Source organism: Peribacillus faecalis (assembly GCF_014712675.1).
Classification (GTDB): Bacteria; Bacillota; Bacilli; order Bacillales; family DSM-1321; genus Bacillus_AD; species Bacillus_AD faecalis.
Genome location: NZ_JACXSI010000045.1, coordinates 1 through 57671, shown reverse-complemented (window position 1 = coordinate 57671; position 57671 = coordinate 1). Strand labels below are relative to the sequence as shown.

Sequence of the window (57671 nt, the reverse complement as noted above, 5' to 3'; positions counted from 1 at the left end):
ACTTTGGCGCTCCGTGTCGAGCAGCAGCAGAAAAATGCGGCGAAAATTGCCGATTTTCTTGCAGAGCATGAGCTAGTCAAGAAAGTGTATTATCCGGGCTTAGCTACTCAGGAACAGAAAGCCATTATGAATAACCAAAGTAATGGATTTGGTGGCATGCTGTCATTCGAGGTGAAGAATCAAGAGGTCGTTAAAGCAGTACTGAAACATGTGAATATCATCAGCTATGCTGAAAGTCTCGGAGGGGTCGAAACATTGATTACGTACCCGGCAACGCAGACTCATGCTGATATTCCGGTGGAAATTCGCGAGGCGAGAGGAATAACGGAAGGGTTGTTGCGCTTGTCGGTCGGAATTGAAAACACCGACGATTTAATCGGGGATTTAAAGCAAGCTTTACAATATAGTACTGTTCGTTTATAAGCGTTTTGAACAAATAGAATAATGGCGATCTTGGGGTGATGGCATGAATTTTTGTGAAGAGATACAGAAGAGAATTTTAATCGGTGAAGGGGCAATGGGGACGTTGCTGTATACAACGGGGGTTGATCAATGCTATGAAGAGCTGAACTTGATCAATTCGCAGCTGGTGAAGGGCATTCATCAAGCGTATGTACAGGCCGGAGCAGAAATTATCCAGTCGAATACATACGGAGCTAATCATTTTAAGTTGAAGAGATATGGCTTGGAAGACCAAGTTTCATCGATTAATAGAGAGGGCATTAAGATTGCCAGAAGTGCAGCCGCCGAAAATTGTTTTGTATTCGGAACAATTGGCGCTACACGTAATTTGCGCAATTCCGATATTACAATTGAAGAGATTAAGAGAAGTTTTCGAGAGCAATTGTTCAGTTTACTTATTGAAAATCCAGATGGCATTTTGCTAGAGACATATTACGATTTTGAAGAGATTGAAGCAGTTTTGCAGATTGCAAGAAAAGAAACATCTTTGCCGATTATTGCGAATGTAACGCTTCAAGAAATTGCTTATCTTCAAAACGGCATGCATTTGAGCGATGCATTGTTCAGGCTTGAAGATTTGGGAGCGGATGTAGTCGGCGTCAACTGCAGGCTCGGTCCTCACCATACGATACGTTCGCTTGAAGAAGTGCCTTTATTGAAACATGCTTTCTTAAGTGCTTATCCGAATGCGAGCTTGCCGGAGTACAGTGATGGAAAGTTAAAATACGAAGAGAATCCAGAATATTTCGGGAAAAGCGCGCTTGCATTAAGAGAACAGGGTGTCCGTATCATCGGCGGTTGCTGCGGCACGACACCAGCGCACATTGAGGAAGTGAACAAAGCTCTTGATGATAGAACACCTGTCAACGAAAAGAAAGTAAAGCTCAGAAAAATCGAAGTTGTAGAAGCAGAGCCTGAGGCGAAACAGGCAGCGCTATACGAAACTGCGAAGAAGAAGAGGACGATTCTTGTTGAACTGGATCCTCCGAAGAAATTGCCGGTCGAGCTGTATATGAAAGGGGCAAGAGCTTTGACAGAGGCAGGAGCCGACAGCATTACGCTTGCCGATAATTCGCTTGCCTCCCCGCGCGTCAGCAATATGGCCCTTGGATCAATGTTGAAAGCAGAAGGGATTAATCCGCTTGTGCATTTGACTTGTCGCGATCATAACTTGATTGGCTTGCAATCGCACTTAATGGGACTTTCAACACTCGACTTGAACGAGATATTAGTCATAACCGGTGACCCTTCCAAAGTTGGAGATTTCCCGGGAGCGACTTCTGTATATGATGTGTCATCGTTTGAATTGATTAAGCTGATCAAGCAATATAACGAAGGTCTTTCATTCAGCGGCAAGCCGCTTGGCAAAAAGACAAACTTTAATGTGGCGGCAGCCTTTAATCCGAATGTGAAGTACCTTCATAAAGCAGTTGAAAGAATGGAAAAGAAAATTCAGCATGGTGCCGATTCATTTTTGACGCAGCCGATTTATTCTGTCCATCAAGTTGAGGAGATTTATCAGGCGACAAAGCATTTAGAGACGCCGATTTTTCTTGGCATCATGCCTTTAACGAGTTACCGCAATGCTGAATTCCTCCATCATGAAGTGCCGGGTATTAAATTACCGGACCATGTGCTAAGAGCGATGGAGAAAGCGGGTGACGACCGTCTTCAGGCTGAACGTGAAGGAATTGCCATTGCGAAAGAATTAGTAGAAGCTGCGATGGAACGTTTCAATGGCATTTATTTAATGACTCCGTTTTTACGATATGAAATAACCGTCGAGCTAACGAATTTTATAAGAACAATCGATGCTAAACAGAAAGAGGAAGTGACAGTGCATGAGTAAACAAGCTTTATCCTCCATTATGAAGGAACGGATTCTTGTTCTGGATGGGGCTATGGGAACTATGATACAGGAAGCGAATTTGACGGCGGCTGATTTTGGAGGAGAAGAGTATGAAGGCTGTAATGAATATTTATCGCTCGTTGCTCCTGAAGTAATAAGAGGTATCCATGAAGCCTATTTAGAAGCGGGATCTGATATTATCGAGACGAATACGTTCGGTGCGACAAGCCTCGTCTTGGATGAGTACGGAATCGGCCACTTAGCATATGAAATTAATAAAGTATCTGCGGAGCTGGCGAAAGCAGCGTGCGAAAAATATTCTACACAAGACAAACCTCGTTTTGTCGGCGGTTCTATGGGACCGACAACAAAAACATTGTCGCTTACTGGCGGAACAACTTTTGATATTTTGCAAGAGTCTTATCGGGAACAAGCAGAAGGTCTGCTGGATGGCGGAGCTGACGTGCTGATTGTCGAGACGTGCCAAGATATGCTGAATGTGAAAGCGGCATTTACAGGAATTCAGCAAGCGTTTAAAAATAAGGAAAAAGAGTTGCCGATTATCATTTCAGGCACGATTGAACCGATGGGCACGACATTGGCAGGTCAGCCAATTGACGCCTTTTATTTCTCGTGTGAATATATGAAGCCGATTGCGGTCGGATTAAACTGCGCAACTGGACCGGAATTCATGACTGATCATGTCCGTACACTGTCAGAGCTTGCTGATGTCGGCATTTCTTGCTATCCGAATGCAGGCTTGCCGGATGAAGAAGGACATTATCATGAATCTCCGACATCATTAGCGTATAAAGTGAAACAATTTGCCGAAAAAGGCTGGATAAATGTCATCGGCGGCTGCTGCGGGACAACACCGGCACATGTTAAGGCGATGGCTGAGGCAGTGGCTGATTTAAAACCGCGTGAAATTCCGACACAAACACATAACCACGCTGTTTCCGGAACAGATGCACTATTATACGATGACAGTATGAGACCGCTCTTCGTCGGGGAGCGTACGAATGTTATCGGTTCACGTAAATTTAAGGAACTGATTCGTGACAGACAGTTTGAGCAGGCATCGGAAATTGCCCGTGCTCAAGTGAAGAAAGGCGCACATGTCATAGATATTTGTTTGGCTGACCCGGACGATGACGAACTTGGCAATATGAAAGAATTTGTTCAAGAGGTTGTCAAAAAGGTAAAAGTGCCGCTTGTCATCGACTCGACTGATGATCAAGTCATTGAACAGGCACTGAAGCATTCGCAAGGTAAAGCGGTAATAAACTCGGTTAACTTAGAAGATGGTGAAGACAAGTTTGCAAGTGTTTCGGCTCTTATTCATCAATATGGCGGCGCGCTTGTCGTCGGTACGATTGATGAAAAAGGTATGGCAATCACAGCTGAGGATAAGCTGCGAATCGCGAAGCGTTCTTATGATTTGCTCGTTAACAAATACGGATTAAATCCTAAAGACTTAATTTTCGATCCGCTAGTATTCCCGGTCGGTACCGGAGATGAGCAATATATCGGTGCTGCACTTGAAACTGTTAAGGGTATTCAGGCAATTAAAGAAACGATGCCGGAATGTTTGACGATTCTCGGTGTCAGCAATGTATCTTTCGGCTTGCCGCCGCGCGGTCGTGAAGTATTGAATGCGGTTTTCCTATATCACTGTACAAAAGCCGGATTGGATTATGCCATCGTCAATACAGAAAAGCTGGAACGTTTTGCAGGTATTCCTGCAGAAGAAGTTGCGCTTTCGGAAAAATTGTTGTTTGAAACAGGAGATGAAACACTCCAAAGCTTTATTGCTTTTTACCGTGATAAGAAGGTCGAGAAAAAACAGGATACGAAGCTGTTGCCACTTGAGGAACGCCTGGCCCAGTACATCGTTGAAGGGACAAAAGAAGGTCTGATTGCTGATTTGGATGAAGCTTTGGCAAAAGGCTCCGCGCCGCTTGATATCATCAACGGGCCGTTAATGGCCGGTATGAGCGAAGTAGGTGTGCTGTTTAACGATAATAAATTGATTGTTGCCGAAGTATTGCAAAGTGCAGAAGTAATGAAGGCGTCCGTTTCGCATCTTGAGCAGTTTATGGAGAAAAGCGAAACAGGTAACTCAAAAGGTAAAATCATTTTAGCGACCGTTAAAGGTGATGTTCATGATATCGGTAAAAACTTGGTGGAAATCATTTTGGCGAATAACGGCTACACGATCGTTGATCTTGGCATTAAAGTAACTTCTCAGCAGCTGGTTGCCGCCGTTGAAGAGCATAAGCCGTCGATGATTGGTTTATCAGGCTTACTTGTAAAGTCGGCCCAGCAAATGGTGCTGACAGCGCAAGATTTGAAGGAAAACGGCATTGATACGCCAATCATGGTTGGAGGAGCGGCGCTATCCCGTAAATTCACTGATACTAAAATACATCCTGAATATGAAGGAACAGTGCTATATGCGAAGGATGCGATGGAAGGCTTAGCTTTAGCGAATACAATGCATGATGATGTACAAAAAGAAGGATTTTTAGCTGAGCTGGACGAGAAACGTAAAAAATCAGCAGCGTTGCAAGCAAACAGAACTGTTGAAGTGAAAGAAGTAGTGCAGCCAGTCGTCACTGTTCCACAGGCGGAAGTGAAGCAGCCGGAAGATTTAACGCGTCATACACTTCTTGATTACCCACTGCAGACAGTGATGCCGTATGTCAATAGACAAATGCTGATCGGTCACCATTTAGGTCTGAAGGGCAAGCTTGATAAATTGCTGCAGGAAGGCGATGAGCGCGCGATTGCTTTAACGGAGCTTGTCGATTCACTATATGATGAACTGAAAAGCTCGGATTATCGCGTCAATGGTGTTTATCGATTTTTCCCGGCGCAAAGTGACGGCAATAAAGTGATTGTGTATAAACCTGAGAATGTGAAGGAAGTATTGGAAGTATTTGATTTTCCTAGACAGGACAGTGCGCCGTTTTTATGTTTAGCAGATTATTTGAAGCCTGTCTCTTCGGGTGAGATGGATTATGTCGGTTTCTTTGTCGTAACAGCCGGAATCGGTATACGCCAGTACAGCGATCATTGGAAGGAGCAGGGTGAATTTTTGAAAAGTCATGCCATCCAGTCGATTGCGCTTGAAACCGCAGAAGGCTTCGCTGAAAGAATGCATCAAATTATGCGTGATAAATGGGGCATTTCCGATTCGGTCGATATGAGCATGAAGGACCGATTTGCCGCGAAATATATCGGCCAAAGATTTTCATTCGGTTATCCTGCCTGTCCGAATTTAGAAGATCAAGAAAAGCTGTTCCGTCTTCTTAAACCGGAAGATATCGGTGTCCGTTTGACGGACGGTCACATGATGGAGCCGGAAGCGTCTGTTTCGGCAATTGTGTTTGCTCATCCGGAGGCGCGTTATTTTAATGTGGAAAGATAAATATTAGCCAAAATCCCCGTAAGTATATTACGGGGATTTAGTGTTTATATTCGCTGATGCTCGTTAATACTTCTTATCATAATATGGACTTAATGACTTATTAGCGATATATGAAAGAAGCCCTTAATATTTCAGGCGCACCTTATTGATATTACTTTAGCACTTCGGAGGTGGTGGGTTGGGCTGGAAATTGATGTTGAATGAACTTGTCAAAGAAACAATTAGTAAAATAATGAAAAGGATGAGGATGGATATGAGGATGATTCTTCCTCTTTTTAGATTAGATTGTAATGATTTTCGTTGTGAATTCGTGAAATGCCAAAAAATGAGCGCATACTGCATCTCAAGGGCTGTTAAAAATGTTTTTGGATGTTTCCATAGCATTTTTGCTTCCTGGACGTCAGCAAAAATTATATTCTCCTCGATTTCATCGGTTATTTCAGAATGCATCATATAGTAAGCAGCGATTAGAGATATTGTGATGCCGGAAAAAAGGCAACCAGAAAAGAATAATAGTAAATTTTTAAAAATCATGGCTGTTTCATAACTCATATATTTCACCTTTTCTTAATTGTTTCCATGTATAATGCTTTCACTTCTTGATAAAATTTATCTTTTTCCTCGCGTGTAATACTCTCATCTTCGGATAATTCATATAACACATCGTATAATCCATGCTCTGAAGTCAATTCGTAAATGACGCTATCCGGAATGATATTAAAACCTTTAAACAAATGCTGTTCATCTATATTATAGGTTTGCGCTATCTTTTCGATCAGCCTATTACTCGGGACTTTATTGTTTCGTTCAATTTCAGAAATATAGGTAGAGGAAACCCCGACATCCTTAGCTACATCTTTAACTTGCAAATTGTTAGATCTCCTTAAATTTCTTAACTCGTTCCCAATTGTCTGGATTAAATGAACATTCCTTCTCATTTATTCACCTTATTTCGTAATATCCTTGTCATAGTATTATTTAAAAAAAGATAGAAGATTAGTCAAGAATCGACAAAATAAATTGGTTTAAATAAATTTATCAAGTTATTTATGAGAATAAGGATATTAAAAAAGCCTAGCGCAAAGCTAGGCTTTTGTTTTTATAGTTTAAATTCCTAATTGTTCTTTTAATTGGTTTTGAATGTTTTCTCGTTCTACTTCTGGTACTTGATAGTAATAAATACCATTAATTTTTGTTCCACTGCCTTCAATTGAGATTTGTTCAATACTGTCTGCTGCAGCACGATAATCGCTTTGGATAGTTTTCATTTCATTGAACGTTAAGTTTGTTTGAATATTATTGCCTAATGTATCAAAAATATTTTTATAGTTTGTTAAAGTAGTAAGGCTAGCTCCTTGTTTAATGACAGCTTCGATAACCTTACGCTGTCTTGCTTGTCTTCCGAAGTCTCCGTTTGGATCTTCGTATCTCATTCGTGAATATTTTAGAGCCTCATCACCGTTTAGTGTGATTGTACCAATTGGGAAGTGTTGTCCTTCATAATTGAAGTCTAGTTCATTGTTCACTGTTATACCGCCGATCGCGTCAACAATATCTTTGAATGATTCCATGTTAATTTGTACATAATAATCGATTGGGATATCAAGGAAATTTTCGACTGTATCCATCGACATTTCTATTCCACCAAACGCATATGCGTGATTGATTTTATCAACTGTACCACGTCCAACGATTTCTACTCGTGTGTCACGAGGGATGCTGACCATTTTGACACCTTTAAGGTGAGGATTTACAGTGAGAACAATCATAGAATCTGAACGGCCGGAATCTCCATCTCTTTCATCGACACCCAATAATAACACAGAGAAGGGCTGTTGTTCTTTGAGTTCTAAAGTTTCCTCCCGTTTTTCCGATTCACGGTCAATTGGAGTATACATTTGATCTACGGAGTTTTCTAATTGTTTATATACTGTGAATGCGAATATTCCGCCGGCTGCCACTATTAATAAAACGATTATTCCAATAATTTTAAACCATGAAAATTTCTTTTTTGCTTTTTTTTCCATAATGAGACAATTTCTCCTTTTGTTCTAAGTGGTGAATATTTAAACTAAGAATATGATTTATGTTGATAAAATATAACTTATCCTAATAAAGTGCTTTAAAGTTATAAGAGAAATGAAACAATGAAGTTTCATTTCTCTTATAAAATTATAGTACCCTAGTAATTTTAACAACTCTAGGTTGCCAATATGTATTTAAGGAAGAAATAGAAACACCAACAGAACTTTGACTATGAATTAGGGTTGTGTTGCTCATGGCAATGGCAACATGATTAATGACTCCATCAAAATCTGTATCGAAGAAAACTAAATCCCCTTTACGTAAGTTCGATAGACTAACAGATTGCCCAACTTTAGATTGAGCAACAGAATTTCTTGGTAAGGTAATTCCATTTTCTTGGAAGACGCGCATTGTAAAGCTTGAACAATCGAATGCGTTTGTCTGTGTAACAGAAGCTCCATATAGATAAGGTTTTCCTAAGTATTTGCTACCTGTTGATATAATGGCATCTGCTTTGGTCTCCCAAGATGTAGTTGGAGCAGATGTATTTCCTGTAGTAGGAGAAGATGTGTTGCTCGCATTACCAGAAACCTTAAGAACTTGTCCAACACGTAATTGGTTTATATTAGTTATTCCAGGGTTTAAACTTTTTAAAGTTGATATGCTAATGTTAAATTTAAAAGCTATACCTGAGAAAGTATCGCCCGATTTTACAGTATAATTAGCAGTTATGGTTGTTGAATTATTTGTATTGGGTTGACTTCCTGTCGTTGGTGAACTTGAGGATAAGGATACCTTAAGAACTTGTCCGATACGTAAATAGTTAATATTAATTACTTCAGGATTTAAAGATTTCAATGTCGATGTAGATAAATTAAATTTTTTGGCAATTCCTGAAAAAGTATCTCCACTCGAGACAATATAGGTTGAAAGATTTGTATTATTGCCAGTAGAGGAAGTTGTATTTCCAGATGATGAACTATTAATTGTTAAAATTTGTCCAGGAAAAATTGTATCGTTACTTAAATTATTCCAACTTTTAAGCTGGGAAATTGAAACATTATGATTTTTAGATATTTTCCATAATGAATCTCCTGACTTTACTGTGTAACTTGCGGCTAAGGCATTACCTGAGAATAATAATGAGCCAGCTAGTGTACCAGCAATGATTGTTTTTTTCATCTTAGTTTTACCTCCAGTATAATATTATGCTAGTATAATTATGATAACAACTAATCTCTTATAATTCATCGTAATTACTAATATTTATGATTTTAAACCACCTTTATTATTTGTCAAGTTTTGCTTATTGTGTAAGTTTTGGTTAGAATTGGCGGTTATTTGCCGAATTAACTTATGGGAACTGAAATACTTTGTGAAAAGTAGAAATTATATAAAAAGGATTATTGTATCTAAGAAACATTCAACAGAATAATTCGACAAATTTCGATTATTAATACTTTAAATCATTTTTTTCTTTAAGCATTTTTATGAAGGCTAGCCTCGTTAAAAGTAGTTCGACAGATTTCGCAACGTCAAAAATGTACTTTTTTGCTAGTGTTGTATAAATTTGTCGATTTTGTTACTATCGAATTAAACACAATTAACGAGGTGGTGTTGATGAAATGTTGAAAAAAATCAAAACATTTAGAAATAAAATTATATATTTGACTTCCATCCTACTGATTGTTCCTTTAATTGTTACTGGTATTACTTTATATATGATTTCAAAGGATCAGCTTGAAAAGGAACTGAATGCTGAGCTGAAGCTTCGAGCTGAGATGACAATCGGAATGATTAGTATGCTGGATGAAGAGGTCGAACAAGGTGTATTGACCTTGGAAGTAGCGCAGGAAAAACTTCGCGAAGAGCTTCTTGGGGAGCTGAATGCTGATGGAACACGTACTCTTAAAGAGCAATATGCAGTAGGAGAAACCGGGTATATTTCTGCAATAGATGAGAACGAAAGCTTTGTGATGGATCCTTTTTATGAAGGAACAAGCTTATCGGACGTCCAGTCAGAGGGTTTCTTCTTAATAGGGGATGATTACAAGGCGCAGGCGGAAACAGGTTATAATGTTGATTTTGAAATCAGCAATGACGGTACTGCGGATAAGGCTTTAGCTTATGTGAAAACAGATCCGTATTGGGGTTGGCATATCGTCTCGACAGCTAAGTATTCAGAATTTGACAGTGCTAGTTCAATTTTGATTGCAATGTTGGGGAACGGCGCGTTATTTTTAGTATTAGGATTTATTGCGATATCATTTTATTCACGTAAAGTTACAGCGCCTATTAAACCAATTGGCGAAGGCTTAAAGAGAGCCGCTCAAGGAGATTTTTCCGGAGATGATTTAGTCATAACATCAGTCGATGAAATCGGTCAATTGACGATGGATTTTAATGAAATGAAGAGAAATACTAATCAGCTTGTTCAAAGTGTGACACTTTCAACTGAACAGGTAGCAGCCTCTGCAGAAGAACTATCCGGCAGTGCTGATGAAGTAAACAAAGCGACCGGCGAGATTTCGTTGGCGATTCAGCAAATAGCGGATAATGCGGAAATGCTTAATGCCAATCTGGCGGAAGGATCTCAATCATTGGGTGAAGTAGCGATATCGATTCATCAATTGGTCGACAATGCAGCTGTACTTTCCTCTTCAAGCGATGAAGTAACAGACAGGGCCGTACAAGGGAATTTATATGTAGAACAAACGGTAAAAAGCATGAATTCCATCTATGAAAAAGTTAATGAGAGCAGTTGTAACTTAGGAGTTTTAGGCGTGAACCTGAGTGAAATCGGGAAAATTACGAAGGCGATAACCGATATTGCTGAACAGACAAACCTTCTTGCGCTTAATGCGGCCATTGAAGCAGCAAGAGCCGGTGAAGGAGGCAAGGGATTTGCGGTTGTTGCCAATGAAGTACGCAGACTTGCTGAGCAATCCCACCAATCCACCGATCAAATAGCTAATTTAATCGCTGATATACAAAGTAATATGGAACGCTCCACACAGTCTATGCATCATGTGAAAAACGAAGTGGAATCGGGACTTGAAGTAGTAGAAAATACTGATACGAAATTTAAAGAAATTTTGGAAAGCATGACTTCTGTCCGCTCAAGGGTCAAGGAAACGAGCGTTACAATCGAATCGATGTCAGCTATTGTCCAGGAAGTATCAGACACAATCAATGCGCTTTCACAAACCACGAATGAATCGACAGGCTATTCACATCAAGTGGCGGCATCATCGGAAGAACAGGTAGCGATTATTGAAGAAATCGCCAGTTTCTCAGAGTCGCTTACTCATTTGGCACTCGAATTGCAACAACAGGTCAGAAAATTCAAGTTATAGAACCAAAAAGAGCCTCTTAAATGTTAGAGGCTCTTTTCCATCTGTTTTACGGACGATCTAAACGGTACAATTGCTGATAGTGGCTGTTTGTTTCGAGTAAATGCTCGTGTTTGCCGTCAAGCGCAATCCGACCGTTTTCAAGAAAGAGCACGCGGTCCATCATTTCCACTCCGACAAGATGATGGGTAATATACAGCACTGTTTTATTTTGCAGATTTGTAAAAATTGTTGATAGCAATGCTCGTTCTGTAATTGAATCGAGACCAAGTGTCGGCTCATCAAGTATAATAATCGGCGCATTTTGTAATAGAATGCGGGCAAGGGCTATGCGATGCCGCTCGCCTCCAGAAAAGCGCATACCCAGTTCTTTCATGCGTGTATCGTAGCCTTCAGGAAGAGAGCTGATAAAATCGTGCAACTTCACTTGCTTGGCTGCATCGATCACATCTTCGTCACTCGCCTGCGGATTCCCGAGTCGAATATTATTCATTACAGTGGAATCGAATAAATGCGGTTTTTGCTGTAGTACAGCGACCAGATTATGCATTTCGTCTCTCATCAGTCCGACATTTTTGCCTTTAATAGTTACTTCTCCATGATCCGGCTCATAAGCACCTAAGAGAAGCTTTGCAATTGTACTTTTACCAGCACCGCTTTTTCCGAGCAACGCAATTTTTTCACCTTGTTTGATAGTAAAGGAGAGTGATTGCACTGTTGGATAACTGCTGTAGGAAAAGACAACATCGTCAAATTTCACATCTAGTCCATCTTGCTTTGCCAATGCCTCTGCAAGTCCGGCTTCATTTGGCTGTCTGTCGTTAACCTCGTCCAGCTTGTTCATGCGTGTTAAAGAGTTTTCATAGCTTGGCAGTTGACTGATTGCATCAGGTATGGGCATGAACGCTTCAAGAATCGGGAAAACAACAAGCACAAAAGCTGCAATCCATACATTGCCGAATTCCCCGGTATCGGCAGAGGTACCTGAGAAAAAGACCATCGTCACGATGATGCATGCTGTAATGATTTGAAAAAGGAAATCTCGACGATATTTGAAAGCCTCCATCAGTTTTTCCGATTCATCCAGCGCTTTTTCCCGGTTTTCATAGCTTCTCAAAAAATCTGCTTGTCTTCCGCTAATATTCCAATCGCTAATGCCGGCAACTGCATCAGTCAAGTTTTCGTATAAGGCATGCCTTGCCGTTTTCATTTGTTCATGCCGTTTTCGCGTCACCAGCAGGGAAACAAGCGGGAAAATGATAACGAGCACAAAAATCCATAATAGCATGAGTATAGCAAAAGGAATCGAAAACCAGCCAAGTAAAAGGATGGCGATCACGTACAAAATAATTGCGAAGATTGTTGGAAATATAGTTCGCAGAAACAAATTTTGCAGCTGTTCCACATCTTCCGCAAAAATACCGAGCAAATCCCCGGAAGAATAGCGGTTTTTCAGTGTTAAAGCCTGTCTTTCCAGACGTCTGTACAGTTTGACCCGCATTGATGAAAGTGATTTTAGCACCAGGTTATGGCTGGCTAGCCGTTCTGAATATTTGAAAGTAGGTCTGGCGATTCCAAAAGCACGCACGAGCACTATTGGTATGTAGACTAATAATACATTTTCCGGTCTGGTCGCTGATTTCGAAATTAAAAAACCGGATGTGAACATTAGGGCAGCAGCGCTGGCAAACGTACCGACACCGAGTATGATAACAAGTGTCAGAAGCTTCTTATTCTGTTGTAAATAAGGCTTTACCCAAGGGTCAGTGATGACGCGGAATAAAGTTTTTTGCTTCTTATTCATATGTGCACCTCTCAATTTGAGCTTGGACAAGTTTATAGTAAAACTGTTTGTTTTTCAGAAGCTCCTCATGTGTGCCGATTTCGACGATTTTACCGTCATGAAGGACAAGAAGAAAGTCCATATCCGGCATCCAATGCAAACGATGTGTCGCAAAGAAAACGAGACGATCTTCAAATAAAGGTAACATTTTCTGTTTTAATTCCCACTCTGTTTCAATATCCAGATGCGCGGTAGGTTCATCAAACAGCAATATCCTTCGCTTGTTATCCAAAAAAGCGCGTGCTAGTGCGATTCTTTGCTCTTGTCCTCCGCTAAGTAAACGGCCACCCTCACCAATTAACTCGTTCAGTCCGTTCGGCAGGGAGGCAATAACCTCATGCAATCCGGTATGTTCGCAAGCTTCATATATTTCTTCCTCTGTTGCTTCCGGTGTATAAAAAGCGATATTATTAGCAACCGAATCATGAAAAATATAAGGCTGCTGCGGTATATATAACAGCTGTTTCTTCCAGTTTTCGAGATTCAATGTTTCCAAATGCAATCCGTTTATTTCGATATCGCCGGAACTCGGTGACAGAAACCCGCCTAATAAATCTATTAAAGTTGATTTGCCGGCTCCGCTGGTACCGATAATCCCAATTTTTTGGAATCCTTTAACAGAAAACGAAAGACTCTGTAATGTATCGTTTTCAGCCTCTTCGTGCCGAAGTGAAACTTGGTTAAAGCGGATTACCGAATCACTCTTCCATTCAGGAATAGCAGCTTGTTCTTGTTTTGGCTTCGGTTCGTTAAGCCATCGAAAAATGGAATGCCAGGCATTTTTACCGTTTAGGGTGGCGTGATAATCATTGCCGAAATCCTTAAGCGGTTTAAAATATTCAGGTGCTAAAATCAAAATTGTTAAAGCGGTAAGTAATCCAATTTCCCCGTTAATTAATTGAAGACCAAGAAACAAAGCAATAACCGCAACAGAAAGGGTAGAAAAGAAGTCAAGCGCAAATGATGACAAAAAAGCAAAACGCAATGTACTCATTGTTGATTTACGGTAACGTTCGCTCACTTGCTTAATATTCCAATCATAGTTTTTGCTTAATCCAAGCAAACGCAATGTTTCCAAACCACGCAAGGAGTCGATGAAATGGTTTGATAATGTTTGATGCACTTCAAATTGGCTGCTTGCTTTCCGTTTGGCCGCGATGCCGAGGATAACCATAAAGAAAATGATTGTCGGCAGTGCCAGCAATAATACAATTGCGGAAGATAAATCTATCGTAAATGAAAATATTAAAAGCATTGTAGGTATTATGAGCATGTTAAGGAGCTTCGGCAAAAATAGTTTTAAATATGTTTCGAATTGTGTAATACCCTCGATTGACATTGTGACAAGATGGCCGGTTCCGTCTTTTTGTACAGGTGACAGGCCAAGTTCAAAGAGCTTTTCGGTAAACTGCTGTCTTACTCTGGACCCTGCATCGATGCTGAAAGAAGTAATCATTTTATCACGTGACAAAACGATTGCTTGACGCATAAAAAAGAAACATAAAAATAAAAGAAGGGGGAGTATTTGTGTCGACAGTTTTTCCCCATTAAATAAATTTGTGATTATGGAAGCCAGATATCTGGCTTCCATAATAATTGCAGCTCCTTGAATGAGAGCGGCAACTGTTAAATACAGCATTATTGGCTTAACGCCTTTTATTTGAAAAAGTGTTTTATCAATCATCAGTGATTCACCTTATGCGAAATGCGTTTACGGAACACATAATAGCTCCATATTTGATAAGCCAGTACGAACGGCAAGAGCGCAAATGCAATCTTAGTCATTAAAGAAAGTGTATAGTGCCCGCTTGCGGCATTAGTAATTGTCAAGTTAAAGGCCGGATCGATTGAACTGATCATCACCCTTGGGAAAAGTCCCACAAATAGCATCGCAACCGTACAAATGATGGTGATTCCTGTCATCGTAAATGCTAATCCTTCTTTTTGTTTGTTGGCGAAGATGTAAGCGAGTACTGCGGACAGCACAATGGCAATGATAAATACACTTGTTGCGACCGGACGAACTGTAAACAAGTCTGTGTTTGTATAGGTCAAAATCGCAAAGAGAATTAAGCCGGCAAACAGCACAATGTAAGCTTTATTTAATATAGAGACTGCCCTTTCATGAATAGGTCCGGTCGTCCGCAACCCGATAAAAGTTAAACCGTGAACAAGTGAAAGCAGAACGACTGCGACTCCGCCTACAACCGAATAAAGATTGATGTAGTCAGTAAAGCTGCCGTAAAGCGTCATATTTTTATCAATAGGCATTCCTTGAACAAGACTGGTAAATAAAACGCCTAACAAGAATGGTGCAGCAAAACTGCCGATAAAAAACAGCCAGTGCCATACATCTTTCGCTTTTTCCGTTTCTGCATGATGACTGTATTCAATCGATACACCGCGGGCAATTAAGGCAAGCAGGAATAATACAAACACGACATAATAGCCGCTGAACATCGTTGCATACCATTGTGGAAAGGCGGCAAACAATGCACCTCCGGCTGTAATCAGCCACACTTCATTAGCATCCCAGACAGGACCGATTGTCGCAATCAGCTGATTGCGTTCCTCTTTTGTATGAGCTAGAAATCGTGTGCACATACCGACTCCGAAATCAAAACCTTCCAGAAAGAAGAAACCAATAAACAAAATTGCAACCAGTATAAACCAAAGTTCATTTAAACTCATTGCTCAAACGCCTCCTTGTTCAATAAATCTGTATTTGCTTCTTTCTCTTTAGGAGGGTAAGGCCCTTTTTTGACAACACGCGTTACCATGTAAATCATCACAATCGCCAAAATCAAATACGATCCGCAAAAGGCGATTATTGAGAAAAGTAGCTGTCCTGCTGTTACATTTGGAGAAACAGACTGAGCAGTTGTGTATAAACCCATAACTGTCCATGGCTGACGTCCGATTTCTGTCATAATCCATCCGGCTGTATTGGCAATGAAAGGCATTGCGATTGAAGCTATAAGAGTTTTCAGAAGCCAAGGCTTGCTGTATAGGGATTTTCTTTTTTCGAAAAATAAACCGAGTGCCGCAATAACAATCATTAAGCCACCGAATACTACCATGACACGGAAACTCCAGAAAACTGTTTCAACCGGAGGAATATAATTGCCGGCACCGTAAAGCTGTTCGTAAGCAGCTTGCAGCGTTTTCATCCCCTCGACGGAACCGCTAAAAGAATTGTAGGCTAAAATGCTGAGTGCATACGGAATTTCAATACTCCAGTTGTTTGTCATATTTTCAACATCTAAATCGGCAATTACGGCCCAGCTTGCCGGATCGCCGCTGTCTTCCCAAAGAGCTTCACTGGCCGCCATTTTCATAGGCTGTGATTCCATCAAATGCTGGGCTTGCCAATGACCGGAAAAAGCAATTCCCAGTCCGCTGATAATACCGATAATCATCGCAATTTTAAAGGAGCGTGCAAAGAAATCGATATTTCTTTTTTTAAAGAAATTAAAGGCACTAATGCCCCCGACTACAAATGCCCCTGTAGCCAACGCTCCAAAAACGGTATGTGGGTATTCGACCAGCAACTGCGGATTCGTAATAAGAGCCATAAAGTCAGTCAATACAGCTTTTCCATTAATAATTTCAATTCCTACCGGTTCTTGCATGAAGGAATTAGCCGCTAAAATCCATAGAGCTGACAGTAAGGTACCGATTGCTACAAGCCAGGCAGAAGCAGCAATTGCCCATTTCGGCAGCTTATTGCGTCCAAATAGCCATACTCCGATAAAAGTAGATTCCATAAAGAAAGCGAGCAGTGCTTCAATGGCAAGTGGTGCTCCGAATACATCGCCCACGAAACGTGAATATTCCGACCAATTCATACCGAACTGGAATTCCTGCAAAATTCCTGTAACAACACCGATTGCGAAGGAAAGCAAAAAGATTTTCCCCCAGAACAAGGACATATCCAAATAGATTTTTTGCTTTTTGACAGCATACAATGTCTCCGTTATTGCAACGATAAAGATCAATCCGATTGAAAGCGGCACGAAGAAAAAGTGGAAAATGGTCGTAGCCGCATATTGAATACGAGCTAATTCAAGAACATCCATTACTTATGCCTCCAATCCAGTTTTTGAAAATATCTTCTATTAAATAGTGTGTTTTAGTTAAAATCAGTTCCTCCTTTTAAAATTATTTGACTATTCCGCCATCAGTTTAGTACTTTTCTAATAAAACTTCTATAGAATGAAAACTTTGTTAAGCAATAGACACAATTAGCATTCTAAGGGTTTTGGTTTGAATATGCTTACCAGGGTTCTTATTTTACTAAACTGTTTCGGAAAATTCTTAATGATGACAGAAGGAAAGTAGACCTACACTAATATATTGTCTTGGAATGTGAGGGAATTGTGTGAAAACAATGGATATTCCTTGATTGTTTGTTTTCCTTTTGTATAGAAAAGAAATGGAAAAAGCAAACTAAGAAGCATAAGTAGCCGCAAGGAAGGGATTTGCTTTTATGAAAACAAGAAAACTTTTGAAGTTATCGATTTTAGGGTACGTGTTGTTATCAATTCTTCTCATTTATAATAGGGTTGACGCAGCTCCATCCGTTGAAGAGGAATTGAAACCAATTATTGAACAAGAAGGTAAAAAGGTAGCGTATTTAACATTTGATGACGGTCCGTCACGAAATACAATCCGTATTTTAGATATCTTGGATGAATATGATGTTAAAGCGACCTTTTTTGTAATGGCCAATGAAACAGCGGAAGGGGAAACAGGATATAAGGAGATGATTGATCGGGGACATAAAATTGCACTGCATACATATTCGCACAATTATGCGGACATCTATACCTCTAAGGAAGATTTTTTTCAAAACATTAACCGGCTCGAAGCATTCCTTGAGGAACGATATAATATTAGGACAAAATTGATCCGTTTTCCGGGAGGTTCAAAAAATGTATCAAGCAGACAATATGGGGGACCAAACATCATGTCGGATATAAAAGTGGAATGCGCAAAGCGCGGCTATCGCTTTTTTGATTGGAATATCGACTCGAAGGACGGTATCTCGCCATATGTTAGCGTCGGTGAAATTACATCTAATGTGCTTAGAGGAGCTGAAAATAAGGATACGGCGATTATTTTGCTACATGATATTAACGCAATGACCAATACTGTTACAGCCTTGCCGGCAATCATTAAAGGATTGAAAGAGCAAGGGTTTATTTTTAAGGTGATTGGAGATGAAACAGAAGATATGAAGTTTTAAACAGAAGAATCTTGTCGCTATTCCGAGATAGTATTTATCAAGTTGGGATAGCGGCATTGTTCTTTTTTATGAATAAAAAAAGAATGTGAAAAATTTTTTGATTTTTTTGTATCTATATTTTGAACTCCGCACTTATAAATGGTAATATATCCTTGAAAACGTTAACTCTTTTAAAATTTCTATATATTTAGAGAAAAAAGTAGCTATCTTTCCATAACATTATTTATTAGAATGATGGTTTTGCAGAGTAACAGTTTCACATACTTCATTAGTTGGGGGTTTTAAAGATGGCCAGCCAAGTAGTAGGCGGTAATCCTTGGGAGAGTTTGACAGGACCAAACTTTGCTTATTTACTAGAAAAATATGAACAATACTTAGAAGATCCAAATTCGGTTGATGCTGATATTAAAGCATTATTCGATGTGTGGGGAGGCCCGCAAATAGCTGATACTTTCACAAGGGGTAGTGAGGCTTCAGCACAAACAAGCGCAGTTAATATGAAGAAAATTATGTCAGCTGTAAAGCTGGTAGAAAATATTCGCACATATGGACATCTTGCTGCTGATATCAATCCAATTGATAAAACGCAAAAAGATACTGAACTTCTTCAGCTTGAGAAATACGGTCTGACAGAAGCCGACTTGCGTGCAATTCCGGCTTCATTGCTTTGTGAAGATGCACCTCAAAATTTGAAGGACGGCTTTGAGCTTGTTCAATACTTAAAAGATGTCTACACAAAGACATTAGCATTTGAATTTAACCACGTTCATGATATTAAAGAACATAATTGGTTAAATAGAATGGTTGAATCAGGCGAGATTTTTGCTCCAATTGCTAAAGAAAAACAAGTTGCACTTTTAAAACGTTTAAATGAAGTTGAAGGTTTCGAAAAATTCCTTCATAAAACATTTGTAGGACAAAAACGTTTCTCTATTGAAGGTTTAGATACATTAGTGCCAATTCTTGATGAATTAGTCGCTGAATCTGTTCAAAAAGGAACGAAAAACATAAATATAGGTATGGCTCACCGTGGACGTCTGAACGTATTGGCGCACGTTCTTGGTAAACCATACGAAATGATTTTCTCAGAATTCCAGCATTCTCCGAACAAAGAGTTAGTTCCTTCTGAGGGAAGCGTCGGAATTAATGACGGCTGGACTGGTGACGTTAAGTACCATCTTGGCGCAGACAAAACAGACAACGTACTTAAAGCTCGCATTACATTAGCGAACAACCCGAGTCACTTGGAATTCGTTGGTGCAGTTGTTGACGGTTATACAAGAGCGGCTCAGGACAACCGTGAGAAAGCCGGCTATCCGACTCAAGATTTCGATAAATCATTAGCGGTTATCATCCATGGTGACGCTGCATTCCCTGGTGAGGGTGTAGTAGCTGAAACATTGAACCTTGGCGGACTAGATGCATACAAAACCGGCGGATCTGTTCACATTATCGCGAACAATATGATCGGTTTCACGACTGAAAGCAGAGATTCACGCTCTACAAAATATTCAAGCGACTTGGCAAAAGGATTTGAAATTCCAATCGTCCATGTAAATGCGGACGATCCGGAAGCATGCCTTGCTGCAGTTCGTTTAGCTGTTTTATATAGAAAAGAATTCAAGAAAGACTTCTTGATTGACTTAATCGGATACCGACGTTTTGGTCATAACGAAATGGATGAACCATTAGTGACACAACCGAAAATGTACGGAATTATTCATAAGCATCCTACAGTAAAAGCATTGTATGCTGACCGTTTAGTAAACACAGGCGTACTTTCAAAAGCAGATGCTGACCAAATCTCAGCAGATACAATGGCAAAATTGAGTGCGGCTTACAACTATGTGGAAAGCAATAAGAAAGATGTGCCTTTCATTTTAGATTTGCCGGAGCCGGTTGAAAGCGGTATCCCGCAATTAGATACGAAGGTAGACTTAGAGCGTCTTCAACGCACAAACGAAGAGCTTGTAACGTATCCGGAAAGCTTCAGTCCGAACGCGAAACTTGAAAAAATCTTACGTAAACGTGCAGACGAATTCGCGAAAAACGGCAAAATTGATTGGGCGCTGGCTGAAACATTGGCATTCGCTACAATTGTTCAAGACGGTACACCAATCCGTTTAACAGGACAAGATTCTCAACGCGGTACATTCGCTCACAGACATGTGGTGTTACATGACCGTAACAATGGTGAAACTTACGCGCCAATTCACGGCTTAAGCGATGCAAAAGCTACATTTGCTGTTCATAACAGTCCGTTAACAGAGCTTGCTGTTGTTGCTTACGAATACGGTTACAATTTGTATTCACCTGAAACATTAGTAATGTGGGAAGCACAGTTCGGTGACTTCGCGAATACAGCTCAAGTTATTTTTGACCAATTCATTTCAGCAGGACGCGCAAAATGGGGTCAAAAATCTGGACTTGTTATGTTATTGCCTCATGGTTACGAAGGACAAGGCCCAGAGCATTCAAGCGCTCGTTTAGAACGTTTCTTGCAACTTGCGGCGGAAAACAACTGGACAGTTGCTAACCTTTCAACAGCGGCGCAATATTTCCATATTTTAAGACGTCAAGCGAAAGTATTGACAATGGAAGAAGTTCGTCCGTTAGTGCTTATGACACCGAAGAGCTTACTGCGTAATCCAATCGTAGCTTCAACTCCGGAAGAGTTCACTGAAGGCGAGTTCAAGCCATTCATCGAAGATCCGGTAACAACTGAATTGAACAACAAAGACATTACGAAAATTATTATCAGCACAGGTAAAATTTCAATCGATCTTCACTTGCATGCTGCTAAACTTGAAGACAACAAAGGAATTAAATTGATTCGTCTTGAAGAAATTTATCCATTCCCATTCGAAGAATTGCAAGCATACTTTGCTCAATTCAAGAACTTGAAAGAAATTCTTTGGACGCAAGAAGAGCCTAAAAACATGGGCGCTTGGTCATTCGTTGAACCAAGACTTGTTGCAGCAGCTCCAAAAGGCGCAGCAGTCAACTACAATGGACGTCTAAGAAGATCAAGTACAGCTGAGGGTGACCCGGTTGTTCATAAAGAAGAACAAAATCGCATCATTACAGAAGCATTTAAATAAATAGACAAGTAAAGAGGGGAAATATGATGGCAGAAATCATCGTACCAGAATTAGCGGAATCAATTACAGAGGGAACGATTGCTCAGTGGTTAAAAAAACCGGGCGAAGCAATCGCTAAAGGCGAATATATTGCTGAATTAGAAACAGATAAAGTTAATATCGAAATCATTTCAGAACATGACGGTGTAGTTGGAAGCCTGTTAAAAGAAGAAGGCGATACTGTACAAGTTGGCGAAGCTATCGCAATCATCACTGAAGGTGGAGCAGCACCTGCACCAGCAGCGGCAGCAGTTGCTGAAGCACCGGCAGCAGCTCCTACAGCGGTTGCAACAGCTCCAGCTCCAGCAGCTGTTGCAGTAGCAGCACCTGCTGAGCCAGCTAAACCAGGAAGCGGTCCAATCGCTTCTCCAGCAGCTCGTAAACTTGCTCGCGAAAAAGGCATCGACCTTCAAGCGGTAGCAACACCAGATCCGCTTGGACGAGTTCGCGCTCAAGACGTTGCAAATGCTGGAACAACTCCAGCGCCAGCTGCAGCACCTGCACCGGCAGCGGCTCCGGCTCCAACAGCACCAGCTTTCGAAAAACCGGTTGAAATCGAAAAAATGTCTCGCAGAAGACAAACAATTGCTAAACGTCTAGTTGAAGCTCAGCATACTGCTGCTATGCTTACAACTTTCAACGAAGTAGACATGTCTGCAATCATGGATCTTCGTAACCGTCGTAAAGACTCTTTCGCTAAGAAAAACGACGTTAAATTGGGCTTCATGAGCTTCTTTACTAAAGCTGTTGTAGGCGCATTGAAGAAATACCCATTATTGAACGCTGAAATCCATGGCGATCAATTAATCGTTAAAAAATTCTATGATATCGGTATCGCAGTTGCAGCTCCAGACGGTCTGGTTGTACCAGTTGTAAGAGACGCTGACAAACTTGGATTCGCCGGCATCGAAAAAGAAATCGGCCGCCTAGCTGAAAAAGCTCGTGAAAACAAACTTGGATTATCTGACCTAACTGGCGGATCATTCACAATCACGAACGGCGGAACATTCGGTTCTCTAATGTCTACGCCAATCCTGAATGCACCACAAGTTGGTATTCTTGGAATGCATAAAACTCAATACCGTCCAGTTGCAATTGATGCAAATACTATGGAAATCAGACCGATGATGTACATCGCATTATCTTATGACCACCGTATCGTTGACGGTAAAGAAGCAGTAGGATTCCTTGTAGCAGTAAAAGAAATGCTAGAAGATCCAGAACAATTACTATTAGAAGGTTGATTTTAAGCCTCATAACTAAAGCATTTCGTCAGGCAGCCATTCACTTGGTCTGCTCGGCGGGATGCTTTTTTTTTATGGAATCAGCAGCTTTATAGAAAGTGTATTGATGAAGTCTATTGATTTCGAATAACTGGAACGTAAAGTACTAATTTGTTTTATATATTTCGTATGATGAATAATCTTAAATCTTTAATTATCAAGGTAAAAAATTCTAAATTTTAATGAAAAGCGAAACTCATCTTAAAACCATTGATTGGAGCGGAGGGCGGCGACTCCCGCGGAAAGCGACCGCCCGCAGCGGAAATCAACATTCACTGCATATTTAGATACATACAGATAAAAAACTAAGTTTTATCTGTAAATTAACTGGAAATTATTATGCAATGAATTACAAATTGATGTTTGTTAAGGTAGGTAGGAGCGAGAAAGAGGAGGTTACAAGATGAAAAAATTACTTGTATTAACAGTAATTGCTGCAGCTTCACTTCTGAATTCTACGTCTTCTGCTGAAGGTTTCAAGACGGCTGAACTTGAAACTAACAGGGAACAAACAGAACAAATTGTTGTTCAAAGCAATGAAGATATTTACACAGTCCAAGATGGAGAAAGTGTAACAGATATAGCAGTAGAATGCGGCGTGCCCGTTGAGGATTTAGTCAGCGAAAATAATCTTCAAGATGAAACTGTCGAAGCAGGCGATCACTTAATCTTGCCAGAAACAGTTACTGATGAAGAGAAAGAACTGATGGCCCGATTGGTGCATGCTGAAGCGAAGGGCGAATCTTATGAAGGTAAGGTTGCCGTAGCGACAGTTGTATTAAACCGAGTGGATAGTGAGAGATTTCCGGATACAATTAGAGAAGTCATTTATGCGAAAAACCAATTTTCACCGGTAGCAGACGGTTCCATTAATCAGGAGCCAAGTGAAGAGGATATGCATGCAGTCAATGAAGCGATAGCTCTTCAGGAAGAGGGAACAGACGCAACATTTTTTTACAATCCAAAACTTACGGATTGTAAATGGATCAAATCGCTCCCTGTCATAGAAGTAATCGGCAATCACACATTTGCCACATCATAATAGATAGAGGGTGTCCGTAGGGGCATCCTCTTTTTTGCTCTATAAGTATATAAATTTGAGGCGTTTTTCACAGCTTCTTTGGATAAAATAATGCGGGATGCCCAGAAATGTTTTATATTATACAATAAGAAACACAATCGGGAGCGTGAGGATAATGGCTAACAAACAGGATGACCGCGCTTTTGAAGAGCAGCGGATTAAAGATGTCATTCAGCTTATGGAGGAACGCTTAAATGTATTGCGCAAAAATTCAGGCGGTTTAAAAAAGGACGTTATATCTTTACGCAATACCTTTTGGGATGATGTGAGAGTCAATATGGATAACCCGGAAGATGCGGCAGAAACATTGTCGAGCATTAAACAGCAGGCGCAGCTGCTCTCCGAACGAGAACGGACACATCATATCATGCATAAACAGCAAGTAACTTTAACGAGAATGAAGGATTCACCATATTTTGCCCGTGTTGATTTTATTGAAGAAGGTACGGAAGATACGATACATGTATATTTAGGTGTTGCTTCGTTAATGGATGAGGCTGAGGAAAACTTTCTTATTTATGACTGGAGAGCACCGATCTCGAGCATTTATTACGATTTTTCTCCTGGGTCTGTTCAGTATGAAACATCATATGGCACTGTTTCAGGTGAAATGAAGTTAAAACGTCAATTCATCATTAAATATGGTGAACTGAAATCGATGTTTGATACCGGTGTTACAATTGGTGATGAGCTGCTGAAGGAAGTGCTTGGCACTAATGCGAGCCACCATATGAAAAATATTGTTGCGACAATTCAGCGAGAGCAGAACCAAATAATTCGCAATGTTCGCAACCGCTATTTGATTGTCCAAGGAGCTGCCGGAAGCGGCAAAACCTCTGTCGCGCTTCAGCGTGTGGCTTATTTGCTATATCGCTATAAAGATGAGATAACGGCTGACAATATTATGCTGTTTTCGCCAAATGCATTATTCAACCGTTATGTCGCATCTGTATTGCCAGATTTGGGAGAAGAAAATATGCAGCAAATGACATTTCAAGAATATGCGCAGCAAAGGCTTAGCAGGCTTTATAAAATGGAGCATCCATTTATGCAAATGGAATATATTTTGATCGCAGAAGATGATTCGGATTATAAAGCGAGAACTACCGGCATACGTTTCAAGGCGAGTTTTACATTTAAAACAATCATCGATCAATATGTCAAAATGTTTTCAAAGAGCGGCCTGGTTTTTAAAAACATAAAGTTTCGCGGAGAAGTCATTATTTCATCTGAAGAAATGTCCGAGTATTTTTATTCGCTTGATTATACTGTTTCCATCCCGAATCGGATACAAATCTTGAAAGAGTGGTTATTAGCAGAACTTGAAAAGATTGAAGTTTTGGAAAGAGATAAAGAATGGGTGTATGAAGAAAGCGAGCTTCTTGACTTGGAGGAATACACGGAAGTCTATAGTGAGCTCCGGAAAGAAGGCAGGTTCTCCGAAGACTCGTTCGATGATTTTGAACAGGAACAAAGCAAGCTAGCCATAAAAATTGTAAGGAAGTATTTTAAGCCGATCCGCAATGCGATTACAAAGCTGAAGTTCCTCCATACAAAACTAATCTATCGGCAGCTATTCACCGCAGAGTTTCCGTTTGCAGAATTGCTTCCGGACAATTGGGACGAAATATGCGGATATACGGTACGGAAACTGCAAAAAAACGAGCTATCGTATGAGGATGCGGCGCCTTTTCTATATTTACAGGATCAGCTTGAGGGACACCGTATTAATACAAATATACGTCACCTGCTCATTGATGAGGCACAAGACTATTCGCCGTTTCAATTTTTCGTAATCAAGCAGCTTTTCCCGGCCAGCAAAATGACGATATTGGGAGATTTTAATCAGGCAATTTATGCGCACTCGTTCCATGCGCCGACTTTGCTGTCAGATGAATTGTATGCCAATGAAAATGTCGAAAAAGTTGTTTTGAAAAAAAGCTACCGCTCGACAAAGCAAATTATTGAATTCGCTAAAAAAATCATTGAACAAGGTGAGGAAATAGAGGCGTTTGACAGAAACGGGCCGAAACCGACAATAACCAAGACAGCAAGTGCTGCCAATATCATAGATAGAGTAAACAAGTTGCAGGCGAAGAATTATGAAACGGTTGCTATTCTTTGCAAAACGGCAAAAGAATGCGAAGAAGCGTATGTTGTCTTAAAAGAAGAGCTTGATATTCAACTTATTAAGCTGAATGCCAATACGTACGAGAAAGGCATTTTAATTATGCCGGCATACTTAGCTAAAGGGATTGAGTTTGATGCGGTTATTATTTATGATGCTTCCCGAAAGACGTACAGTAAGGAACAGGAACGAAAGCTCTTTTATACAGCTTGCACGCGTGCAATGCACGAGCTACATCTGTTTTTTGTGGGGGAGCTGACACCGTTTTTAGATCATGTTTCGGAACAATTGTATAGCCATTAAAGCAAAAAGCGCGACTTAAGGTCGCGCTTTTCTATGTATGGAAGCGAATCAATTGTCATTATTATTTCCATATAGTTAATATAGATGAAGAGGATTAATATGAATACAAACAAAAACACACAATTGTTCCCGCTTGAGTCGTCTATTCTATCTGGAGAAGCGATTTTGGCATCTATACAAAAATGTTATAGTGAGAATTTTCATAGCTGTCGACTTTATTATCGGAGTATTCACGATACGTATATTGTTCAGGGGGATAACAAAACATTTTACTTCAAGGTATACCGGTTCGGATTGCGGTCAAAAAAAGATATACAGGGCGAGATCGATGCGATAAATCATCTTATAAAGAAGAAAATCAATGTGTCGAGACCGGTTTGTAAGACAGCTAGCGATTACATTATTGAATTTCCAACGATTCAAGGAATTCGCTATGGGGTGCTGTTTACTTCTGTCGGTGTGCAATCAATGGACGAACTCGTAGAAAATGATAAGCTGAATATACGTTTAGGAGCTTATTTAGGCAGAGTCCACCAAGCATGGGATGATTTTGTTCCAACGGTAAATAACCATAAGCTCGATGTGGCAACCGTGCTCGATGGATCCTTACAGCACGTCCGTGTGTTATCAGATTTATATCATTTTGATTTCGAATTTTTGCAGGACGTCTCTGATCGGCTGAAGCTGAAATTGCAGCAATTATCGAAAGAAAAGCCGGCATTCGGATTTTGTCATGGTGACTTTTACAGCGGCAATATCAGAATGAGTAAGTCAAAAGAGCCTATTGTATTCGATTTTGACTTTTCCGGTCAATGCTATCGGATGTACGATGTCGCTCTTTATGCCAACGCCTTCGGATTAGGGTGCTCGCTAGCAGATATTGAGAAGCGGGAACGAAGAAAATCAGCCTTTATGGAAGGGTATAACAGCATACAAACGGTTACTGATGAAATGGTTCATTCGCTTGATTTATTCGTGCCGTACCGCCGGATATTTAATATCGGCACAATCTATTGCGGCATGACCAGTACATTCGGCGATCATTTTGCGATTATCAATACAAACCGCGACATCGAACTTCTGAAAAAATGGCTCGACTTGAATCCTGTACTGTAACTGCAAAATTTGACAGGATATGCTATACTTTTTCTTCAAATATTGTACGGGAAAAAGGATGAAGACAATGGAAAAGACATCTTTGCAGCTGCTGAAAGAATGGCAGAAGGCTTTGCACAGCGAAATAGCGTATTTGAAAGAGTTCGGCAGCAATAAATACATGCTTTATAATGGCCGCAGGTTAGAAGGCAGCAATGATTATACGTATTACTTTGACAGCAGAACAATCATTTCTGTACCGAATGGTTCGACAGTGAAACTGCAATGGGGTTCACGACAGGAAGAAGGACGGATGCTTTCGTCGGAAGGTAAAGGCGTCATCGTCCAAATAGAAAAGATGCTCGGCGAGGAAATAAGCGAGGCCTATCTTCTGTATGATCCATGGCAGCTGTTGGAGGAATTGTCGACCCGCTTGGAAGAGATTAAAAAAAGTAAAAACAAACGGGCACGTATTAAGCGTTTGCTGACACCGGATATGGAACCGAAGCATCCGCCGGTTAAGAACGGCACGACTAAGGTGAAAGAACTGTTTATCCGATCAAAATATAATCCGGTCACATTCGTTTGGGGACCGCCGGGGACAGGGAAAACCTATACGCTCGCACGCGTTGCCGCCAATCAATATTTGCAGAAAAAGAAAGTGTTGATATTGGCGCAGAGCAATGCGGCAGTCGATGTGCTGATGGCGGAAATATTCAGTTTCCTGAAGCGGACAAACAAGTTTAAAGAAGGCGATATTTTGCGGTATGGCGCCGGTGTCGGCATTGGCTCGCAATGTGAAGGTATTACGATGTCGCATTTATTGGAGAAAGAAGATCCGGACCTTGTTCGGCAAAAAGAGGAATGGCAAGAGAAAAAGCGCGTTTTAAAGCTGGACTTGCAAAATTCATTCAGCTCGCAAGACTCCCAGGAGCTCTTGAAGATTGAAAATAGACTCTCATCAGTGCTTGATAAGATGCGGAAAAAAGAACAAGATCTATTGCAAAATGCCGAAGTGATTGGTACGACGCTTGCAAGAGCGGCGATGGATCCTGCGATATATGAACACACATTTGATGTTGTCATCGTGGACGAAGCGAGTATGTGCTATGTTCCGCAAGCGGCCTTTGCGGCATCGCTCGGGAAGAAAGTTATTATTTGTGGAGACTTTAAACAACTGCCGCCGATTGCTCATTCAAGGGCCCCTCTCGTCACAGAATGGTTAAAGAATGATGTATTCCATGCTGCCGGAGTGGCAGACACGGTTGGCGAGCATGCGCTTCATCCCCATTTAGTGCTACTGAACGAACAAAGAAGAATGCATCCCGATATTTCATCATTCACAAATCGATATGTATACCATTCGCTCGTTCACGATCATGAAAGTGTGAAAACGAATCGTCAAGAAATTATTGAACGGAAACCGTTTGCGGATATGGCTTCAATTTTGCTCGACACAAGTTTTACCGGTCATTACTGTATTAATGAAAGAAGCTCAAAATCACGCTGGAATCCTTGGCAGTTGCTGCTATCTTATCAAGTGATGCATGAGGCATATATGGATGGAGCCCGTTCCATCGGCTACGTGACGCCATATCGTGTGCAAGCAGATATGATGAACAGTTTGCTCGATGAGTTTTATCCGGAAGAAAAAGCGGCCGGCAATATGATGGCAGCGACTGTTCATAAGTTTCAGGGAAGCGAGAGGGAAGTAATTGTCTTTGACAGTGTAGATGGCTATCCGCAAGAAAGGCCGGGGATGCTGTTGGTCGGCAATGACAGTGAGCGCCTCATTAATGTAGCGATAACACGGACTAAGGGAAAATTTGTTCATATAAATAACCGGGAGTTTGCTTATCGCAACATCGGAATGAAAAGGACAATCCGCCAATTGGTGCAGCACCAAGTGAATGAGAAACAAACAGTGACCCATCAGCAAATAGGATCTTGGGTTAAAAATCAGCGTAAACGTCTGAGATGGATACACGCGATGAAAGAGGAAGAAGTATTTGCCGACATTAATCATGCAACGAAGAGCATTATTATTTCTTTGCCGGCTGGCGGTGAGCTTTCTTCAGTCTGGAAAGAAAGGCTGAAGAAAACGAAAGCGAAAGTTACTCTTATTTCAGAGGACATGCCGGTAAAGGCGCATCGACTTATTGTCGACAGTTTGCCGTTTCCGTTTGTAATGATTGACAGGCACACACTTTGGCTCGGACAGCCTTTCGCGTTAGCAAAAGGCAGCAAACCTCCTTTTGTTGCCGCCAGATTGCAGGCAGCGAATTTTTGTGAACAGTTTCTTTCGCATCTTCCGCTTGATGAAACAATCTGATGTATAAAAATTGGTAATAAAAGCAAACTATGAATACTAACAATTGAAGGACTGATGTCATGAACAGCTTTGTAAAAGTCATCCTATTAACTGTTTCAGTATTCATACTTGCTTCATGCAGTTCCTTTCATAAAGAAGAAACCGAACAAGATAGCGATGTACTGAAGAACGACACAATCACCATTTTGACATTGGGGATTGATACGCGAGGTGAGGAGAAGTCCAGAAGCGATGCAATTCTTATCACTCAATATGACAAAAAAGCGAAGAGCGTTAAAATCGCTTCAATTATGCGCGACAGCTATGTAAAAATTCCGACGTATTCCAAAGGTTATAATAAGCTGAATTTAGCTTATTACCTTGGCGGCAAAGATTTGCTTGTGAAAACAATACAGGAAAATTTCAATATTACGATTGATCATGTCATAGAGATTGACTTCGAAGGTTTTACATATGTGGTAGATGCGATTGCTCCCAAAGGTATAGAAGTCGACGTCCCGCAAAATATGATTGCCGATATGGATATGAATATACAGCCTGGTAATAATAGTCTCCATGGAGAAGATTTATTGAAGTATGTCCGTTTTCGCCATGACGAAAACTATGATTTTGGCCGTGTCAAAAGGCAGCAGGAAGTATTGCTGAAATTAAAAGATGAACTGACGAACGAACTATCTTTTAAACAATTGATCAGTCTGCCGAAAGTGATTGAAGGGGCAATGCAGTATGTGACGAGCGATTTGTCTATTCCTCAAACACTTTCACTTGCTTCGCTCGTTCTGCTAAATCCAATTGATGAAGTTCAGACGATGACGATCCCGCTTGAAAATAGTTATGAAAGCAGACGTTATGAACATGCTGGAGAAGTGCTGCAACTTGATTTTTCGAAAAATATCGAAGCACTGTCCGGATTCTTTAACCTTCCGGAAGCTGTAAGTAACTAGAAAAAAGCACGGAAGTATGACAGTTGTAACTAGTGATGATGGTTTGCTTATCGTATAGTAGTTGTAAAGAAAGCTGAACCAAGGAGGATGCTTATGAAGGATACGCATGTTTATACAAAAAAAGAAGAAGTCGTCAATGCGATTACGCATGGCATCGGTGTGCTGCTGAGTATAACCGCACTCGTATTTCTAGTAATTAACGCAGTGCAAAATGGATCTGCTTGGCATGTGGTTACCTTCACCATTTATGGTGTGTCAATGCTTTTGCTGTATTTGTCTTCGACTTTGGTGCATAGCTTTCCAGAGGGAAAGCTCAAAGACTTATTCGAAATTTTTGATCACTCGGCAATTTATTTATTCATTGCCGGTACGTATACGCCTTTTACGCTTATTGTCATAAATGGTGCGTTAGGATGGACTTTGCTCGGAATTGTTTGGGGAATTGCGATTGCCGGAATTGTCTTTAAATCATTTTTTGTGAAAAAATTTATGTTTATATCCACTGTATTATATGTAGTAATGGGCTGGCTTATTGTAATTGGCTGGCAACCGCTGACCGCAACGCTCCCGACAGCTGGAATTGTGCTTTTAGTTGCTGGGGGCCTGCTTTATACTGTTGGTGCAATATTTTACGTTTGGCGCGGTTTTACTTTTCATCACGCAGTTTGGCATCTGTTCGTTTTGGCCGGTTCTGTCACTCACTTCTTCTCGGTACTATTTTATGTAACGCCGATTCGGATATAATGGATTAATGGACAAACATTGAATGACCTCTTGTTTACGGGGTCATTTTTATTTTATAAAATGATACAAAGGAGACGTGGTTAAATGGAAAAAGCGGTCGCTTCTTTGTTCACCGAAACAATTATTAATGAAGGTTTACGTCAATTTGAGGTAGACGTACACTCTGCCAAGATGCTCGGGGATTTTGAAAATTTTATTTATGAGGGTGTACGAGAAAAACGGAAAGTGATTGTTCGTTATACGCACAGCAGTCACCGGACGGATGAGCAAATAATCTCGGAAATTGATTGGGTTTGTCATCTGAAAAAGCACGGAGTCAACGTATATGAGCATTTCCTTTCAAAAGAAGGCAATTTTCTCGAAGCCATTGAGGCGGTTGACGGAAGCTGTTTTTACATTTGCTGCTACGATATGTTGCCGGGGAAGCGCATCACATGGAGAGATTGCGAGCAAGAACCTTCGTATATTGAAAAATGGGGAGCGGTCATAGGGCAAATGCACCAAGCGACAAAAAAATATGTGAAACCTCAGTCTATAGCCAGGCGCCCGGAGTGGCATGAAGAAGACTTAATGAACATGGAGCTTTTTCGGGAACATTACACAGAAGAGATGTTTACGAACAGTGAAGATGTTTTGAAGCAAGTCCATGCTCTTACGAAGACAGAGAATAATTATGGTATTATTCATTCTGATTTGCATTTAGGTAACTTCCATGTTCAAGATGATCAAGTGTATGTGTTTGACTTTGACGATAGCAGCTATTTGTTTTTTGCCAGTGACATCGCCATTCCGCTTTATTACACTTTACTGTCTCGCATTTTGGAAGGGCAAGATCAACAAGAGGAATTTGCTGCTTTCTTTATGAAACATTTCATGGCAGGCTACGAAAAATATAATCAATTAGAAGAAAAGGATATTCTTTCTATTCCATTATTTTTAAGATTAAGAGATGTATCTTTGTATAATGTGATGCTGAAAAAGTATGATTTAGAACATTTATCGGAAAAAGAAGCGCTATTTATGAATTCTGTGAAGGAAAGACTGAAGAATAGAAGGACGATTGCTGAATAAAGTACGGTATTAGCTGCTTTTATTGAAAAGTATGTGCAAATTGGAGAATTGAGATCGTTCGCAAAGAACTTGAGAGCGGTGGCGAGAGAATTGAGATCGTTCGCAAAGAACTTGAGAGCGGTGGCGAGAGAATTGAGATCGTTCGCGAAGAACTTGAGAGCGGTGGCGAGAAATTTAAGATCGTTCGCACACAACTTGAGGGCAGTACCAGACAACTTAAGCTTAAGAGAAACAATAAATAGGCCTTTCATATAAGAAAGGCCTAATTTTTATGCTAGGAAATAACGTGTATTTAATAAGCGCTTTCGGACAAGGACAGAGATGTACGCCGCGATGGCCGCTTTTAAAATCCCGACCAGAAGAAATGGTGTCACACCGCCGGCAATTGCAGCGGACCATGAGAGCGAAGCGGCAATTTTGAGCCATGCTGTTCCGAAAGCAAGGGTTATGACCATCCCGATAATATTGGCAATGAAAGCATTTGTGAAGCAAAGCTTTGTTTTTTCAACAAACAGTCCGATTATATAGGCTGTCGGAAGGAAGCCGACTAAATACCCCCCGGTCGGTCCAACCAGTTTACTGATTCCACCTGACATCCCGGCAAAAACAGGCACTCCGACAGCCCCGATGATTAAGTAAAGAAGAACAGAAAGGGTGCCGTACTTTCTCCCTAAAATTGTTGCTGCAATTCCTATTGCTAACGTTTGTCCGGTAATCGGTACCGGCGGGAGCGGTATTGTGACTTGTGAAAAGATTGTGATAAAGGCAGTGAATAATGCTGTAATTATATAATAGTGCAAATTAGTTTTTTTCATAAGAATGATCCCCTTTTGATATATGTAAACTAATTAAAATTCAGGTTAACATAAGAAAATTATAAGGGGTGTATAGTTATCTGTCAATATTTCAGTGTTTTACAAGAAAGCATGATAGACAGCAGAAATAGATAGTTATTTTCACAGAATGTGAGATAATAAGTGATTATACGCAATCATTGTTATACATAAGAAAGTGTGGTAGGAAAGTGCAAAAGTTTAAAGGATACTTATTAGTGATTTTAGCTTCTTCTTTATGGGGCGTTTCGGGGACGGTAGCTCAGAAGCTGTTTGCTGAGGATGGGGTAACCGTAGAATGGCTTGTGTGCGTTAGGTTGCTTTTAAGCGGCGTGTTGTTTTTATTTTATGCATTTGTGAAATTGGGCAGACAACAAGTGCTAGAAGTGTTTCAACATAAATCTTCCATCATTCATATGATAATTTTCGGGATTGTCGGTATGCTTGGCGTGCAGTATACGTTTTATGCGGCAATAAATGAAGGTAATGCCGCTGTTGCGACATTGCTGCAATATACGGCGCCGATTTTTATTATGATCTATTATTTAATCATTTTAAAATTGCCGCCGATGATCGTTGAAATCATTGCAGTCGTTTTAGCGCTTGGAGGAACTTTCCTGATTTTGACGAATGGCTCTTTGGATACTGTTTCAGTTTCGATGACCGCTTTCTGGTGGGGGATTTCCTCAGCGTTGGCATTGGCATATTATTTATTGCATTCAGGACATTTAGTGCGTCAGTTTCCGTCTGTGATAGTGATGGGCTATGGTATGCTGATCGGCGGAATTGTGTTTTGTTTTTTTCAAAATCCTTTCAGCGTCGATACGGGGAGATGGACAATTTCAACAGTCGGCTCAATCGCGTTTGTAATTATCTTTGGGACGATTTTACCGTTTCTAATGTACAGTGAGAGCCTTCGTTTTATAACAGCAAAGGAAACAAGCTTGCTTGGCTGTACGGAGCCGCTCGCTGCCATCATCGTATCGATTGTGTGGTTGCATACATCATTTGGTGTGTTCCAGGCTCTCGGCAGTTTGTGCATTATTGTCATGGTGCTGTTGCTGTCGCTTCGGACAAAGGGTGAGAAAGCTAAAGCATAGCAGGTTGTTAATATTGAGAGGATGTATTCGGCAATTTGTGTTAACTAAAAAGAGAGGGGCTTTTCTGTGAAAAGCCTCTTTTTCACAGTTATTTCAAATTTGTAAGCGCTTTAAACATAAATTTAACAAATGACACACATTGTTCAATATTTCACAAACTATATTAATATAATGTCGTATATAATAAGTCATGTAAGGAAATAACATAAAGAGAAGCAAGACTTAGAGGAGTGATGATCAATGTTGTTATGTGAATGGAGATCATTTAGTACCGACATGAAGCAGTACACACAAGAAACTTTTGAAGAATTAGTTGGTGACGAATTTGAAGCGATGATGTTTGAAGAAGGTGCTGAAATGCCATCAACAATTTGGACAACAAACTATGTTTGCATTATCAAACCTAACGCTAGAATGATTAATGATATTTCAATTACAAAAATTCAAAGAAATCCGGTATGTGAATAATTTGTAATTTCATACTTCGATTATTCTTTTTTTTAACATAATTATGCTCAATATTTCACAAAGTTTTTCTGATTTATAATTTGTTTATTTCACAGGAGGCTGAGCTTTTATGACAACAACAGTAAAGGAAGCAAAAACAGTCAAGAATGATGCAGTTAAAGAGGAAATGACAGTACAAAACATGGTCGATGAACTTGCACAAAAAGGTAGAGTTGCCTTGAAAGAATTCATGGAGCTTGACCAAGCGGCAATTGACAATATTGTGAAAGAAATGGCGTTAGCCGGTCTTGATCAGCATATGACATTAGCGAAGCACGCGATTGAAGAAACAGGTCGCGGTGTTTACGAAGATAAAATCACGAAAAATATTTTCGCGACTGAATATATTTACCACAATGTCAAATATGATAAAACAGTCGGCATCATCAACGAGAATAAATATGAGAATGTTTATGAAATTGCTGAGCCGGTTGGTGTGGTAGCAGGGGTTACACCAGTAACAAACCCGACATCCACTACAATGTTCAAAGCAATTATCTCGATTAAAACGCGCAACCCGATCATTTTTGCCTTCCACCCATCAGCGCAAAAATGCAGCAGTGAAGCAGCTAGAATTTTACGAGATGCAGCAGTGAAGGCGGGAGCTCCTAAAAACTGTATTCAATGGATTGAAACACCATCAATTGAAGCGACAAAACAATTGATGAACCATAAAGATATAGCACTAGTACTTGCGACAGGCGGTGCCGGAATGGTGAAATCAGCGTACTCAACAGGTAAACCGGCACTTGGTGTAGGTCCTGGTAACGTACCTTGCTATTTCGAAAAAACAACAGACGTTAAACGTTCTGTTAATGACTTAATTCTTTCTAAAACATTCGACAACGGGATGATTTGTGCGTCAGAACAAGCTGTAATCGTTGATAAAGAAATTTATAAAGAAGTGAAAAACGAGTTAATCTATAATAACTGCCATTTCTTAAGTGCAGAAGAAAAACAAAAAGTAGAAAAAACAGTGATCAATGAGATTACAGGTGCTGTCAATGCGGATATCGTAGGGAAGCCTGCTCACGTGATTGCAAAAATGGCCGGTGTAATTGTTCCGGAAAATACAAAAATCTTGATTGCTGAATGTAAATCAGTCGGACCTCAAGAGCCGCTTTCAAGAGAAAAACTATCTCCTGTACTAGCTTGCTTCAAATCTCAAAGCACAGAAGATGGTATTCGATTAGCAGAAGAAATGCTTGAATTCGGAGGACTTGGTCACTCAGCTGTTATTCATTCTAATAATCAAGAAGTAATCGAACAATATGGCCTTCGCATGAAAGCATGCCGTATTATTGTTAACTCACCATCTTCACAAGGTGCGATCGGTGACATCTATAACGCATACATGCCTTCATTGACACTAGGCTGCGGTTCTTACGGAAACAACTCTGTTAGCTCAAATGTTACGACAGTGCATATGTTAAATATTAAGAAAATGGCGATGAGAAATGTGAATATGCAATGGTTCAAAGTTCCACCTAAAGTGTATTTCGAGAAAAATTCAATTCAATATTTAGCAAAAATGCCTAAAATAAAAAAAGCATTTATCGTAACAGATAAAGGTATGGTTGATTTAGGTTACGTTGATCGTATTCTTTACTACTTAAGAAAACGTCCTGACTATGTACACTGCGAGATTTTCTCAGATGTAGAGCCGGATCCATCAGTGGATACAGTTATGAAGGGCGCAGATATGATGAAACAATTCGAGCCGGATGTCATCATTGCACTTGGCGGCGGTTCCGCAATGGATGCTGCGAAAGGTATGTGGCTGTTCTATGAATATCCTGATTTGTCTTTCCACGGCTTAAAACAAAAATTCTTAGATATCCGTAAACGTGTATTCAAGTATCCAAACCTTGGCCATCAAGCGCAATTCGTGGCAATTCCGACTACTTCAGGTACAGGTTCAGAGGTTACTAGCTTCGCAGTTATTACAGATAAAACAAATAATGTGAAATACCCATTAGCTGATTACGAGTTAACACCAGATGTGGCGATTATTGATCCGCAATTCGTTATGACTGTGCCACCGGCTGTAACAGCTGATACAGGTATGGACGTATTGACACATGCGATTGAAGCGTACGTATCTAATATGGCCAATGACTACACAGACGGATTAGCGATCAAAGCAATCCAGCTAGTATTCGAATACTTGCCAAGAGCGTACCGCAACGGCAGCAGTGATGAACTTGCCCGTGAAAAAATGCATAACGCATCTACAATCGCAGGTATGGCATTCGCGAATGCTTTCTTAGGTATTAACCATAGTTTGGCGCATAAGCTTGGACCTGAGTTCAACATTGCGCACGGAAGAGCAAACTCAATTTTATTGCCGCATGTCATCCGTTACAATGCGACAAAACCGACGAAGTTTGCGGCATTCCCTAAATACGAGCATTTCATCGCTGACAAACGTTATGCGGAAATTGCAAAAGTGCTAGGTTTACCTTGCAGCACAACGGAAGAAGGCGTAGAAAGCTTAGTACAAGCTATTATTAAACTGGCAAAAGAAATGAACGTACCGACAAGCATCGCAGCTTGCGGCGTTTCAAAAGAAGAATTTGAAAGCAAAGTAGAATACTTGGCAGACCGTGCATTCGAAGATCAATGTACTACTGCAAACCCTAAACTTCCACTAGTAACAGAATTAGTAGAAGTATACCGAAATGCTTATAAAGGGGTTTAATCTCCTTTATATATAAAGTGAAACTTTGCTCGGGGGGCTTCTCATCCCCACCGAGCATTAGTTGTAGCAAACCAATCGGGCTTTTAGGGACAGTGACCTCCCACTTAGCTGTCTCATTCTATTTGCCCTCTTGGAGTGGGAGTATTACTGTCCCTTAATGAGGGACAAATCATCATCTCCTTTTGGCCCCATTTCCTTTCTGGAATGGGGTCCTTTTGCATCTTATAAAAGTATATAATTTTTGAACCTGGAAAGCTGTCTATCCTTATACCTGCCATGCTCGGAGGCCTACAGGATGTAGGTCATATTGGCGAAGACATGCGGACGTAGCGCTCTTAGTCGCTGTTCCTTACTTGTAGGCCGCTTCCGCATTTCGGTTCCCGTATGTCTCCTTTTTCGTTGAAGTGAACTCAAGTGGCAGATTCAGAAATGAAAAGGACCGGTAACGGTTTTTCTAACTGTTTATGAATCGGGTAAATGAGGTAAAGAATGGTTGTAATCGGGAAATGGCGTGATAGGAATTTTCTTAATAGAGGAGAGATTAACATGAAAGCATCTGACTTTAAAGCACATGCCAAAAATGCGCTGAAAGGGAAATGGGGAGTGGCGATTGGTGCATTTCTTGTTTTTTCCGTTGTCAGCGGTTTGACCGGCATGATACCTGAAAGATATTCATGGGTGTCACCGATTATCTTCGTCTTGATTACCGCACCGTTGTCAGTCGGCTATGCTTGGTTTAACTTAGATATTAAGCGAACAGAAAAACCGGAAATTGAAACTTTATTCTCTGGCTTCGGCAAAGGCTATGTCCGCAATGTGCTGGCATCTGTTTCAGTATCAGTATTTACTTTCTTATGGTCATTATTATTAATTGTACCGGGTGTTATTAAAGCATTGTCTTATTCGATGACTTTTTATATTTTGAAAGACCGACCAGAATTGAGCGCTTATGAAGCAATCACCGAAAGTCGAAAAATGATGGATGGCAAGAAGAAACAATTATTTTACTTAGTGCTTTCTTTCATTGTTTGGTACTTAATCCCGATTGCTTTATACTTAGTCGGCGGTATCACTTTAATAATGGTTTTCTACGGAAGTAATTCTGTTGTACTTGCAACGACTGGTTTAGTGTGTGTATCAGTCGCATCTATTTCATTATTTGTCATTAGCTTTTACGTGACACCTTATTATATGACGAGTGTAGCAACTTTCTATGATGAATATGCGAAAGTGGAATATGATGCAGTGAAAATCGATCATCCGCATGCTTCAGGGCATTGATGGTTGAATAGTAAATACAACAAAGCCTCCGGGTATACCCGGAGGCTTTGTTGTTTTACAGATTGAATTTTTGAATCTGCTTCTGCAGATCAGATCCCATTTCCGCTAATGTATTGACGGAAGCTGCGATTTCTTCTGCGGAAGCTTTTTGTTCTTCGACAGAAGTGAAAATTGTTTCGGCAATGTTTGCTGTTTGTTCAGCGGTTGTAGAAATTCCTTCGAATGAGCTCATAATTTCTGCTGCTTTTTCGATGGCTTCTTTTAATTGGTGGGAAACATCTTCAACCTTTTCAGTAACACTATTGGTTGTTTCCTGGATGACAGCAAACGATTGGCCGGCCTCAGAAACGGCTTCCTTTCCTTGGGTAACTTCTGCCGTTACTTTTTCCATTGATTCAACTGCTTTTGTCGTTTCAGTTTGAATACTTGCAATCAATTGAGCAATTTGATTGGCTGAATCAGCTGATTGTTCGGCAAGTCTGCGCACTTCTTCAGAAACTACAGCAAAACCTCGTCCGTGTTCACCTGCTCTTGCAGCTTCAATTGCGGCATTTAACGCCAATAAATTTGTTTGATCAGCAAGAGCCGTAATGACTTCAGTAATTTTACCTATTTCTTTGGAACGTTTGCCCAGACCGTCCACTACATCTCCTAATGAATCAACATAAGCATGAATATGGTCTATTTGCTTTTCAGCATGTCGGATAGCCACTTGCCCTGCCTTTGTTTTTTCTGTAGAGTCCGATGAGTACTCGGCTAATTGTTCGTTATGGTCAGAAACAAGCGATAAGTTTTTGTTCGTTTGTTTCAAGAGCAGGGTCATTGATTCGACGCTTTGTGCTTGCTGTTCTGCGCCGATTAATACTTTTTCCATTGTAGCGGCAATTTGTTCTGATGCCTGGCTGTTTTGTTCAGCAATTGCGCTTAGCTCCTCGGAAGATACGGCAACCTTTTCTGCTGCTCCGTCCATTTGCTGAATAAGTTCCTGAAGGTTATGGGCCATTGTATTAACGGAACTCCCCAGCAAGCCGATTTCGTCTTTCGATCTCACCTTTATAGGTTCGATTTGCAAGTTTCCTTGAGCAATTTGATTTACAGATTCTGCTGCTATTATTAAAGGGCGAACACCTCGAGATATTAATTGCCAGCTAAGTATAATTCCAATTACCATCATAATAATTACAACTGCAATAATATTATTTCGAACTTTAGCAGCAGATGCCTCATAAGGCGTGTTAGGCACTCCGGTAAACCAAATACCGATTGTTTCGCCGGAGCCATTTTTAATTGGCGTATAAATGGATTGATTTATTATACCGACGACTTCCGCTTCACCTTGAAAGGTTTCATCTTTTTCTATAACAGCTTTTTCAATGGCTGTCGAGACGGTTGTACCTACAGCTCTGGAATTATCTTCTAGTTTGACGTTTGTAGCAACTCTTGTATTTCCCATGAAAATGGTAACATTACTTCCTGTCATATCACCGATTTCATCCACAATTTTAAAGTTGTTGTTCATAAGTTGATCGCCTTTATATAATTGGCCGTCTTTTATTTTCCACTGTCCCGGGTAGCGTTCATTGATTACTGCCATCCCAAGAGCTGAGTCACCTCTAACTTTATGGTTTGCTGTTTCTATCGTCTTTTCATAAACTTGAAAAATCGCATATGTTCCAATTACCGCTGTTCCTATTAGAAAGGAGATAGAAAAGAAGAGAATTAATTTAGTTGTTACTGAACGTTTCATGATGCCTCCAATTTTGTTTAATTATGTATTTTTAACCAAATAAATATAACACCACAATGATATTTTGACAATTTTTATTTTTTAATATATTGCGTGGATATATTGAGAAGTTTAGCTTGCCGGGTGGGTATGAAGTTGGGGGCTTAGCATTAGTACATTATTCAGCCGGCATGCGCTCCAAAAAGAGGTGAGTTTTAAACGAATACATAATCTTATTAGAGGAAGAGGGCTGTGATTTTTGTGTGTAGGTAGTGGCATTTGGCCTTTCTCGATAGTAATTTGGAAAGTCTGCCAAAACAAAAATGAGCACCGGCGCTTGGCTTGTGCTCATTTTTATTACATATGCCGCGGTACGGCATCTTTCGGCAATTCGCCCTCGTGCGATAAATAGTAGTGGCGAATCGGTTTCAAATTGTCATCAAGTTCATAGACGAGCGGCGTTCCGGTTGGAATGTTAAGGCTTGCGATGCCATCACTTGAAACGTTGTCTAAATATTGTACAAGCGCACGAATTGTATTGCCGTGCGCTGCGATAATGATTTTTTGGTTGGCCTGCAGCTGCGGGACAATTTTTTCATGCCATTCTCTCAGTACTCGTTCTTCTGTATCGGATAGGTTCTCGGTTAGCGGAATTTCACCCTCGCTTAATGTATGGTATTTATATTCATGACCTGGATAACGCGGGTCATTTTTTGTTAAGGCAGGCGGGCGCACGTCAACGGAACGGCGCCATAGATGTACTTGCTCTTCACCATATTTGTCAGCAGTTTCTTTTTTGTTTAATCCTTGTAAAGCTCCATAGTGGCGCTCGTTCAACTTCCACGTTTTGTGTATAGGAATCCACATTAAATCCATCTCATGCAAAATGAGCCAAAGCGTTCGGATAGCACGCTTTAATACAGAAGTGAAGGCCATATTGAATTCAAAGCCGTTTGCTTTTAAAATCTGCCCCGCTTCCCGTGCTTCCTTCAGTCCTTCATCCGACAAATCAACATCCGTCCAACCGGTGAAACGATTCTCCAAATTCCACAAACTTTCCCCGTGCCGAATCAATACAAGTTTTTTCATGTTATTCCAGCTCCCGTTCTTAGTCAATATACGGTTACTATTACCCGCAATGGGCAGAAGATATGTATACATTTCATTTTTAAGTAAAAAAACGGCAATTTCGTTCGATAATAGTCTGGAAATCCTGCAAAAAGCATTCTTTTTAAGAAATAAGGACAAATTATTGTGATTTTCAATTAGGAAATTATTGAACAAGGAAGGAGGGGAGAGCTTGAAGTGAAAAAATAGGGCGAAAGCGGGCAAAGATAGAGCATCGGACTAAGCAATAGAGCGGCTTAGTCTTGCCACTTAAAGCAAAACGGAAGGCTGCCGACGGAAACCGGCAGCCGCCAATGTAGGCAAATTAGCTGAAAAAGCTGAGTTTACCAATTCGTTCAATCGCTTCAATAAGCCGGTCTTCATCAACTAATAAACCAACGCGGATGTAACCTTCACCGTATTTCCCAAAACCATTGCCGGCTGCGACTGCCACGTCGGCTTTTTCGAGTAAATAGTCTGCAAAGCTTTCACTTGTGAAGCCGGTAGGAACAGGTAACCAGGCGAAGAAGGAACCGGTCGGCGCATCAACATCCCAGCCGATTTTACGGCAAGCATCAATGAGTGTGTTACGACGTTTTCCATATAGGGAAACAAGCTCATTAACGCAGCTTTGATCCTCGGCCAGAGCTGCGACTGCCGCTTTTTGCACAGCAGGGAAAAGGCTGACATACAAGTGATCTTGAATTAAATTCAGTGCTTCAATAATTTCAGAATTGCCGACAGCAAACCCAACCCGCCATCCGGCCATATTATAGGTTTTCGATAACGTGTACATTTCAATCCCAACATCCTTTGCTCCCTCCGCTTCGAGGAAGCTGACCGGTTTTTTGCCGTCAAAGCCGATAGCCCCGTAAGCAAAGTCATGAAGGACTGAAATATTGTGTTTCTTTGCGAATGCAACAGTTTCGTCAAAGAATGCCCGACTGGCGGTTGCACCGGTAGGGTTATTCGGATAGTTCAAATACATCAGCTTTGCTTGATGTTTCTGCTCATCCGGAATGCTGTTATAATCGGGCAGAAATTGATTTTCTTTTGTAAGCGGAATAGTTTCGTAGTTTACATTTGCCAGTACAACTCCGGATAAATAGTCGGGGTACCCTGGGTCAGGCAGCAACATCATTTCTCCTTCATTCAGCAGGCACATCGGCAGCTCGACCAGTCCGGCTTTCGTGCCAAATAAAATGGCCACCTCAGATTTCGGGTCAATCGTTACGCCGTATTGATCATAATAAAATTGAGCAGCTGCTTCCTTCAGTTCATCTAAGCCGCGGAATGGCGAATATTTATGGGTTAGTGTATCTTCAGCCGCTTCTTGCAAAGCTTTTACGATATGTGGGGGTGTCGGCTGATCGGGATTGCCTTGTCCGAGATTAATAATGTCTCTTCCTTCGGCAATAGCGCTGTTGACCTTTTGAACTAACGTTGCAAAAAATTGAACTGGCAGTTTCTTTAAGCGATCTGAGTATGTCATAGTATCCACCTTTTAATAATTATAATTTTTAATGTTCTAAGGACCGGTGACGGTTTTTCTTTTAATATTGCAATAATAGTTAAAATTCTATAATCTTTAATAAAAAATGTCTAGGGTGTGGTGAATGCTATGAAAATAGCAGTTGTTCAAATGGATGTGGCTTTTGCTGATCCGGAGAAAAATTTTTTGCGAGCGCAAAACTGGATTGAAGAGGCGGCAGAGAATGCGGTGGATACAATTGTTTTGCCAGAAATGTGGAATGCGGGATATGCATTAGAAGAACTTGATAGATTGGCGGATGAAAACGGTGAGAGAACGAAGGCGTTCTTGAGCGAACAGGCGAAAAAATGCAACGTGAACATTGTCGGCGGCTCGGTTGCAGTTAAGAAAAACGGGCAATATTTTAATACACAATATGTGACCAACCGCAATGGAGATATTGTTGCTGAGTATGATAAAGCCCATCTTTTTAAGCTGATGGATGAGCATCTGTATATGAACGCCGGAGAAAAGGCGAATGTGTTTAACATAGAAGGAGTAACGTGCGGAGGGGTAATTTGTTATGATTTACGCTTTCCGGAATGGATTCGCGCGCATGTGTTGAAGGGTGCTCAAATCATGTTTATTCCGGCGCAATGGCCGAGCAAACGTATTGACCATTGGCAACTGCTTCTTCAGGCACGGGCAATCGAGAATCAATGCTATATTGTTGCAGTTAATCGTGTCGGCAAAGATCCGAATAATGAATTCAATGGCCACTCCATGGTGATTGCGCCTTGGGGTGATTTGCTTTTAAGTGGTGAAACGAGCGAAGGTATTTTATATGCGGAGCTTGATTTACAAGAAGTTAAACGGGTTCGCGATACCATTCCAGTGTTTAACGACCGCAGACCGAATTTATACGAAAAAATTTTTTCTGAGTAAAAACATCGATTTTATAAGGGTGTAAGCGGTTTGTAAAAAAATATTATTTTAACATATTGACAGATTATCAGAAAATTTGTAATATAATCATTAAATCAAAACGAAATGCTTATCAAGAGTGACTGAGGGACATGGCCCGATGACGTCCGGCAACCCCCGTTAAGGGAAGGTGCCAATTCCTGCAGAATGATGTTCATTCTGAAAGATAAGTCGAGATCAAATTGTATTTCGATGTCCCTTTCAGATGAGAGGGACATTTTTTGTTACTGAAATTGTGTAGAAAATGGGGTCGGCAGATGATTAAAATTCACAATCTAACGAAAGTATACAAAACGAAAAAAGGCACCGTGAATGGGGTTGAGCATGTTTCTTTGACTGTCGGAGAAGGTGAAATATTCGGAATTGTCGGTTATTCAGGTGCCGGTAAGAGCTCGCTTCTGCGCTGCATTAATTTGCTAGAGCGCCCGACTGATGGAAGCATTACTGTTGATGGTGTTGATTTGACATCGCTAAGCAGCGAGGAACTGCGCCAGGCACGTTTGAAAATCGGTATGATATTTCAACATTTTTATTTAATCAGTCAGAAAACTGTTTTCGAAAATATCGTTTTCTCCTTGAAGGCTGCAAAAGTCCCAAAGGAAGAAATAAAAGAGCGAGTGGAAGAACTGCTGCGTATGGTCGGACTATCTGAAAAGCGGGATGTATATCCTTCGCAGTTGAGTGGCGGGCAGAAGCAGCGGGTGGCGATAGCAAGGGCGCTCGCAAACAGTCCGAAAGTGCTCCTCTGTGATGAAGCAACATCGGCGCTCGATCCGACGACAACGAAATCTATCTTGAATTTATTGAAAAAAATCAACAAGGAACTCAATATTACCATTGTCCTTATTACGCATGAGATGAATGTCGTAAAGGAAATATGTAACCGAATGGCGATTATGCAGGACGGCAAAGTGATTGAGGAAGGCTCCGTATATGATGTGTTTGCAAAACCGAAGACAGATTTGACAAAGGAATTTATCAGCAGCGTCGTTTCGTTTGATATTCCGGAAGAAATTTTGCAAAAATGCGAAGGTCCGATTGTCAAGGTTACGTTCCGTGGCACAGTTGCCGGAGAGGGCATCATTTCGGATACGCTTCAGCAATTTCAAGTGAAGGGGAACTTCCTTCACGGTTCGATTGAATATATTCAAGAATTGCCTTTAGGCATTTTCATCATGGAACTTCGTGGCCAAAAAGAGGAGATTGAAAAAGCGATAGCCTACATAGAAAAACGAGAAGCTGAAGTGGAGGTGCTGCATCATGGGCTTTGATTTCAATCACTTTGTCGAATTGATTCCGGACATTAATACGGCATTTATGCAGACACTTTATATGATTACGATTTCCTTGTCTGTTGCGGTTGTCATTGGTTTGCCGGTTGGTATTCTTTTATATGTGACTGATAAAGGGCTGTTTTGGGAAAGCAAGACGGTACAAACAATTTTAGGATTTGTCGTCAATCTTGTCCGTTCCATCCCATTCATAATTTTGTTGGTAGCGCTTATGCCGCTGACAGAACTTTTAGTAAAAACAACGATTGGACCGTTGGCAGCAAGCGTATCACTGTCAGTGGCGGCAATTCCGTTTTTTGCAAGAATTGTAGAAACAGCTTTGCGCGAGATTGATAAAGGTGTCATTGAAGCGGCGATTGCGGCCGGAGCGACACCATGGATGATTATTAAGGATGTGTTGTTACTTGAAGCACGATCAGGGATTATCTCAGGTGTAACATTGACTTTAATTAGCCTCATTGGGTTTTCGGCAATGGCTGGTACAGTAGGCGGCGGAGGAATAGGTGATTTGGCAATCCGTTATGGTTATTATCGCTATGATAATACAATTATGTTCGCGACTGTCCTCATTTTGATTATTTTAGTTCAGGTTATCCAACTTGCTGGTGATTTCATCGCCAAAGTAGTAGATAAAAGATAGAGAAAAAGGAGAAATAATATGAAAAAGTGGATTTCAGCATTTATTTTATTATTAGTGTTAGGAGCATTTACAGCATGCAGTGACAATGAGAGCAGCAGCGACACAAGTTCAGATTCAAAGGAAATTAAAATCGGGGCAACGTCGGGTCCATACAGCGATATGGTTTCAAAAGCAATCAAGCCTGGTCTTGAAGAATTAGGATACGAAGTTGAAGTAGTTGAATTCAGTGATTATATCCAGCCCAATAAAGCACTAGATGGCGGTGATATTGATGCGAATCTATTCCAACATACTATTTACCTAGAGAATTTTGAAAAAGAGAACAAAATGGATTTAACTGCATTGATTACTGTACCAACTGCACCAATGGGTATTTATTCAAATACATATAAGTCTTTTGATGAAGTGAAGGACGGGGCAACCATTACGATTCCAAATGACCCGGTAAATGCAGCGCGAGCGTTAAATACTCTGCAAGATGAAGGATTAATCGTTGTAGATGAGAAAGTTGATCCGTTAAAGGTATCTGAAAAAGATATTATCGAAAATAAGAAAAACTTGAAATTCCAGCCGCTTGAATCAGGTCAGCTTCCTCGTTCTGTTGATAGTGCTGATTTAGCAGCAGTTCCAGGAAATTTCGCATTAGCTGCAGGCATGGACTTATTAAGTGCATTAGGGCTAGAGAATATGCTTGATCAATACCGTAATGTAGTTGCTGTTAAGGCTGAAAATGAAGATTCTCAATTGGCGAAAGATCTATTATCTGTTGTCGAATCTGAAGATTTTGAAAAAGTAATTGACGAACAGTTTACTGGTTTCGGCAAACCTGAGTGGATGAAGTAAATAGAAAAAACGTCACCGGTCCTTTTTCATCATGAATAGTCTACTTAGACTCACTTCGATGAAAAAGGAACACCGGCTAAAGGCACCACGTCCGCATGCCTTCGCCGATATGATATACATCCTGTAGGCCTCCGAGCATGCTGGTATAAGGTTAGACAGAATTTGAAAGTGCATATGTATAACATTCCCCGCTTTTATGATGGTTTCCATCGTAAAGTGGGGTTTTACTTATAAAAAGAAAAGAGTGATGAAAAATGGCTGTATTTTCGGTTCATGGTGCGCCGAGTGAATATATATTGAAGGAAAACGTGCTTGATTTGCTGGAAAGCAAGCTGCTGGAGCGGGATTTGCGTTCTTGTTTAGTAGTGCATGGGAATAAGTCTTGGGAAGCTGCCAAGCCGTATTGGCCAAGATTAAAAGAGGTGAAAATGCAAGAGTATACATACGGTGGTGAATGTTCGTTTGCAGAAATTGAAAGAGTGGTCCAAATAGTTGAGACGCAATCCTTTGATGCAGTCATTGGTATCGGAGGAGGCAAGGTGCTTGATTTAGTTAAAGCGGTTTGCAATCAAACGAAAAGGCAGTCAATTTTAATCCCGACATTACCATCGAACTGCTCGCCGTGGACACCTTTAAGCGTGATTTATGATGAGACAGGAGCATTTATCCGTTATGATATATACCCAGTTTGCACGAGTCTTGTGCTGGTGGAACCGGATATGTTGTTAAAAGCCCCGATTGAAATGCTGATTGCAGGAATTGGCGATACGTTGGCGAAGTGGTATGAAGCGGATGTACAGATGGCTGTTATTGAAAATAAATCTGTTCCGCTGCAAATCTCGCATTATGCAGCCGGCCAATGTAAGGATATTTTGCTTCAGCATTCGCATGGTGCGCTGGAGGCTGTGAAATCTGGGGCAGTAAATGGCGATTTTATAAAAGTAACGGAAGCAATTTTCATGCTTGGAGGAATGGTTGGCGGATATGGCGATCATTACGGGAGAATTGCCGGAGCGCATGCGATTCATAATGGTCTGACAGTTCTGGAGGAGACGCATGATGCTCTTCATGGAGATAAGGTGGCCTACGGTATTCTTGTTCAGCTTGTCCTTGAGAACAAATGGACCGAAATTGAAATTTTAAGACCATTTTATGAAAAACTTGGTCTGCCATTGTCGCTTAAAGATTTGGGTGTGGAAAAGGTGACAAAATCATTAGTTGCTGCTGTTGCTGAAAAGGCAACTGTAGCACAGGAATCGATTCATGTCATGCCTATTGGTGAAATTTCGGCAGAGCGGGTAAAGGAAGCGGTTTTGGAACTTGAGGAGATAGTTAAATGAACATTATTTATAAAGAACAAAAGACTATTAGTCAGGCAGATTTAAAATCCTTATATGAAGATGTGGAATGGTATGCCTATACAAAGGATCTAAACCAGCTGCAGCAAGCATTGGAAAATTCCTTATACGTTTCAACAGCGTGGCAAGACGAGCGTTTGGTGGGCTTAGTCAGGGTAGTCGGAGACGGGCTGACAATCATATACATACAAGATATTTTGGTGTTAAATAACTATCAGAATCAAGGCATTGCGACAATATTGATGAATCAAGTGATCGAAAAATTTAATGAGGTGCGGCAAAAAGTATTATTGACGGAAGAAGCGCCGGACGTGCGCCATTTTTACGAAAAAAACGGCTTTCAGTCGTGCGATCAAGGAACGTTAGTGGCTTTTGCGAGACTGAATTAATAGGAAGAACAGCACACAACAACTTTTAGTCTATTGTGTGCTGTTCTTTTTAGCTTTGCACTGAAACAGAATGGAATGTTTTCGTGTGCAGTCGAAGAGTTAGAAGCAGTGCCGGTATTGTGAAAACAATCATGCCAAGGAATGCGAGTCTCGGTTCGAATTCGTATAAATAGCCGCCGAGCAATGTCAGGATTGCTGTGCCCCAGCTGAGAGCCAGTGCCGAATAGACGCCTTGAGCATTGGGGATTTGCACTTTTGGCAAATGCTGCGTGATATATAAAATAAAGGCGTAATGCGCCACCCCGAATGAGAGGGCGTGCAAGCTTTGTGAAAAGATGAATACCCAAATGTTCGGGAAGAAATAGACGAGCAACCAGCGCAACGTCGAACCTGCCGCAGCCAATAGCAGCAACGATGCCGGCTTCCATTTTCCAAACCAGCTGTCGGCTTTCGCAAAATATAAAATTTCAAATATAACGCCGATGTTAATGATCATGCCAATATAAAATTTTGCCACGCCTAAGTCTTGCAAGTATATGTAGCCATAATTGTAATACGATGCATGCGACCCTTGCAGCAGAATCACAATTAGCAATACCATCGGAAAGCCTTTAATGCTCATTAAGCTGCGGAATGACTGGTTTCTTTTTTCGCTTCTATCCGGATTCTGCATTAAAACAGCCGGTGCCGGTATGAAGGAATGAGCAATCATTGCCAATAGTCCGACAACCATCGCCCAGTAAATCGCAGTATCTCCGAAGAAGCCTGTTATCATGCTGATAATCAGCACGGATACGATAAAGCCGAATGAGCCGTACGAGCGGCTTTTTCCATATTGCAGGTTGCCGTGCTGCATGAGAACACCTGCTGTGCTGTCAAGTGCCGGCATAATCGCCGGATAGAAAAAGCTGAATAAGAATGTTACGGCAAAGAGAGCAGTAAAAGATGATGCCGGTAAATAAAGCAATGCCGTAATCAGTCCGGTAATCATTAGCAAAGTAATGACACGTTTATTGCTGTAATGCTTCGATACGACTGGAAAAGCAAATAAAGTAGAAACGCCGCGTGCGACTAAGCTGAAGCTCATAATTAAGCTTGCTTCTGCGACAGTTAGCCCTTTTGCATCAATGAGCCAGCCGGTCCAGTACGGTAAAAAAATGCCCCACGTCATAAAAAATAAGAAAAAGTTTTGCGACATCCATCGCTGTTGATTCATGTTAATCCCTCCATCTCATTGCATAGTAGCACGGAATTATTTACAATAATATGAGATATCTCATAGTTCGGAGGGAAAATATGCATATTGTTTTGGAGCCGAAACGCTCTGCTTATTTAGGAAATCATGCTTTTCAGTCGTTATTTTCATTTCCGATTGCCGATCATATTCAAGTGCAAGTATTTGAGCGTGGCGAGTTTATTTTGAAAGAAGGTTCGTATCCGGAATATTTATATTACATGGTCGAGGGGAAGGCAAAAATTTATTTAACGCATGCGAACGGAAAAGTTTCTCTTATTCATTTCATCCAGCCGGGCACGTTTATTGGCGAAATGGAGCTGTTGAATGAGGCTTATTATACGAAGGGCATTCAAACGTCGGCGAAAACAGTTTGTTTTGCAGTACCGGTTCATGCTTGTAAGGAACAGCTTTTGAATGATCCGGCGTTTTTAAAGCATTTGTGTATTTCGTTAAGTAAAAAGGAAATGGTGATGGCAGCAAAATATACGCAAAGTCTTGCTTACCCATTAGAAAATCGGTTAGCGGAGTTTCTGTTGCTATCGGCTGATGATGATTTTTATAAGGAAAAACATACTGAGATTTGCGAGTATTTAGGGGTATCATACCGGCATTTATTGCATGTGTTTGCGCAGTTTATTGAAGCGGGGTATATCGAGAAGCAGGGGCGTGGATTTTTGATTAAGAATAAAGAAGCGTTACAGGAGCTGGCGACAACGATTTATGCAAAATAGGAGAGCTGTCCAGAAAATCTGGACAGCCACACAGTTTAACTTCTTGGTGTATAGTTTAAATCATTAAATAATTGTTTCAGCTCAGCGTCCGTCAAATCGCGCCATTCACCGGTCTTCAAGTTGCCCAGATGAATGTTCATAATGCGAATACGTCTTAATGCTCTAACCTCATAGCCGAGTGCTGCACACATGCGGCGAATTTGGCGATTCAAGCCTTGCATCAGTGTGATGTTAAAGACATTTTTTGAAACTTGTTTCACTTTGCAAGGAAGTGTTTTCGTATCTAAAATTTCAACCCCGGATGCCATCTTTTTCAGGAATTCTTGCGTGATCGGCTTATCGACTGTGACGATATATTCCTTCTCATGTTTGTTTTCGGCACGCAAAATTTCATTGACGATATCGCCGTCATTCGTCAGCAAAATCAATCCGTCTGAATCTTTATCCAATCGTCCAATATGAAAAATACGAAGCGGATGATTGACGAAATCGACAATATTGCCTTTAATATGACGTTCTGTTGTGCTTGTGATGCCGACTGGCTTGTTCAATGCGATATACACATTTTCATGCTTTTTCGAAATCGGTTTGCCGTCAACGCACACGACGTCCCCGTTTTCCGCTTGGCTTCCCAGTTCTGCAACGACGCCATTGATCGTTACACGGCCTTCTGTGATCAATTTATCGGCTCCCCGTCGGGACGTGAAACCTGTTTCACTAATAAATTTATTAATTCTCAAAAATAACACCTGCTGTTTTTAAATTTGGATTATCGTTTTCTTCTAATAAGATAACGTAAAAGCTATGCTATATTCAAGAGGGACAGGCTAAAAGCATTTAGAGACTATTATATTTGGGTAAACTTTTTACTAGAGAGGTGGAGCATATGTGCGGAAGATATACTTTGTTTACGAAATATGAGGATATCATTAATCGGTTTCATATTGAAGCGGGGATCACGGAAGATGAATATATTCAGAGCTATAATATCGCTCCATCGCAGCGGGTCCTTTCCGTTATTAATGATGGTTCCGTTAATCGATTAGGGTATTTGAAGTGGGGACTGGTGCCGGCTTGGGCGAAGGATGAGAAAATCGGCTATAAGCTCATTAATGCGAGAGCAGAATCGCTGACTGACAAGCCAAGCTTTCGCAAAGCTTATCAAAACCGCCGCTGTTTAATCATTTCCGATTCCTTTTACGAATGGAAGCGCAATGGCGACATCAAAATTCCAATGCGAATTAAGCTTAAATCGGACGACCTTTTTGCGATGGCAGGCCTATGGGAAGCATGGACATCACCGCAAGGCACTAAGCTGTATACGTGCACGATTATAACGACGGGTGCCAATGGAATTGTCGCACCAATTCACGACCGGATGCCGGTAATTTTGCCGAAAGAACTTGAATCGGAGTGGTTGAATCCGGCTGTACATAATGCTGCTGAATTAGACCGTCTGTTGAAGCCTTATGACGAGCAGCTTATGGAGGCATATGAAGTATCTGCAGCAGTCAATTCGCCGAAGCAAAATAATCCGGATCTTTTAAAACGAATTGGATAAGAAGCTGTTTGCTTTTCGCCATAATGCGAGAGCGGACGGCTTTTTTGTTTATCAAACATGTCCAGAGGGTAAAAACTTTAGTAGATGGTTTGTTCGGGTTGGCTGCAATAGCGGTGAAGGAAGCACTCAATGATGCGCATACTGATCCGAAAGATGATTGATATGTTTATCATCGGCAATCATATGCCGCAAAGCATAAATATGGGCAGTCTTTATACACAGCTATCTAAATGGCTTGGTACAGAAATGAAGGCAGGTGTGCAAATCAGCACAGCTTGCGCCTCGACAAATGTAGGGGCGACATTAGCGGCAGCCCAAATTGCATCGGGTGTTTGTAAAAAAGTGCTTGTTGTCGGATTGGAGGTAACACAAAGCAGCGTAAAAGGGAGAAGTCAGATTAATCGAATTCCTATGACACCGGAAAATATAAGATTATGGACGGACTTTGCTGTCAATCAGCCGTATGCGGTGCAGCAAGGGTTTGACATGCTTCCGATATACGATGCTTTTCTTGATTTAGGGTATAGCCGTAAATATGGTTATTTCATTGAGGAATATGACCGCGGTATGATGGAAGTTTGCCGAACATTCCGCCTGCATGCATCACTGACACCAAAAGCATTGATTCAAGAAACATTGGAGAATGAAGCAGAGCGGCTCGGCTACAAAGATTTTATGGAATTTTGGAAATCTGCCTACAATCCATTCTTAGCTTGGCCGACACGTTTGCGCAGTGTTATTACAGCGTGTGATGGAGCGACGGCAATGGTTTTAAGCAATCACGACGGTGCGAAGGAGTACTCCGGCACACCAATCGAACTGATGGGATGGGGTATTTCCGTTGGTGACCTACCTTGGTATCGGGAGGATCCGACCATTTGGCCCTCCGATGTTTCGGCTTTTGCAAAAGCATATAGTATGTCCGGCATTTCGATTGAAGATGTCGGTTATTTGTATTGCCTGCTCTCACATTTCTGCCATCTGTTCTGCTGAGCTTTGCGGCTATTTGCCTGCAGGTCAAGGCTTGAAGCTGGCTGAGGAGGGGGAATTGCGTTTTGATGGCTCTCGTCCGATGAATACACATGGCGGCCGACATGCTTTTGGTGATGCTTGTGCGGCAAGCGCCGGATCGGATACATATGAGGCAGTCAATCAGATGAGGGGCTACGCTGGTGCAAAACAATTCCGAAAGTACCGGAAATTGCATTGCTGCATTCGCACGGGTACGCAATGATCAGCACCGTCTTAGTGTTGAAAGGGGGGATGTGAAATTGCGGAATCTATTGTCAAGATGTACTATGACTATTTAAAAGACGGCAAAATCGTAGGCAAGAGATGCCATCGTTGCAGAAAAATCACTTTTCCTCCGACGACAAGATGCGAATATTGCGGAAGTGATGATCAAGATTGGTTTGTCCTGACAGGCAGAGGCAAATTGCTGTTTGTCTCGCACGGTATGACACCCACGCCTAATCCGCGATTTGATGAATTGGCGCCGTATGCATATGGCCATATCAAACTAGAAGAAGGTGTCATCGTTGAAGCTATTATCACGAATGTTGGCATTACTCCGGAAGAGCTGAATGATTATTTTGAGATAGGACCTGTCGATGTAGAGGCAGATATTATTGAGGTAATGAATTTACCGGTTTTAGCATTTAAGGTGTCTTCAATTGAGGTTTGATGATTTAGTCAAATCGGTTTAGTTGAAACGAAGATCCGGAAATTGGGTCTTCGTTTTTTATATTCTGAATTGAAAGAAAAAGGACAAATATATATAATGTTTATATATATTATAAACAAATAGGAAGGTTGTTTGTTTTTATGGAGAAGGATCGATTTTGGGATGCATCGGTGGAAGAGCTTGCAACCGGTTATGTTTATGATGAAAAGCTGGATGAGTATATTTGTCTTCTATGCGATGTCCGATTTGAGAATGGCGTCATTTATCAGCAAGACGGCATACTTTATGAAGCGAAGAAAGCGGCAGCGCGCCACGTAGAGGCAGTTCATGGATCAATGTTCGATTACATGCTGAATATGGATAAGAAATATACGGGCTTGTCGGAGCATCAAAGGGAATTGCTTCAGTTGTTCAAAAACGGTCTCAGTGATCAAGAAATCGTCAAAGAGCTGAATGGCGGCAGTACGTCGACAATCCGGAATCATCGGTTTAAATTTAAGGAAAAAGAAAAGCAAGCTAAAATATATTTAACAATCATGACGCTTTTGAAAAATTCAAGGGAAGAAAAGAAGAATGATGCTTTAATTTCCATTCATAAAGGAGCGAAGATGGTGGACGAACGCTATGCGATTACGATTGAGGAAAAAGAAAAAGTATTGGCGACTTATTTTAAAGATGGGTTAAATGGAATGCTTTCGACTTTCCCGAGTAAGGAAAAAAGGAAAATCATTGTGCTGCAACATATTTTGCCCCGATTTGACCGTAATAAAAAGTATTCAGAGAAAGAAATTAATGATGTGCTGAAATCGATTTATCATGATTTTGCGACAATCAGACGCTATTTAATTGAATACGGATTTATGGAGCGCAGCAAAGATTGTACGGAGTATTGGGTGAAGTGATGACAAAAAGAGGTGCGAATTATAAGCACCTCTTTACTTTTTACGGACAGCAAAAATGATGGCGGTTGATTTTCAAAGAATAGGTTTTCCTTACCTTTCACAGGCTAGTTTTAGTGTATCATATTCCATTAATTGGATTGTATAATAGAGAAAAATGGTGGTGACGAGGTGTTTTTAAATGAGGTTGTTAAAACGACTTTCACGCCTGCTTATTCTGGCTGTAGTTTTGTTTGGCTTTCTCTTAATTGATGATATTTTGAGCAGCTGGAATTTGAAAGATGAACATGGGCATGTAGGCTATGTCATTTTTAATAATGGAACTGCTTATTTTGTTCAAGGTGAGAAACCCGAGCCAATAAATTATACAAACGATTATATCTTGCATTCGGAAAGATGCATACCCGGTGATGCAATTTTGCAAAATAGCGCTTTTAAGATTATGATAAATGGCATTAAAAGCGGGGACAAAGTACGTATATGGTATAAAGAAGTTTTGGAATCCTATCCGGCACGGATTAATGTAATTGATATAGAGAAGATTGAGGAATAGTTCGTCTTCACATTCGGATTAAGAGGAATTTTTCACAGTGAAAGGGGGAGAGAAGAGGTGTTTCCAGTTGTAAAGACAGAAAGATTAGTTTTAAGAGAAGGGTAAACAATGAAAAAACAATATAAATTAGTCAACGAATCAGGAAAAGAATATATAAGTGATTGTAATGGATCGATAGGTGGTCATAAAAAGTTAAAAATATATGGTCGGCTTGATTGTCCTTCAGCTCTTCGACATCTTGAAAAAGGGCATTACGCTAAGCATCGGGTATTTTTTGCGGATGAACAGACGGCCAAAGCTGCAGGGTTCCGGCCATGCGGGATTTGTATGAAAGAGGCTTATTTGAAGTGGAAGGAGCAGCAATAACGAGAGACTGTCTCTTGTATTTTAAAGATACTGGTTTAAAATACAAGACATGAAATATTTGGCAAAATAGTTCTATCATATATAAAGGGAGTGTTTTGTAATGCTTACATTTCCGCAACCTGATTTGGAAAACTTTTTACGTACATATGGAGTTCAAAGATTTGCTGTTAGTCCTGACGAGAAACAGTTAGTTTTCAGTACGAATTTAAATGGGAAATATAACTTGTGGGCAATGGACCTGCCCAATACATTTCCGTACCCTCTCACGTTTATTGACCAAAGCTGTCAAACTTTGCAATATGACGAACAAGGAAGATTTATCATCGCCAGTTTCGATTTCGACGGCAATGAAAATTCGCAGCTATACGCACTTCCATTGCAAGGCGGCACAATGAAGGAGGTTGTCTATCAGGAAAATACCCGTAATGCATATCCGATTTTATCTGAGGATGGAAAAAGGATGTACTATACGTCTTCTAAGGACAATCCTCTATTTTTGAACAGCTATTGTATTGATTTGGAATCCGGAGAAGAAAAATTAATCGTTGAAGGGAAAGAAGCACCCGGGTATGTGATTGCATTAAGTCCGGATGAATCTACTATTCTATATTATAAGCATTTTGCCAATACACATTCTTTAATTGTTGCTAAGCGCGGGGAGGAGGGAATTTTGTTAACACCTCCAACTGAAGCGCAGCACACAGTCAGTGATGTTGTGTTTGTTTCGGACACGCTAGTGTATTTGCTGACGAATTATGATGCGGACTTCACATACTTGGCATCTTTCGATTTAGAGACGAAGAATTTTTCTAAAATAAAAGAATTGCATAATGAGAGTTTCAACAGTTTGTATTACAACAAAGACATGCAACTTCTTTACGTAAGCAGCGAAAAGGGTGTTGAGGACTTTTTATATGAATATGATCTGCAAAATGGCGATTGGAAACAGCTTGAGATCCCGTGCTCGGTGATTGTACAGTTAGTTGCGCATAAATCAGGAGCTATTTATTTATTGGGAAAAAGCTCGACTTCTCCGCAAAACATTTATAAAAGAGTTGGGGATGAATGGGTTACATTAACAAATTATAAAGTGCCCGGCGTCGGTGCCGATGAACTGGCAGAGCCGCAAGTAGTTAAATACACATCCTTTGATGGTTTGGAAATTGAAGCGCTACTGTATAAAGCGAAACAAGAAGTTGATGCAGGGAAAATAATCTTTATGCCGCACGGCGGTCCGCAGTATGCTGAGAGAAAAGAATTTGATGCGGATGTTCAAGCCTTGCTGCAAGCAGGGTACAGCATTTTCGCACCCAATTTCCGAGGCTCGACAGGCTACGGTTTAAAGTTTATGAAGATGGTTGATGGTGATTGGGGGCATGGTCCGCGACTTGATAATATTGCCGGCTTAGAATGGCTGATAGAAAATGGGCATGCCTCAAAAGGTGAAATCATTTTAATGGGCGGCAGCTATGGCGGTTATATGGCATTGCTTTTACACGGTCGTCATGCGGAATATTTCAGTGCTGTTGTTGATATTTGCGGCCCATCAGATTTGTTTTCATTCATCAATTCTGTTCCGGAAGATTGGAAGCCAATTATGGATCAGTGGGTTGGAAATCCGGAAAAAGACCGCGAAAAGCTGATTGAATTCTCGCCAATCACTTATTTAGAGGGGATGACGAAACCGATGCTTGTTATCCAAGGCGCGAACGATCCCCGAGTAGTGAAAGAAGAGTCGGAAAAAATTGTACAGGCATTGCGTCAAAAAGGACGAACTGTTGAATATATGCTGTTAGAGGATGAAGGTCACGGATTATCAAAAAAAGAAAATCATATTGCTGTTTCTAAAAGAATTCTGACTTTTATAGAAGGTGTCACGAGTGAAAAAGTTAATGTGTAACTAAAAGAGGCATGCCCGATTATGAAATGTACCCTTTGTAAAGGACATTTATAAAAAAGGACGCTTAGGCTGCTTGATTAAGATGATCTCTGTATTGTACAGGGGTCATCTTATTTAATTTCCATTGATATCTGTAATGATTGTAGTAAGTCATATACCGTTTGATTTCACGTT

At 40.8% G+C, this 57671-nt stretch carries 47 protein-coding genes and 1 riboswitch (1 of these 48 running past the window's edge); of the genes, 33 read left to right on the top strand and 14 right to left on the bottom strand.

Annotated elements, in window-relative coordinates; genetic code table 11:
• The 3 genes in view from IEO70_RS15760 to metH are tightly spaced (at most 43 nt apart) and all read left to right on the top strand, a layout consistent with a single transcriptional unit that may run on beyond the window.
• Nucleotides 1-423 carry the 3' portion of a trans-sulfuration enzyme family protein gene (locus IEO70_RS15760; RefSeq protein ID WP_190999330.1) on the top strand. The gene continues 729 nt to the left of window position 1, outside the view, so the window shows 423 of its 1152 coding nt (coding positions 730-1152); its start codon lies off the left edge, out of view; it ends in the stop codon at nt 421-423.
• 43 nt (nt 424-466) lie between these two features.
• Nucleotides 467-2311, top strand: coding sequence for a bifunctional homocysteine S-methyltransferase/methylenetetrahydrofolate reductase (locus IEO70_RS15755; RefSeq protein WP_190999329.1), 1845 nt, complete (start codon nt 467-469; stop codon nt 2309-2311).
• A complete protein-coding gene (gene metH, locus IEO70_RS15750; RefSeq protein ID WP_190999328.1) occupies nt 2304-5744 on the top strand; it encodes a methionine synthase in 3441 nt (1146 codons plus the stop codon). The genes IEO70_RS15755 and metH overlap by 8 nt, the downstream gene beginning before the upstream one ends.
• A gap of 557 nt (nt 5745-6301) precedes the next feature.
• Here metH and IEO70_RS15745 read toward each other — a convergent pair.
• The 3 genes from IEO70_RS15745 to IEO70_RS15735 form a co-directional block, all read right to left on the bottom strand.
• Entirely contained in the window at nt 6302-6682 is a 381-nt protein-coding gene (locus IEO70_RS15745; RefSeq protein ID WP_268938768.1) for a helix-turn-helix domain-containing protein, read from the bottom strand.
• A gap of 168 nt (nt 6683-6850) precedes the next feature.
• Nucleotides 6851-7771 carry a polyisoprenyl-teichoic acid--peptidoglycan teichoic acid transferase TagU gene (tagU, locus tag IEO70_RS15740; protein WP_190999326.1) on the bottom strand — a complete coding sequence of 307 codons (921 nt, stop codon included), beginning with the start codon at nt 7769-7771 and terminating at the stop codon, nt 6851-6853.
• 145 nt (nt 7772-7916) lie between these two features.
• A complete protein-coding gene (locus tag IEO70_RS15735) occupies nt 7917-8951 on the bottom strand; it encodes a C40 family peptidase (RefSeq protein ID WP_190999325.1) in 1035 nt (344 codons plus the stop codon).
• A gap of 443 nt (nt 8952-9394) precedes the next feature.
• Between IEO70_RS15735 and IEO70_RS15730 the strand changes: the two genes are divergently transcribed.
• Complete coding sequence (locus IEO70_RS15730) at nt 9395-11125, top strand: methyl-accepting chemotaxis protein (RefSeq protein WP_190999324.1); 1731 nt, start codon at nt 9395-9397, stop codon at nt 11123-11125.
• 46 nt (nt 11126-11171) lie between these two features.
• Here IEO70_RS15730 and cydC read toward each other — a convergent pair whose 3' ends face one another.
• From cydC to IEO70_RS15710, 4 genes are read right to left on the bottom strand one after another with little or no spacing between them, the layout of a single operon-like run.
• Nucleotides 11172-12926 carry a thiol reductant ABC exporter subunit CydC gene (gene cydC, locus IEO70_RS15725; protein WP_190999323.1) on the bottom strand — a complete coding sequence of 585 codons (1755 nt, stop codon included), beginning with the start codon at nt 12924-12926 and terminating at the stop codon, nt 11172-11174.
• Nucleotides 12919-14646 (bottom strand): thiol reductant ABC exporter subunit CydD, encoded by a 1728-nt coding sequence (gene cydD / locus IEO70_RS15720; RefSeq protein ID WP_190999409.1) that lies wholly within the window; start codon nt 14644-14646, stop codon nt 12919-12921. The genes cydC and cydD overlap by 8 nt, the downstream gene beginning before the upstream one ends.
• A gap of 2 nt (nt 14647-14648) precedes the next feature.
• Nucleotides 14649-15656 (bottom strand): cytochrome d ubiquinol oxidase subunit II, encoded by a 1008-nt coding sequence (gene cydB, locus IEO70_RS15715; protein ID WP_190999322.1) that lies wholly within the window; start codon nt 15654-15656, stop codon nt 14649-14651.
• Entirely contained in the window at nt 15653-17044 is a 1392-nt protein-coding gene (locus IEO70_RS15710; protein ID WP_190999321.1) for a cytochrome ubiquinol oxidase subunit I, read from the bottom strand. Before IEO70_RS15710 ends, cydB begins: the two co-directional genes overlap by 4 nt.
• A 410-nt stretch (nt 17045-17454) precedes the next feature.
• On the opposite strand from IEO70_RS15710, the gene IEO70_RS15705 reads away from it, so the two are divergent.
• The 10 genes from IEO70_RS15705 (at nt 17455) to IEO70_RS15660 (ending at nt 32334) form a co-directional block, all read left to right on the top strand.
• Nucleotides 17455-18213: a polysaccharide deacetylase family protein gene (locus IEO70_RS15705; RefSeq protein WP_190999320.1), complete on the top strand. Its 759-nt coding sequence runs from the start codon at nt 17455-17457 to the stop codon at nt 18211-18213.
• Between the two features lie 287 nt (nt 18214-18500).
• Nucleotides 18501-21314: a 2-oxoglutarate dehydrogenase E1 component gene (gene sucA, locus IEO70_RS15700; RefSeq protein ID WP_190999319.1), complete on the top strand. Its 2814-nt coding sequence runs from the start codon at nt 18501-18503 to the stop codon at nt 21312-21314.
• A gap of 26 nt (nt 21315-21340) precedes the next feature.
• On the top strand, nt 21341-22597 hold the full coding sequence (gene odhB / locus IEO70_RS15695) for a 2-oxoglutarate dehydrogenase complex dihydrolipoyllysine-residue succinyltransferase (RefSeq protein ID WP_190999408.1): 1257 nt from the start codon (nt 21341-21343) through the stop codon (nt 22595-22597).
• 442 nt (nt 22598-23039) lie between these two features.
• Nucleotides 23040-23678 (top strand): cell wall hydrolase, encoded by a 639-nt coding sequence (locus IEO70_RS15690; protein ID WP_190999318.1) that lies wholly within the window; start codon nt 23040-23042, stop codon nt 23676-23678.
• 154 nt (nt 23679-23832) lie between these two features.
• The gene (helD, locus tag IEO70_RS15685; RefSeq protein ID WP_190999317.1) at nt 23833-26148 is read left to right on the top strand and encodes an RNA polymerase recycling motor HelD; all 2316 of its coding nucleotides are present in this window, start codon (nt 23833-23835) and stop codon (nt 26146-26148) included.
• 99 nt (nt 26149-26247) lie between these two features.
• The gene (locus IEO70_RS15680; RefSeq protein WP_190999316.1) at nt 26248-27264 is read left to right on the top strand and encodes a phosphotransferase enzyme family protein; all 1017 of its coding nucleotides are present in this window, start codon (nt 26248-26250) and stop codon (nt 27262-27264) included.
• 67 nt (nt 27265-27331) lie between these two features.
• Nucleotides 27332-29575, top strand: coding sequence for an AAA domain-containing protein (locus IEO70_RS15675; RefSeq protein WP_190999315.1), 2244 nt, complete (start codon nt 27332-27334; stop codon nt 29573-29575).
• A 59-nt stretch (nt 29576-29634) separates the two neighbouring features.
• The gene (locus tag IEO70_RS15670) at nt 29635-30519 is read left to right on the top strand and encodes an LCP family protein (protein WP_190999314.1); all 885 of its coding nucleotides are present in this window, start codon (nt 29635-29637) and stop codon (nt 30517-30519) included.
• 93 nt (nt 30520-30612) lie between these two features.
• Nucleotides 30613-31263, top strand: a complete 651-nt coding sequence (trhA, locus tag IEO70_RS15665; RefSeq protein WP_190999313.1) for a PAQR family membrane homeostasis protein TrhA — start codon at nt 30613-30615, stop codon at nt 31261-31263.
• Nucleotides 31264-31347: 84 nt separating this feature from the next.
• The gene (locus tag IEO70_RS15660) at nt 31348-32334 is read left to right on the top strand and encodes a phosphotransferase enzyme family protein (protein ID WP_190999312.1); all 987 of its coding nucleotides are present in this window, start codon (nt 31348-31350) and stop codon (nt 32332-32334) included.
• Between the two features lie 269 nt (nt 32335-32603).
• On the opposite strand, the gene IEO70_RS15655 is transcribed toward IEO70_RS15660, so the two are convergent.
• On the bottom strand, nt 32604-33149 hold the full coding sequence (locus IEO70_RS15655) for a biotin transporter BioY (protein WP_190999311.1): 546 nt from the start codon (nt 33147-33149) through the stop codon (nt 32604-32606).
• Between the two features lie 209 nt (nt 33150-33358).
• On the opposite strand from IEO70_RS15655, the gene IEO70_RS15650 reads away from it, so the two are divergent.
• From IEO70_RS15650 to IEO70_RS15635, 4 genes are all read left to right on the top strand, one after another.
• Nucleotides 33359-34267: an EamA family transporter gene (locus tag IEO70_RS15650; RefSeq protein WP_328820945.1), complete on the top strand. Its 909-nt coding sequence runs from the start codon at nt 33359-33361 to the stop codon at nt 34265-34267.
• A gap of 240 nt (nt 34268-34507) precedes the next feature.
• Nucleotides 34508-34735 carry a hypothetical protein gene (locus tag IEO70_RS15645; protein ID WP_190999310.1) on the top strand — a complete coding sequence of 76 codons (228 nt, stop codon included), beginning with the start codon at nt 34508-34510 and terminating at the stop codon, nt 34733-34735.
• Nucleotides 34736-34901: 166 nt separating this feature from the next.
• Nucleotides 34902-37475 carry a bifunctional acetaldehyde-CoA/alcohol dehydrogenase gene (gene adhE, locus IEO70_RS15640; protein WP_235973628.1) on the top strand — a complete coding sequence of 858 codons (2574 nt, stop codon included), beginning with the start codon at nt 34902-34904 and terminating at the stop codon, nt 37473-37475.
• Nucleotides 37476-38021: 546 nt separating this feature from the next.
• Nucleotides 38022-38756, top strand: coding sequence for a DUF975 family protein (locus tag IEO70_RS15635; RefSeq protein WP_190999308.1), 735 nt, complete (start codon nt 38022-38024; stop codon nt 38754-38756).
• 55 nt (nt 38757-38811) lie between these two features.
• Here the strand turns inward: IEO70_RS15635 and IEO70_RS15630 are convergent, their stop codons facing one another.
• The 3 genes from IEO70_RS15630 to IEO70_RS15620 form a co-directional block, all read right to left on the bottom strand.
• Complete coding sequence (locus tag IEO70_RS15630) at nt 38812-40503, bottom strand: methyl-accepting chemotaxis protein (RefSeq protein ID WP_190999307.1); 1692 nt, start codon at nt 40501-40503, stop codon at nt 38812-38814.
• Nucleotides 40504-40839: 336 nt separating this feature from the next.
• The gene (gene gpmA / locus IEO70_RS15625) at nt 40840-41571 is read right to left on the bottom strand and encodes a 2,3-diphosphoglycerate-dependent phosphoglycerate mutase (protein WP_190999306.1); all 732 of its coding nucleotides are present in this window, start codon (nt 41569-41571) and stop codon (nt 40840-40842) included.
• 343 nt (nt 41572-41914) lie between these two features.
• On the bottom strand, nt 41915-43081 hold the full coding sequence (locus tag IEO70_RS15620) for a pyridoxal phosphate-dependent aminotransferase (RefSeq protein ID WP_190999305.1): 1167 nt from the start codon (nt 43079-43081) through the stop codon (nt 41915-41917).
• A 129-nt stretch (nt 43082-43210) separates the two neighbouring features.
• Here IEO70_RS15620 and IEO70_RS15615 point away from each other — a divergent pair, with 129 nt between their 5' ends.
• The 6 genes from IEO70_RS15615 to IEO70_RS15590 all read left to right on the top strand — a co-directional run bounded on the left by IEO70_RS15615 (nt 43211) and on the right by IEO70_RS15590 (nt 48566).
• A complete protein-coding gene (locus IEO70_RS15615; RefSeq protein ID WP_190999304.1) occupies nt 43211-44005 on the top strand; it encodes a carbon-nitrogen family hydrolase in 795 nt (264 codons plus the stop codon).
• A gap of 106 nt (nt 44006-44111) precedes the next feature.
• Nucleotides 44112-44217, top strand: a riboswitch (SAM riboswitch).
• 84 nt (nt 44218-44301) lie between these two features.
• The gene (locus IEO70_RS15610) at nt 44302-45315 is read left to right on the top strand and encodes a methionine ABC transporter ATP-binding protein (protein WP_190999303.1); all 1014 of its coding nucleotides are present in this window, start codon (nt 44302-44304) and stop codon (nt 45313-45315) included.
• On the top strand, nt 45305-45976 hold the full coding sequence (locus IEO70_RS15605) for a methionine ABC transporter permease (protein WP_190999302.1): 672 nt from the start codon (nt 45305-45307) through the stop codon (nt 45974-45976). Before IEO70_RS15610 ends, IEO70_RS15605 begins: the two co-directional genes overlap by 11 nt.
• Before the next feature lie 18 nt (nt 45977-45994).
• Nucleotides 45995-46819, top strand: coding sequence for a MetQ/NlpA family ABC transporter substrate-binding protein (locus tag IEO70_RS15600; RefSeq protein WP_190999301.1), 825 nt, complete (start codon nt 45995-45997; stop codon nt 46817-46819).
• 254 nt (nt 46820-47073) lie between these two features.
• Entirely contained in the window at nt 47074-48159 is a 1086-nt protein-coding gene (locus tag IEO70_RS15595) for an iron-containing alcohol dehydrogenase family protein (protein WP_190999300.1), read from the top strand.
• The gene (locus tag IEO70_RS15590; RefSeq protein ID WP_190999299.1) at nt 48156-48566 is read left to right on the top strand and encodes a GNAT family N-acetyltransferase; all 411 of its coding nucleotides are present in this window, start codon (nt 48156-48158) and stop codon (nt 48564-48566) included. Before IEO70_RS15595 ends, IEO70_RS15590 begins: the two co-directional genes overlap by 4 nt.
• A gap of 49 nt (nt 48567-48615) precedes the next feature.
• Here the strand turns inward: IEO70_RS15590 and IEO70_RS15585 are convergent, their stop codons facing one another.
• Nucleotides 48616-49782, bottom strand: coding sequence for an MFS transporter (locus IEO70_RS15585; RefSeq protein ID WP_190999298.1), 1167 nt, complete (start codon nt 49780-49782; stop codon nt 48616-48618).
• 80 nt (nt 49783-49862) lie between these two features.
• Here IEO70_RS15585 and yeiL point away from each other — a divergent pair, with 80 nt between their 5' ends.
• A complete protein-coding gene (yeiL, locus tag IEO70_RS15580; protein ID WP_190999297.1) occupies nt 49863-50534 on the top strand; it encodes a transcriptional regulator YeiL in 672 nt (223 codons plus the stop codon).
• Between the two features lie 35 nt (nt 50535-50569).
• Here the strand turns inward: yeiL and rluF are convergent, their stop codons facing one another.
• The gene (rluF, locus tag IEO70_RS15575; RefSeq protein WP_190999296.1) at nt 50570-51274 is read right to left on the bottom strand and encodes a 23S rRNA pseudouridine(2604) synthase RluF; all 705 of its coding nucleotides are present in this window, start codon (nt 51272-51274) and stop codon (nt 50570-50572) included.
• Between the two features lie 146 nt (nt 51275-51420).
• Between rluF and IEO70_RS15570 the strand changes: the two genes are divergently transcribed.
• The 8 genes from IEO70_RS15570 (at nt 51421) to IEO70_RS15535 (ending at nt 57497) form a co-directional block, all read left to right on the top strand.
• The gene (locus IEO70_RS15570) at nt 51421-52095 is read left to right on the top strand and encodes an SOS response-associated peptidase (RefSeq protein WP_190999295.1); all 675 of its coding nucleotides are present in this window, start codon (nt 51421-51423) and stop codon (nt 52093-52095) included.
• A gap of 129 nt (nt 52096-52224) precedes the next feature.
• A complete protein-coding gene (locus IEO70_RS15565; RefSeq protein WP_190999294.1) occupies nt 52225-53088 on the top strand; it encodes a beta-ketoacyl-[acyl-carrier-protein] synthase family protein in 864 nt (287 codons plus the stop codon).
• Nucleotides 52985-53329 carry a thiolase C-terminal domain-containing protein gene (locus IEO70_RS20460; protein WP_407949485.1) on the top strand — a complete coding sequence of 115 codons (345 nt, stop codon included), beginning with the start codon at nt 52985-52987 and terminating at the stop codon, nt 53327-53329. The genes IEO70_RS15565 and IEO70_RS20460 overlap by 104 nt, the downstream gene beginning before the upstream one ends.
• Nucleotides 53330-53386: 57 nt before the next feature.
• Nucleotides 53387-53779 carry a Zn-ribbon domain-containing OB-fold protein gene (locus IEO70_RS15555; protein ID WP_190999292.1) on the top strand — a complete coding sequence of 131 codons (393 nt, stop codon included), beginning with the start codon at nt 53387-53389 and terminating at the stop codon, nt 53777-53779.
• Between the two features lie 140 nt (nt 53780-53919).
• Nucleotides 53920-54681: a DUF2087 domain-containing protein gene (locus tag IEO70_RS15550; RefSeq protein WP_190999291.1), complete on the top strand. Its 762-nt coding sequence runs from the start codon at nt 53920-53922 to the stop codon at nt 54679-54681.
• A 178-nt stretch (nt 54682-54859) separates the two neighbouring features.
• Nucleotides 54860-55231, top strand: coding sequence for a DUF3221 domain-containing protein (locus IEO70_RS15545; RefSeq protein ID WP_190999290.1), 372 nt, complete (start codon nt 54860-54862; stop codon nt 55229-55231).
• Between the two features lie 108 nt (nt 55232-55339).
• Nucleotides 55340-55597, top strand: coding sequence for an Ada metal-binding domain-containing protein (locus IEO70_RS15540; protein WP_190999289.1), 258 nt, complete (start codon nt 55340-55342; stop codon nt 55595-55597).
• 100 nt (nt 55598-55697) lie between these two features.
• The gene (locus IEO70_RS15535) at nt 55698-57497 is read left to right on the top strand and encodes a S9 family peptidase (RefSeq protein ID WP_190999288.1); all 1800 of its coding nucleotides are present in this window, start codon (nt 55698-55700) and stop codon (nt 57495-57497) included.
• Between the two features lie 64 nt (nt 57498-57561).
• On the opposite strand, the gene IEO70_RS15530 is transcribed toward IEO70_RS15535, so the two are convergent.
• On the bottom strand, nt 57562-57671 hold a 110-nt coding region (locus tag IEO70_RS15530; protein WP_190999287.1), incomplete at its 5' end, for an IS3 family transposase.

Excerpts from the sequence above, each read along its gene's own strand:
- IEO70_RS15755 (WP_190999329.1), top strand. The coding sequence starts at position 467 with ATGAATTTTTGTGAAGAGATACAGAAGAGAATTTTAATCGGTGAAGGG.
- metH (WP_190999328.1), top strand. The coding sequence starts at position 2,304 with ATGAGTAAACAAGCTTTATCCTCCATTATGAAGGAACGGATTCTTGTT.
- IEO70_RS15745 (WP_268938768.1), bottom strand. The coding sequence starts at position 6,682 with ATGAGAAGGAATGTTCATTTAATCCAGACAATTGGGAACGAGTTAAGA.
- tagU (WP_190999326.1), bottom strand. The coding sequence starts at position 7,771 with ATGGAAAAAAAAGCAAAAAAGAAATTTTCATGGTTTAAAATTATTGGA.
- IEO70_RS15735 (WP_190999325.1), bottom strand. The coding sequence starts at position 8,951 with ATGAAAAAAACAATCATTGCTGGTACACTAGCTGGCTCATTATTATTC.
- IEO70_RS15730 (WP_190999324.1), top strand. The coding sequence starts at position 9,395 with ATGTTGAAAAAAATCAAAACATTTAGAAATAAAATTATATATTTGACT.
- cydC (WP_190999323.1), bottom strand. The coding sequence starts at position 12,926 with ATGAATAAGAAGCAAAAAACTTTATTCCGCGTCATCACTGACCCTTGG.
- cydB (WP_190999322.1), bottom strand. The coding sequence starts at position 15,656 with ATGAGTTTAAATGAACTTTGGTTTATACTGGTTGCAATTTTGTTTATT.
- IEO70_RS15710 (WP_190999321.1), bottom strand. The coding sequence starts at position 17,044 with ATGGATGTTCTTGAATTAGCTCGTATTCAATATGCGGCTACGACCATT.
- IEO70_RS15705 (WP_190999320.1), top strand. The coding sequence starts at position 17,455 with ATGAAAACAAGAAAACTTTTGAAGTTATCGATTTTAGGGTACGTGTTG.
- sucA (WP_190999319.1), top strand. The coding sequence starts at position 18,501 with ATGGCCAGCCAAGTAGTAGGCGGTAATCCTTGGGAGAGTTTGACAGGA.
- odhB (WP_190999408.1), top strand. The coding sequence starts at position 21,341 with ATGGCAGAAATCATCGTACCAGAATTAGCGGAATCAATTACAGAGGGA.
- IEO70_RS15690 (WP_190999318.1), top strand. The coding sequence starts at position 23,040 with ATGAAAAAATTACTTGTATTAACAGTAATTGCTGCAGCTTCACTTCTG.
- helD (WP_190999317.1), top strand. The coding sequence starts at position 23,833 with ATGGCTAACAAACAGGATGACCGCGCTTTTGAAGAGCAGCGGATTAAA.
- IEO70_RS15680 (WP_190999316.1), top strand. The coding sequence starts at position 26,248 with ATGAATACAAACAAAAACACACAATTGTTCCCGCTTGAGTCGTCTATT.
- IEO70_RS15675 (WP_190999315.1), top strand. The coding sequence starts at position 27,332 with ATGGAAAAGACATCTTTGCAGCTGCTGAAAGAATGGCAGAAGGCTTTG.
- IEO70_RS15670 (WP_190999314.1), top strand. The coding sequence starts at position 29,635 with ATGAACAGCTTTGTAAAAGTCATCCTATTAACTGTTTCAGTATTCATA.
- trhA (WP_190999313.1), top strand. The coding sequence starts at position 30,613 with ATGAAGGATACGCATGTTTATACAAAAAAAGAAGAAGTCGTCAATGCG.
- IEO70_RS15660 (WP_190999312.1), top strand. The coding sequence starts at position 31,348 with ATGGAAAAAGCGGTCGCTTCTTTGTTCACCGAAACAATTATTAATGAA.
- IEO70_RS15655 (WP_190999311.1), bottom strand. The coding sequence starts at position 33,149 with ATGAAAAAAACTAATTTGCACTATTATATAATTACAGCATTATTCACT.
- IEO70_RS15645 (WP_190999310.1), top strand. The coding sequence starts at position 34,508 with ATGTTGTTATGTGAATGGAGATCATTTAGTACCGACATGAAGCAGTAC.
- adhE (WP_235973628.1), top strand. The coding sequence starts at position 34,902 with ATGACAGTACAAAACATGGTCGATGAACTTGCACAAAAAGGTAGAGTT.
- IEO70_RS15635 (WP_190999308.1), top strand. The coding sequence starts at position 38,022 with ATGAAAGCATCTGACTTTAAAGCACATGCCAAAAATGCGCTGAAAGGG.
- IEO70_RS15630 (WP_190999307.1), bottom strand. The coding sequence starts at position 40,503 with ATGAAACGTTCAGTAACAACTAAATTAATTCTCTTCTTTTCTATCTCC.
- gpmA (WP_190999306.1), bottom strand. The coding sequence starts at position 41,571 with ATGAAAAAACTTGTATTGATTCGGCACGGGGAAAGTTTGTGGAATTTG.
- IEO70_RS15620 (WP_190999305.1), bottom strand. The coding sequence starts at position 43,081 with ATGACATACTCAGATCGCTTAAAGAAACTGCCAGTTCAATTTTTTGCA.
- IEO70_RS15615 (WP_190999304.1), top strand. The coding sequence starts at position 43,211 with ATGAAAATAGCAGTTGTTCAAATGGATGTGGCTTTTGCTGATCCGGAG.
- IEO70_RS15610 (WP_190999303.1), top strand. The coding sequence starts at position 44,302 with ATGATTAAAATTCACAATCTAACGAAAGTATACAAAACGAAAAAAGGC.
- IEO70_RS15605 (WP_190999302.1), top strand. The coding sequence starts at position 45,305 with ATGGGCTTTGATTTCAATCACTTTGTCGAATTGATTCCGGACATTAAT.
- IEO70_RS15600 (WP_190999301.1), top strand. The coding sequence starts at position 45,995 with ATGAAAAAGTGGATTTCAGCATTTATTTTATTATTAGTGTTAGGAGCA.
- IEO70_RS15595 (WP_190999300.1), top strand. The coding sequence starts at position 47,074 with ATGGCTGTATTTTCGGTTCATGGTGCGCCGAGTGAATATATATTGAAG.
- IEO70_RS15590 (WP_190999299.1), top strand. The coding sequence starts at position 48,156 with ATGAACATTATTTATAAAGAACAAAAGACTATTAGTCAGGCAGATTTA.
- IEO70_RS15585 (WP_190999298.1), bottom strand. The coding sequence starts at position 49,782 with ATGAATCAACAGCGATGGATGTCGCAAAACTTTTTCTTATTTTTTATG.
- yeiL (WP_190999297.1), top strand. The coding sequence starts at position 49,863 with ATGCATATTGTTTTGGAGCCGAAACGCTCTGCTTATTTAGGAAATCAT.
- IEO70_RS15570 (WP_190999295.1), top strand. The coding sequence starts at position 51,421 with ATGTGCGGAAGATATACTTTGTTTACGAAATATGAGGATATCATTAAT.
- IEO70_RS15565 (WP_190999294.1), top strand. The coding sequence starts at position 52,225 with ATGATGCGCATACTGATCCGAAAGATGATTGATATGTTTATCATCGGC.
- IEO70_RS20460 (WP_407949485.1), top strand. The coding sequence starts at position 52,985 with ATGTTTCGGCTTTTGCAAAAGCATATAGTATGTCCGGCATTTCGATTG.
- IEO70_RS15555 (WP_190999292.1), top strand. The coding sequence starts at position 53,387 with ATGTACTATGACTATTTAAAAGACGGCAAAATCGTAGGCAAGAGATGC.
- IEO70_RS15550 (WP_190999291.1), top strand. The coding sequence starts at position 53,920 with ATGGAGAAGGATCGATTTTGGGATGCATCGGTGGAAGAGCTTGCAACC.
- IEO70_RS15545 (WP_190999290.1), top strand. The coding sequence starts at position 54,860 with ATGAGGTTGTTAAAACGACTTTCACGCCTGCTTATTCTGGCTGTAGTT.
- IEO70_RS15540 (WP_190999289.1), top strand. The coding sequence starts at position 55,340 with ATGAAAAAACAATATAAATTAGTCAACGAATCAGGAAAAGAATATATA.
- IEO70_RS15535 (WP_190999288.1), top strand. The coding sequence starts at position 55,698 with ATGCTTACATTTCCGCAACCTGATTTGGAAAACTTTTTACGTACATAT.